Origin of the sequence: Amycolatopsis sp. lyj-90, from assembly GCF_046549035.1 — a bacterium.
Lineage (GTDB): Bacteria > Actinomycetota > Actinomycetes > Mycobacteriales > Pseudonocardiaceae > Amycolatopsis.
In genome coordinates, this window is the sequence record NZ_JAJPWP010000002.1 from 1 (window position 1) to 56,379 (window position 56,379).

Below are 56,379 nucleotides of genomic sequence, written 5' to 3' on the forward strand. Positions count from 1 at the left end.
CAGATTGCCCACGTGTTACTCACCCGTTCGCCACTAATCCACCCGAAGGCTTCATCGTTCGACTTGCATGTGTTAAGCACGCCGCCAGCGTTCGTCCTGAGCCAGGATCAAACTCTCCAACAATGTCTTCGAATTCAATCGAGGCAATATACTTGCTCTCAAAGGAACCTCAAACGAGGTTCTTAATACATAAGCTCTACTGGCTTAGTTCACTAGCACACTGTTGAGTTCTCAAGCAACACACCCCGAATCGCACCGCAGTCACGCGGCCTTATTCGAAGCAGTTATTTCTAGCAGTTTTTGGTGGGACACCCACTCAATCACCTTGAGGTGAGAGCTTGGTTCGTGTCCCGCGGCCACCCGGTTTCCCTGGCGACTTGGAGAACTTTACATGGCCTCCAGGGGCCCGAAACAGGGGGGTACCTTAACTGCGTTTCCGCAGGTCAAGGCCCCTGTTTCGGGCCAGGGCCGCGCTCAGCCCCCGACGCGGACGCCGGCGACGTTGCGCTTGCCCTTGCGGACCACGAGCCAGCGACCGTGCAGAGCGTCGTCCGCGGACGGCTTCCACTCCTCGTCGGCGATCTTCGTGTTGTTGACGTACGCGCCGCCTTCCTTGACGGTGCGGCGCGCGGCGCCCTTGCTGTCGACGAGCCCGGCGGCGATCAGCAGGTCGACGATCGTCGACTCGCCGTTCGGGTCCGCCTTGCCGTTCGGTACCTCGGCCATGGCGGCGTCGAGGGTGGACGAGTCGAGCTCACGCAGCTCTCCCCTGCCGAAGAGCGCCTGGCTCGCGGCGACGACCTGCCGGGTCGCTTCCTCGCCGTGCACCAGCGTGGTGAAGTCCTCCGCCAGCTTCCGCTGCGCGGACCGCAGGTGGGGGCGCTGTTCGGTGTCTTCGGCGAGCGCCGCGATCTCCTCCTGCCCGAGGAAGGAGAACATCTTCAGGTAGCGGATGACGTCGGCGTCGGCGACGTTCAGGAAGTACTGGAACCACGCGTACGGCGAGGTCATCTCCGGGTCGAGCCAGACGCTGCCGCCGCCGGTGGACTTCCCGAACTTGCGTCCCTCGGAGTCGGTGACCAGCGGCGCTGTCAGCGCGTGGGTGTGCCCGCCGTCGGTGCGGCGGATCAGGTCGACACCGCCGACGAGGTTGCCCCACTGGTCCGAGCCGCCGATCTGCAGCTTGCAGCCGTACTCGCGGTACAGGTGCAGGTAGTCCTGCGACTGGAGCAGCAGGTAGCTGAACTCGGTGTAGGAGATGCCGTCGCCTTCGAGGCGGCGCTTCACCGTCTCCCGGTTCAGCATCATGTTGACCGGGAAGTGCTTGCCGACGTCGCGCAGGAACTCGACCACGCTCTGCTTCGCGGTCCAGTCCAGGTTGTTCTCGATGACCGCGCCGGTCGGCGAGTCGTCGAAGTCGACGAACCGCTCCAGCTGGCCGCGGATCCGGTCGGCCCACTCGGAGACGGTGTCCACCGTGTTCAGGGTGCGCTCACCGGTGTCGCGCGGGTCGCCGATCATCCCGGTGGCGACGCCCGCCAGCACGATCGGCCGGTGCCCGGCGCGCTGGAAGCGCGAGAGCATCAGCAGCGGAACCAGGTTGCCGGCGTGGAGGCTGGGCGCGGTCGGGTCGAATCCGCAATAGAGCGTGAGGGGTCCTTGGTCGAGGTCTCGCCGCAGTGCGTCGGTGTCGGTGGATTGCGCGATCAGGCCGCGCCAGGTCAGCTCGTCAAGGATGTGCTCGCTCACGCCTGTAGATCCTCCCGCACCAGGTCAACCGACTATCGGCCGGGGGCCGCCGCCCGCCGCTTGCCACCCCGGCGATAGGTGGAGACCGCGGGCGAGCCGTCGATCCAGAACCGCCACGGCGTGTCCATCGCCATCGCGACGCCGACCCGCGGCCCGGTGCGGATGTCCGCGGCGGGGGCGCGTTCGCCGGTGAACAGCCGGACGGGTGACGCGGGGTCGGTCAGGTCGACGCCGTTCTCGGCCTTGTCGATGCCGAGCACCGAGGTGAGGATGGCCGGCCCCTTGGCGAGTTCGCCGTTGCCCCGAGCCGACGGCCTGCGCGCCTTGGCGATGTCCGCGCCGGACACCACCTCCCCTGCCCGCAGCAACACGGCGCCCGGCTGCCCGTCTTCGGTGCCGACGACGTTGGCGCAGAAGTGCATCCCGTAGACGAAGTACACGTACAGATGCCCCGCCGGACCCCACATGACCGCGTTGCGCGGGGTCTTGCCGCGGTAGCAGTGCGACGCGGGGTCGTCGAGTCCGCGATAGGCCTCGACCTCGACCAGGCGGACGGCGACCGTGCCGTCGGGACCGGTCGCTTCGATCACCGCACCGAGCAGAAGCGTCGACAGCTCCACCGGATCCAGCGCCAGCTCTCGCCGGGTGAACTGCCTCCCGGTCACCACGTTCCGCACTCCCCGACCTTAACCGGAGCCTCCGACGATTCGGTATTGAGCGACCGCTCAACCATGGTCTACAGTGCTTTTGAGCGATCGCTCAACCTGGAGGGGAGGCTCGATGAGCCGGAGAGCGCTGTACGTCGAAACGGTGATCCGCACCGACCTCGGCACCCTGTGGCGGTACACACAAGACCCTGACCTGCACGAACGGTGGGATCTCCGCTTCGCGCGGATCGAACCCGTCGCGGGTGTGCCGGGACGGTTCCGGTACGCGACGAAGTTCCTGGGGTTCGTGATCAACGGGACCGGAACGCACGCCGGGGAGAGCGAACGGCCCGACGGCGGCCGGACGTCCGCGTTGCGGTTCGCCTCCGCGGATCCGCTGTCCCTCATCAAGTCCGGTTCGGGGTACTGGCGCTACACCCCGGTCGAGGACGGCGTCCGGTTCGTCACCGGCTTCGACTACATCACCCGGTGGGGGGCCTTCGGCAGGCTCGCGGATCTGTTGTTCCGGCCGCTCTTCGGCTGGATGACGGCCTGGTCGTTCGACAGGCTCCGCCTCTGGCTCGAAACCGGCTGCCCGCCGGAGGAACTCCCCTTGCTTTCGCCCGCGGCGAGCCGCTGCCGCCGGAGTCCGCGAACGGGCAAGGACGGCACCGCACCCCGCATTCTGGACACCCTGGAGCAGGCATGATCTTCCAAGAGGCCTTGGGCGCCGAGTTCGCGTCGCTGCACCCGCGGATGCGCGAACGGCTGTCGCTGAGCACGGCGAACGGCGTCGGAATGATCGGCGTCGGCGTGATGGACGAGATCTGGCGCGGCGCCGCGTTCGCCACGCCGTTCCTGCGACTCGGCGCGTCGAGGCACATCCTCTTCCCGGAGCGCGGCCACAACGTCCCCTTCACCATCGAGAACTATCCGTACGTCGACTCGCTCGGCAGGGAGACGGTGTCGTTCGTCCGCACCTTCGAACTGCCGGAACGGCGACGGCGGTTCGACGCGCAGATGGTCTACAGCGCCGAGCGCGGGAAGATCGTCGACTATCTGGGCACGCATCAGCACATCGCGGTCGATCTCGACGTGACGGTGCGGTCCGACGGCGGCTTCCACATCCGGTCGGAGGAATTCCGGCTGTGCGAAGGCCCGCTCCGTTGCGTGGTGCCGCGATCCGTCGTCGGGGTGGCCGAGGTCGACGAGTGGTTCGACGAGGAGAGCGACCTGTTCAGGATCGAGATCAAGGTGACGAACCGGCGGTTCGGCCCGCTGTTCGGCTACCGGGGCGCGTTCGAGGCACGGTTCGTCGACCTGCGGGCGGGGGTGAGCGGTGCGGTGAAACCGTTGCGTGAGAAGGTCCTGGACTGATGAACGGGCCCAGCACGAAACAGCGGTTGATCGACGGCGCGCTGGAGACCATCCGCACCAGCGGAATCACCGCGGTTTCCGCCAGGACCGTCGCCACCGCGGCGGGCACCAACCAGGCGTTGATCTTCTACCACTTCGGCAGTGTCGAGGAACTGCTCGCGCAGGCCTGCGTGACGGCGACCGAAAGCCGCGTCGCCCATTTCCGTGACCGGTTCGCCGAAGTGCGCACGCTGGGCGAACTGCTGGAACTGGGCCGGACCATCCACGCGGAGGAGCGCGCCGAGGGGAACATGGCGGTCCTCGCCCAGGCCCTCGCCGGCTCGCAGGGCGGCGGACGGCTGGCCGAGGCGACGCGGGAGGCGCTGGACAAATGGGTCCGCGAAGTCCAACGGACCCTCGACCGCGTGCTGGCCGGTTCTCCGGTGCTCGAACTGGCGGAGACCGAAGGGCTCGCCCACGCGGTCTCCGCCGGTTTCCTCGGCCTGACGCTGTTCGAGTCGGTCGATCCGGAAGGCGCCGAGCAGGCGCTTGCCGCGCTGGGGCAACTGGCGGTGCTGGTCGACGTCCTCGAAGGACTCGGCCCGGTCGCCACCCGCGCGGTGCGCGCGAAGCTCCGGAAGAGCGCGAAGAAATAGCTACGCGATCTTCGGTGCGACCCGCATGCTGGTGTAGCAGTACTCGGTGCCGTCGGGGAGTTTCGAGAACAGCACCGGCATCCAGTCGTCGCCGAACATCGGGTTCATCCCGGCGAAGACGTTTTCCGACACCGGCACCAGCTCCGCTTCGATCGACGGGGCGATTCCCTCGAGCGCGTCGGCGAATTCGTAGACGAAGTGCAGCGTCCCTTCCGTTTCGGTGACGGTGATGATGACGCCTTCACGGCGATAGGTGCCCGCGAAAGGTGCGACGTTCACCGAAGGCGGTGATGGCGGCGGAGCGAACTCGGCGGGCACCTGGACTCCGGCGAGTTCACCGAGCAGTTCCCGTGACAGGTCGTTGTACAGCCGATCGGTCGTGCCGTGGTTGGTGAGCAGCGCGAAGGCGAGCCCGGCTTCCGGAACCACCCGCAGGTAGGAGCGCTGACCGATCGACGAGCCGTTGTGCCCGAAACCGGGAACGCCGTTCCAGTCGTAGGTCGACAGGCCCAGGCCCCAGCCGTCGGAACCGAGCGTCCATTTGTCGGCTACTTCGACCTCGCGACGCCGCATGGCGGTCACCGTCTCTTCGGTGAGCACGCGAGTCCCGTCGGGAGCGATGCCGTCCAGCAGCATCCGCGCGAAGCGGACCACGTCGCCGGCCGTGGCGAGAACTCGGCCGTACGGTCCGGCGTTGCGTGGCAGGAGATCCCAGGCGGCCGTCGGTTCCGGGTCCTGCCCGAGATGCCCCATCGCCACCCGGAACCGCAAGGCCTCTTCGGGCAGGGTCATCGTCTCGGTGAGCCCGAGCGGCGCGATGAGCCGCTCTCGCAAGGCGTCGTCCCAGGTCAGCCCGGTGAGCACCTCGGCGATCCGGCCGAGCACGGCGTATCCGACGCTGCTGTAGGACGCGGCCGTGCCCGGCGGGCAGTCGAGCGCCACTCCCCTGGCTGCTTCGACGTACTTGGCGAGACAGTCGTCGCCGCGCCCGGTGTCCTCCATGAAGTCGCAGGTGAGCCCGCCGGTGTGGCTGAGCAGCTGCCGGGCGGTGATGGTCCTGGTCGCCTCCGGATCGACCGTCGCGAACTCAGGGAGCGCCTCGATCACCGGTGCGTCGAGGTCCAGTCGTCCCTCCTCGGCCAGCCCCAGCACCAACGCGGCCGTGTAGACCTTCGCGATCGAGCCGAGCTGGAAGACAGAGTCGGTGGTGGCCTCGACGCCGGTCCCCCGGTGCAGGATCCCGCTCGCGAGTTCGTGGATCTCGCCGCCGGTCAGCACCGCGAGGGACGCGCCGGGAACACGGTGTTCGGCGCGCAGATCGTCGAGGCGGGACTGCCAGTAGGCGTGGTCGAAGGTTATCCGTACACTGTTAGGCATACTGAACACTGTACGGACAAGGAGGAGCGCGAGTGTCGATCTGGGTCCGTCCCCCGAAACGCAAGCGCGAGCAGCCGCTGCTGAGCAGGGAAAAGATTGTTTCCGCGGCCATCGAACTGCTCGACACCGAGGGCATCGACGCGCTGAGCATGCGGAAGCTCGGGCTGCGGCTCGACGTGGCCGCCGCGTCGATGTACACGCATGTGGCAGGCAAGGACGAGCTGGTCGAACTGGTCGTCGACGAAATCTACGGCGAAGTTGCGCTCCCGGAGCCGGGTCCGTGGCGGACGGCGGCGACGCGGTTCGCGCATGACCTGCGTTCGGTGTTCCTCCGCCATCCGTGGATCGGCTCGCTGCTCGGCGAGGCGGGGGTGGCCTATCTGGGGCCGAACGTCCTGCGGCTGTCGGAAGCGGCGTTGGCACTGTTCGAGGAGGCCGGTTTCTCGCTGGACGACGCCGATCTGGCGTTCAACACGGTCATGGCGTTCGTCGTCGGGCGAGCCACCAGCGAGGCCGCGTGGCTCACCACGCTCAAGCGCAGCGGGCAGAGCGAGCAGGAATGGAAAGATCGCTTGTGGCCCGCTGCCGAGCAGGCGGTGCGGGACCACCCACGGCTCAAGAAGCTGTACGCGGCCCAGCGGAAACGGAAACCGGGCGAGACCAACGACTCCGACTTCGAGCGTGGCCTTGACCGCGTCCTCGACGGATTGGCGGCCAACGCGTGAAGGCCAAGTGCTACAGCGGGCCATCCTGCTCGGTCCAGTTCACGCCGGACGGCCGTTGCCCGCCGGAGGTCAGGAAGTCATGGGCGGCCTGCCGGGCGATGCCCACGGGAATCTCCGCGTCGTCCGGGTACTCCCGAGGGTTGTTCATGAAGTAGTAGAGAACCTCTCCGCCCGGCGGCAGCGGGAACGTTTCGCCCTTCGAGTGCGCCCCGTTCGGTGCGTCGTCGCCCACATACCGAAGGCTCGCCCGTTCGCCGTGCAAGCCGACCTCAAGCCATGATTTTTCCGGGTCGCCGTCCGTGTACAACTCGGCGAGCGTCGGCCCGCTCATGGCCGCCACAGCGTCTAGAACACGGTCAAGATCGGCCGCAGTGGTGACCGTTGTCGCTCCGGATGCATTGCCGTCGTACCAAGCTTCGATCATGGCTTCTTTCTCTGTCCTAGGTAGGTCGTCCCGATCGGGGTTCCGTCCGGCGTGGTCCCGTACACGGTGAGCGCGCTTCCTCGGGGAAGGATCTTAGGAACCAAGGTTTCACAGCCGAACGGGCCTTTGCACACTTCGTTGTTGACGGCGACGGTTGCGCTGGTGATGCCCTTGTTCTGCATGTGAACGGCTAGCTTGACCTCGACGTCGGCAGTCGTGGAAGGTATCCGCCGGGCGCCCTGGTCCTTGAAGAACTGAACGGCTGCGGCTTCCAGGTCGTCACGGCCGCTCACGATGTGCCCGACGTCCCCTTCGCCCGAGTCCGTGACCCACCGCCCGTGTGTCTTCTGCCCCTCCCGACGGTCGACGCGCGGCGGAAGATCTCGCTTCAGCTCGTCCACACGGTCTTGTGAAACCGGGTCGGACTTCGTCGGCGTGGTTGTGGTGTGCACACCAGGCCTGCCGCGGGCTCCATCTTCCCACTTCGGCCCTGTGACCTCGCTGTTTACAGGTGTTGCCGATGCGCCGATCTTGCCGAGATAAGCCGAGATGGTCGCCTTCACGGTCCTGAAGTGACTGACCGCCTGCTCTGCGGACTGGCGTAGCTCGTCGTACAGGCCAGGCAAGGCTCCTATCTCAGGATTAGCGGTGCCGTAGACGGCCGTCTCCAGATGCTCGGCAGATTCTCCGAAGCCCTCGGCGGCCCGCTGCGTTGCCTGCTCTGCCTTTTCAAGGGACGTGACGGCGGTCCGCAGCGCTGCGGCGACTTCTTCGATTTCGCTCAAGTCGCACCCCTGCCTTCCCGTATCGCGGATCATGACACGGGGTATGACAGAGAGGGTGAATCAGCCGAGGACCGGGGCTAACCGCTGTAGCAGCCAACCGGCGACCCAGCGAGATTCGCTGTCCTTTGGGTCCGGGTAGAGCGCCCACGCCACCACTTCGGCGTTCTCTCTGCCCGGCAAGAATCCCAACAGGGAAACCGCATTAGCCCGCAGGGTCGATGTCTTGCCCTCGATCGCTCGAGTCCGGAAGTGGCCGATGGCGTTTTCGAACAAGTGCGGTCAAATCACCGCATCGATAGGTTGGACGTCGGCCCTTGGGCGAACACGTCAGGCTCTCCGGCCTCGACGGCCGCCAAGACGCGTTCACGCTCCTCCGCTGTTGTGTACCCGCTGCGTACCGCCGAAGGCCGGTAGCCGTAGTTAGTGCAGGTCAGACGGCTACCGGCCTCTGGAGCCACAGAAGGGCCTTCACGCGAGAGGTCAGCTCAGCCAGGCGCGGTGTTCGGTGACCCGCGCGGCCAGCCGGTCCCGCTGCTCGGCGACCCGCTCCGGAGCGGTACCGCCACGGGCGTTGCGCGAGCTCACCGAGCCCTCGACGGTCAGTACCTCGCGCACGGCGGGCGTCAGCGCCGGGTTGATCTTCTCGAACTCTTCGTCGGTCAGTTCGTCGAGGCCGACGCCTCGGCCCTCGGCGACGCGGACGCTCTCCCCCGCCGCTTCGTGCGCGACACGGAACGGAACCCCTTGGCGCACCAGCCATTCGGCGATGTCCGTGGCGAGGGTGAACCCGGCGGGCGCGAGTTCGGCGAGCCGGTCGGTGTGGAAGGTCAGCGTCTCGAGCATGCCCGCGATCGCCGGGAACAGCAGCTCCAGCTGTTCGACGGAGTCGAAGACCGGCTCCTTGTCCTCCTGCAGGTCCCGGTTGTACGCGAGTGGCTGTGCCTTGAGCGTCGCGAGCAGGCCGGTCAGGTTGCCGATGAGCCGTCCGGCCTTGCCGCGGGTCAGCTCGGCGACGTCGGGGTTCTTCTTCTGCGGCATGATCGAACTGCCGGTCGCCCAGGCGTCGTCGAGGGTGACGTAGCCGAATTCGGCGGTGTTCCAGATGATCACCTCTTCGGCGATCCTGGACAGGTTCACCGCGAGCATCGCGACGTCGAAAGCGAACTCGGCGACGAAGTCCCGCGAGGCGGTGCCGTCGATGGAGTTGTCGACGCTGGTGTCGAAACCGAGTTCCGCGGCGACGGCCTCGGGGTCGAGGCCGAGCGAGGAACCCGCGAGCGCGCCGGAACCGTAGGGCGACTCGGCGGTGCGAGCGTCCCAGTCACGCAACCGGGTGACGTCACGCAGCAGCGACTGGCCGTGGGCGAGCAGGTGGTGCGCCAGCAGGACCGGCTGGGCGTGCTGCAGGTGGGTGCGGCCCGGGAGGATCGCGTCCGGGTGCCGCTTCGCCTGCGAAACCAGCGCGTCGACGACGCCGAGGGTGCCCGCGACCACGCGGCGGGCCGCGTCGCGCAGCCACATCCGGAACAGCGTCGCGACCTGGTCGTTGCGTGACCGGCCCGCCCGCAGCTTGCCGCCGAGTTCGGTGCCCGCGCGCTCCAGCAGGCCGCGTTCGAGCGCGGTGTGGACGTCCTCGTCGGCGACCGTCGGGGTGAACGCGCCCGAGGCGACGTCCTGCGCGAGCGTGTCCAGCGAGGCGAGCATGCCCGTCAGCTCGTCGTCGGTGAGGAGCCCGGCCTTCCGCAGCACCCGCGCGTGGGCCCTCGACCCGGCGATGTCGTACGGCGCCAGGCGCCAGTCGAAATGGGTCGACGCGCTCAGCGCCGCCATCGCCTCCGCCGGCCCGCTGGCGAACCGGCCGCCCCACAGCTGCACCGGCTGCTCATTCCCGCTCACGACACTCCTCGAATTCCTTGGTTCTCTTCAGGCGACTGACTGGTCGAACGTAGTGCCTGTGGTGAAGTCGTACAGCGCGCGCTCGTCGCGCGCCGAGTTCACGACCGCGTTCCCCCGGTGCAGGATCAGGCGGACTTCGCCGGACACCCGCCCGAGACTGACTTTTTCCAATTCTTCCCGCGCGGTGACCAGCGCGACCGCGGCGGGCCCCTCGTAGATCTCGCGCCCGGCGAGCCCGAGGGCGCCGACACGGCGGTTCACCTGCTGGAAGGCCTCCAGCAGGGTGACGGTCTCCCCGTCGATGGCGACGGGCACACCTTCGTCGAAGGTGACGACAAGCCTCTCCGGGTCATCCGGGAAGGCGAACGCGTCAGGCGCCACCTTCGGTCTCCTCACCGCCGTCCACTATGGACGACCGCCGGGCCAGCGCCATGAAACGCTCGGCCAGATCCTTGCCGGACAAAGGTTCTCTCGCGATCACGGCGACCGTGTCGTCACCGGCGATCGAACCGACGACCTCCTCCAGCGCCGCCCTGTCGATGGCGCTGGCGAGGAACTGCGCCGCACCCGGCGGGGTCCGCAGCACCGTCAGGTTCCCCGACGAGTCCGCCGAAACGAGCAGTTCGGCGAGCAGCCGCGAAAGCCGGGACGTGCCGCCCTGCACCCCGCGGACCGGACTGCCGTCCTCCGGGATGACGTAGACCGGTGCTCCTGAGTCCGCGCCCCGCAGCTTGACCGCGCCCAGCTCGTCGAGATCCCGCGAAAGCGTCGCCTGGGTGACGTCGATGCCTTCCGCCGCCAGGAGCTTCGCGAGCTCCGTCTGGCTGCGGATCGCCATCGTGGACACGAGTTCGGTGATCCGGGCCTGCCGGGTGACCCTGCTGCCGGTCATCGTCGCTTCTCGTCCAGTAGCCACACCAGCAGCGCCTTCTGCGCGTGGAGCCGGTTCTCGGCCTCGTCCCAGACCGCGCTGGCCGGGCCGTCGATGACCTCGTCGGTGATCTCCCAGCCGCGGTGCGCGGGCAGGCAGTGCAGGACGATCGCCTCGTCCGCGGCGCGGCGCATCAGCGCGGCGTTGACCTGCAGCTCGCGGAAGGGGCCGACCCGGTCGAGGCCGTCGTTCTCCTGGCCCATCGAGGTCCAGGTGTCGGTGACGACGACGTCCGCGCCTTCGACCGCGGCGTACGGGTCGGTGAAGACCGTCGTGCTGCCGCCGGTTTCGCTCGAACGGTGCTTGGCGTCGAGCATGACCTGCTGATCCGGCTGGAAGCCCTCCGGCGAGACGACGCGGACGTGCATCCCGGCCGTGGTCCCGCCCAGCAGCAGCGAATGCGCCATGTTGTTGGCGCCGTCGCCGAGGTAGACCAGGGTGAGCCCGGCGAGCTTGCCCTTGCGCTCACGGATGGTCATCAGATCGGTGAGCACCTGGCACGGGTGGAACTCGTCGGTGAGCGCGTTGATCACCGGGATGCTCGCCGCCGACGCCATCGCGTCGATGCGCTTCTGGGCGAAGGTCCGCCAGACGATCGCGTCCAGGTACCGCGAAAGCACCCGCGAGGTGTCCTCGATGGTCTCTTCGCGGCCGAGCTGCATCGAGCGCCCGTCGACGATCACCGGATGCCCGCCGAGCTGGGAGATGCCCACCTCGAACGAGAACCGGGTCCGGGTGGAGTTCTTCTCGAAGATCGCCGCGACGGACTTGCCCTCCAACGCGCGGGAGCTCAGCGGCTCGGCCTTCAACTGGTCGGCGAGGTCCAGGATCTCGGCCTGTTCGGCAGGGCTGAGATCGTCGTCGCGGAGAAAGTTGCGGAGCATGGGTTCGTCTCTGTCCTAGGTGGTGGTGGAATCGAGCGCCCCGGGAAGGGCTTCGAGGAATCCGTTGGCCTCGTCGGCGCTCAGGATCAGCGGTGGTGCCAGCCGGATGGTGTCGGGGGCGATCGGGTTGACCAGGTAGCCCGCCTCCTGCGCGGCCTTGGCGACCGCCGCCGAGACCGGTTCGCGCAACGCGATGCCGAGCAGCAGCCCGGCCCCGCGGACCCCGGCCACCAGCGGGTGGCCGAGCTCTTCGACGCGAGAGGCGATGTCCTTGCCCAGCGCGGAGACGTGGTCGTTCAGGTTGTCCTTGGCGATGGTCTTGAGCACGGCGAGCCCGGCGGCGCAGCAGATCGGGTTGCCGCCGAAGGTGGTGCCGTGCTGGCCGGGCTTCATCAGGTCGCCCGCCGCGCCGACGCCGATGACCGCGCCGAGCGGCAGGCCGCCGCCGAGGCCCTTGGCCAGGGTGATGACGTCCGGGACGATGCCGGTGTGCTGGAAGGCGAACCACGCGCCGGTGCGGCCGATGCCGGTCTGCACCTCGTCGAGGACCAGCAGGGTCCCGGTCGCCTTGGTGATCTCCCGCGCGGCCTGGAGGTAGCCGTCCGGCGCCGGGACGACACCCGCTTCTCCGAGGATCGGCTCGAGGAAGACCGCGGCGGTGTCGGTGTCCACCGCGGCGCGAAGCGCGTCGATGTCACCATAAGGAACGTGGGTCACGCCCGGGAGCAGCGGTGCGAACGGGTCCCGTTTCGACGGCTGGCCGGTCAGCGTCAGCGCGCCCATGGTGCGGCCGTGGAAAGCGCCCTCACAGGCGACGATCTTCTCGCGCCCGGTGAGCCTGCTCAGCTTCAGCGCGGCTTCGTTGGCCTCCGCGCCCGAGTTGACGAACAGCATCTTCGCGTTCCCGGACAGGCCGGCGACGTCGAGGATGGCTTCGGCGAACTCGACGACGACCGGGTTCACGTAGAGGTTCGAGGTGTGCCCGAGTTTCGCGACCTGTTCGGAGACGGCGGCGACCACGGCGGGGTGGGCGTGGCCCAGCGCGTTGACCGCGATCCCGCCCACCAGGTCGACGTACGGTTTGCCGTCGGCGTCCCAGACCTTCGCGCCCTCGCCGCGGACCAGGGTCAGCGCCGGGGTGCCGTAGTTGTCCATGAGGGACGCCTTCCAGCGTTCCTGGCCGTCTACATTGGACTCGGACGTGGTCACGGGAGCTCCGTTTCGGGGAAGACCATGGTACCGATGCCGCGGGAGGTGAAGACCTCCAGCAGCACCGAATGGGCGATGCGGCCGTCGATCACGTGCGCGCGGCGGACGCCGCCGCGGATGGCGCGCACGCAGGCCTCCATTTTCGGGATCATGCCGCTGGCGAGACCGGGCAGCAGCGCTTCGAGCCTGTCGACGCGGATCCGGTCGACCAGCGAACCGCGGTCGGGCCAGTTGGCGTACAGGCCTTCGACGTCGGTGAGCACGACGAGTTTCTCCGCGCCCAGCGCGGCGGCCAGCGCACCGGCGGCGGTGTCGGCGTTGATGTTGTGCACGACGCCGTCGACGTCCGGGGCCACGGTGGACACCACCGGGATCCGGCCCGCGTTGACGATGTCGAGCACCGCGTCCGGGTTGACCTCGGAAACCTCGCCGACGAGCCCGATGTCGACCGGCACACCGTCCACAGTGGCCTGTTTGCGCTCGGCGGTGAACAGCCGCGCGTCCTCGCCGGAGATGCCGACCGCGTAGGGGCCGTGCGCGTTGATCAGCCCGACCAGTTCGCGGCTGACCTGGCCGGTCAGCACCATGCGGACGATGTCCATCGTCTCGGGGGTGGTGACGCGCAGGCCGCCCTTGAACTCGCCTTCGACGCCGAGCCGGTTGAGCATCGCGGTGATCTGCGGGCCGCCGCCGTGCACCACCACCGGCCGCAGCCCGGCCATGCGGAGGAACACCATGTCCTCGGCGAAGGCCTGCTTGAGACCCTCGTCGATCATGGCGTTGCCGCCGTACTTCACCACGACGGTGGCGCCGTGGAAACGCTGCAGCCAGGGCAGCGCCTCGATGAGGATCGCGGCCTTCTCGGCGGCCGTCGCGAGCCGCTCGTCCGCGGGGACCGTGGATTCGGAAGGGCTCATGACGAGTACGCGCTGTTCTCTTCGACGTAGGCGTGCGAGAGGTCGGTCGTGTAGATCGTCGCTTCGCCTTCACCGAGACCGAGGTCGACGACGATCCGGATGTCGCGGCCCGAGAGATCCGCCTCGGAGCGGTCCGAGGCGGGGGTGCCCTTGGCGAAGAGGGTGACGCCGTTGATCGTGATGGCGACCTTCTCCGGATCGATCTCCGCGGGTACCCGGCCCAGCGCCATGGCGATCCGGCCCCAGTTCGGGTCCGAACCGAACAGCGCGGTCTTGACCAGGTTGTCCTCGGCGATCGTCCGGCCGACGGCGATGGCGTCGGCCGCGCTCGCCGCGCCGGTGACCGTGACGTCGACGTACTTGGTCGCGCCTTCGGAGTCCGCGCGCAGTTGCAGCACGAGGTCGAGGCTGACGGCGGTGAGCAGTTCGGTCAGCTCGGCCTCGGTCGGCTCTACGCCGCTGGCGCCGGACGCGAGGACGAGCACGGTGTCGTTGGTGGAGGTGCCGCCGTCGACGTCGAGCCTGTCGAAGGTGACGCCGGTGGCGGCGCGCAGGGCCCTGTCGAGGACGTCGGGCGTGACGACCGCGTCGGTGGTGAGGACCGACAGCATCGTCGCGAGGTTCGGGGCGAGCATTCCGGCGCCCTTGGCGAACCCGCCGACGCTCCAGCCGCTTTCGTGCTCCGCGACGGCCTGCTTCGGCTTGCTGTCGGTGGTCATGACCGCGGTGGCGGCGTCGAGAGCGGATTCGGTGCCGGTGCCGAGTGCCCCGAAGGCGGTGTCCACGCCGGAAAGCAGCGCGTCCATCGGCAACCGCTCACCGATCAGGCCGGTCGAGCAGACCGCGACCTCGATCGCGCCCGCCTCGAAGAGCCCGGCGACCTTCTCGGCGGTCTTGTGCGTGTCCTGGAAACCGCCGGGGCCGGTGGCGGCGTTCGCGCCGCCGGAGTTGAGCACGACGGCCTTGAGGCGCCGCTGCTTGAGCACCTCCTGCGACCACAGGACGGGCGCGGCCTTGATCACGTTGCGCGTGAACACGCCGGCCGCGACCTGCAGCGGCCCGTCGTTGACGACGAGCGCGAGGTCGAGCTTGCCCTCGGCCTTGATCCCGGCGGCGACGCCCGCGGCACGGAATCCCTTCGGCTGGGTGACGGTCACGGAGCGACTCCTACGGTCGGTAGTCCGGTGGTTTCGGGGAGGCCGAGTGCGAGGTTCATCGACTGGACGGCGCCTCCCGCGGTGCCCTTGGTGAGGTTGTCGATGGCCGCGACCACGATCAGGCGCCGGGTGTCGGCGTCGACGGTGACCTGCAGCTGGACGTTGTTCGAGCCGACCACCGAGGCCGTCGACGGCCACTGCCCCGGAGGCAGCACCTGGACGAACGGCTCGGCGGCGTAGGCCTTCTCGTACACCGCGCGGGCGCCGTCTGCGTCCAAGTCCGACTTGAGCGCGGCGCTCGCCGTGGTGAGGATCCCGCGCGGCATCGGGGCCAGCACGGGGGTGAACGAGACCTTGACCTGCTCCCCCGCGATCGCCGAGAGGTTCTGCGCGAACTCGGGGGTGTGGCGGTGGGCGCCGCCGACGCCGTACGCGGTGGCCGAACCCATCACCTCCGAACCGAGGAGGTTCGGCTTGAGGCTCTTGCCCGCGCCCGAGGTCCCGGTCACGGCGACGACGTTGACCTCCGGCTCGATCAGGCCCGCGGCGAAGGCCGGGGCGAGGGCGAGCGAACCGCCGGTCGGGAAGCAGCCCGGGACCGCGACGCGTTTGGCCCCGGCGAGGCGCTCGCGGGCGCCGGGGAGTTCGGGGAGCCCGTACGGCCACTGTCCGGCGTGGTCACCGCCGTACCAGCGCTGCCAGTCGGCCGCGTCCGCGAGGCGATGGTCCGCGCCGAGGTCGACCACCAGGACGTCCGGGCCCAGTTGCGCGGCGATGGCCCCGGAGTGGCCGTGCGGCAGGGCGAGGAAGACGACGTCGTGCCCGGCCAGGGTCTCCGGGGTCGTCTCCAGCAGGACGCGGTCCGCCAGCGGCGCGAGGTGCGGCTGGTGCCGGACGAGCGGCGTCCCCGCGGAACTGGCCGCGGTCAGCGCGCCGATCTGGACTTCGGGGTGGGTCAGCAGCAGGCGCAGGAGTTCGCCACCCGCGTACCCGCTGGCTCCGGCAACCGCGATCTTCACCGTCATACGAATGATTATGCACAGCCGTGCAAGTTCAATCAAACAAAGTCGTGCGGCTCACCCGAACCAGGTCATCCTCTGTCCCTTATACGGGGCATCCTTGCCGCATGACAGACACGCCCGCCCGGTTGCTCAGCCTGTTGTCGCTCTTGCAGACACCGCGCGAGTGGCCTGGCAGCGAGCTCGCGGAGCGGCTCGAGGTCAGCCAGCGGACCATCCGGCGCGACATCGACAGGCTGCGTGAGCTCGGTTACCCCGTCGAGGCGTCACGAGGCTCCGACGGCGGCTACCGGCTGGGCGCGGGCGCGGCGATGCCGCCCTTGCTGCTCGAGGACGAGGAGGCCGTCGCGATCGCGGTCGGTCTCCGGAGTGCCGCGGGGCAGGCCATCTCCGGGATCGAGGAGTCTTCGGTGCGGGCGCTGGCGAAGCTCGAGCAAGTGCTGCCCTCGCGACTGCGCTATCGCGTCGGCGCGCTGGGTGCCGCGACGGTGCCGCTACCCGGCACCGGCCCTTCGGTGGACCCGGAGCACCTCACCGTCTTCGCCGGCGCGATCGCGAACACCGAACGGACCCGGTTCGCCTACCGGACGGGCGACGGCACCGAATCCCGGCGGCACGTCGAACCGCACCGGCTCGTCTCGGCCGGGCGGCGCTGGTACCTCCTCGGCTACGACCTCGACCGCGACGACTGGCGGATCTTCCGTGTGGACCGGATCTCCGGACCGCGGGCGACCGGCGGCCGGGCCACCCCGCGGCAACCGCCCGCGGACGACGTGGCGGCCTACGTCACCGACAAGATGCACAGCCTCCTTCCCACCTACAGCGCACGCGTGACCCTGCACGCGCCGATGAACCAGATCGTCCCCGCGATCGGGGACGCCGTCAGCGAAGTCGAACCGGTCGACGACGAGACCTGCGTCCTGAACGCGGGCGCCGACACCCTCGACTGGCTCGCGTTCCGGCTCTTGGGGCTCGGCTGCGAGTTCACCGTGCACGAACCGCCGGAACTGATCCGCCACCTCCGGGAGATGGCGGCGCGGGCGAACCGCGCGACGACGTCCACAGTGGACTGACGGCGGCCGCGAGAACACGCGCCCTCGCGGCCGCCCGGGTTCAGCCGAGTTCACCTGCCTCTCGCCTGCTCGGCGGGATCGGGAGATACGCGCCCCGGCGCTCCGGGTCGCAGCCGACCCTGGGGAGCCTGGCCCGGATCCCGCCCGGCGATCGTTCGAACCGCCGCGCGATCTCCTCGACGCTTTCCCCGGCCAGCCAACGACTTTCCAGTTCGGCGTCCAGCTCTTCGGACCAGGGCAGGCCCTGATGCGCGGGGCGGTCCGCCGATCTTCGGCGGCCGGTGCTCCGCCCGGCGAACGCCATCAGCGTGTCGGAAAGGACGGTCGCCAAGGCCGGTACTGCCTCGGCGTCGATGTCGAGCCTGCCTTCGGCGACAGGCTCCTCCTGCGGTCCGGCTCCGCCGACCATGACGGTCACCCAGCGGTCTTCCCCGGCCGCGCCGCCACCCTCACGGGCGGCGACCTCGATGCGATAAACGGTGTCCTGCACGCGGATCTCGGTCCGGTGCTCTTCGACGATGGTCATGCCGGGGACGCTAACGGGCGGCCCCGACAATTCCCCGGCGCGGCGGCGGGAAATCGGTACCGGACGGTGGATGACCGGTCCTTTGAGCACCGTCCGGGACGAAAGGGTGCCGGTCACGACAGGCGCTCCGGCGCGTTTAGAGGACTAAACGCGACGGGGAGGGATGCCCGGTGGAGTCGCGTCGTGCCCCGCCGGACCGATACACGCAGGGGTGTGTGGATACAGGGACACTCAACGTCCCTATATCCACACACCCTCCGCGACAGGCCACCTTGCCGCCGCGTTTAGAGGACTAATCGCGACTGGCCGAGGCGCCTTCACGTGCTTTTGGCGCTGGAGTGGGAGCGCGGAGCTGAAGGGGACTTTCCCCGCATGCGATGCAGGGAAAGCGCCCTTCACCGCGTGACATGCGGGGAAGGGCCCCTTCAGCCCCGCCAACGGCACCGACAGGAAAAGCCCCGCTCCGGAACAGGTCCGAAGCGGGGCATCCTGAAAGCGATCAGGCTCAGAAAGGCAGCGCCTGAGCCAGCGCCTCCTTCTTCACTTCAGCCGCGGGAGACGGTACGTCGGACTTGGGCGCGGCGGAGGCCGGAGCCGGAACCGGCTGCGGCACCGGAGTGCACTGCACGTCCGAACCGTTGCCCGGCTTCCGCACGGGCAGCTTCCCGGTCAGCAGGTAGTCCGCGATCTTGTCGTCCACACAGGACACACCGGACAACGAACCCGAGTGCGTCGTGCCGCCGGGCGCGCTGATCAGGCTGGAGTTCGGGTAGCGCTTGCGGATCTCCAGGCTGCCGGGATACGGCGTCGCTGCGTCGTTCTCCTCGTTGACCAGCAGGATGCCGGGCACCTTGCGCCCGTCGATCTCCACCGGCTTGCCCGCCTTCGCGGGCCAGTTGAGGCAAGGCGCGTTGAACCAGGCGTTGCCCCACGTCTCGAACGGCGCCCGGAAGTGGGTGACCCAGTTGTCGAACTTCCAGCGGTTCCAGTTCTGCGGCCACGCCACGTCGGTGCACTGCACGGCCGCGTACACGGCGTACCCGTTGTCCTGGCCCGGCGGGTTGGAGTCGTCGTACAGGCCCTTCAAGGTCTGCCAGTCGGCCTTGTGCACCCAGCCGGAGAACGCGTTCGCGATGTCTTCCCAGCCGAAGACGTAGTAGCCGGCCTGCAGGAAGATGTCCGTCCATTCGGAACCGCCGATGACGCCGCCCGCGGGCTTGTCGTACAGCTTCTTCTGCTCGGCGTACCACAGCTTCTCGACCGCGGACGCGGTCTTGCCGAGGTGGTAGACGTCGTCGTACTTGGCGAGCCAGCCGAAGTAGGTCTTGATGTTCTTGTCGAAGGCGATGTCCTGGTTCAGGTTCGCCTTGTACCAGACATCGCGGGGGTCGACCGTGCCGTCGAACACCATCCGCCGCACGTTCTGCGGGAACAGCGTGCTGTAGACCTGGCCGAGGTAGGTGCCGTAGGAGAAGCCGTAGTAGTTGATCTGCTTCTCGCCCAGCGCCTTGCGCAGGCTGTCGACGTCCTTCGCGACATCGATGGTCTTGATGTGCTCGAGGATCGCGCCGTTCTTGGCGCACGCCTTCGCGTAGCCCTTCGCCTTGTCGAACCACGCCTTCTCGAGGGCGCGCGTGGTCGGCACGTACTGCGGGCGGTTGTAGGAGGCGTAGTTCCCGTCGCAGGTCAGCGACGGCTTGCTCTCCCCCACCCCGCGCGGGTCGAAGCCGATCCAGTCGTACTCCTCACCGGCCTTCTTGGGGACGGCGCGTCCGAGGGTCGACAGGCCGAGACCGGAACCGCCGGGACCACCCGGGTTGACGATCATGACGCCCTGCGACTGGGCGGACTTGTGCTTCACCCGCGAGACGGCGATCGAGACCTTCTCCTCGCCGGGCTTCGCGTAGTCCAGCGGGACCTCGAGGGAGCCGCATTCCGCGCCGGCCTTCACCAGGCTCGGACGGGTACAGGCTCCCCAGGAGATGGGCTTCGGATCGAAGTCCGACGCCGAGGCGGCCGTGGCGGAGGGAGCGAGCGCCATGGTGCCGGCGCCGATCCCCGCGACCGCCAGGGCGGCAACGAATTTCTTCATGTGTTCCTTTTCGTCCGCGTTCGACCCGGTCGGGCCGAAGCTACCGAGAACCGGCTTCAATCTCGCTGACCGACACGTCGGCCGCCATCCCTCTTTAGTCGGGATCCCATGCCCCGTTCCGGGCATATCAGTCTTGTCGGTCCTTTGTCGTACGCTCGCCGCACCCACGGGGAGAGGAGTGCGAGTGGACGAGGTGAAAAGCCTGGTTTCGGCGGTTCGCAACGGTTTGGCCGGACTGGCCGATCCCGCGAAGGCGCCGGCGATGCGGGCGTACATGAAGTCGGAGATGCCGTACCTCGGGGTGCAGAAACCCGCGCGGGCGCCGTTGCTGAAGCGGCTCTTCGCCGAACATCCGCTACCCGATCGAGTGAGCTTCTCCACCGCGGTGCTCACCTTGTGGCGTGAAGCGGAATTCCGCGAGGAGCGGTACGCGGCCGTCGACCTATCCGGTCACCGTGCCTACGCCCGCTGGCAGGACAGCGATCTGCTCGGACTGTACGAGGAGATGATCGTGACCGGTGCGTGGTGGGACTATGTGGACGAAGTCGCCATCCGCCGGGTCGGGCCGATCCTGCGGGCGGAACCGGAGACGGTGACCCCGCTGATGCTGACCTGGGCGTACGACGAGGACCTCTGGCGCCGCCGCACGGCGGTGATCTGCCAGGTCGGCGCCAAGACCGGCACGGACACCGACCTCCTCACCCGCGCCGTCGAGGCGAACATCGACGACAGGGAGTTCTTCCTGCGCAAGGGAATCGGCTGGGCGCTCCGCGAGTACGCGAAGACCGAGCCGGACTGGGTGCGCGCGTTCGTCACCGCGCATCCGGCACTGTCCACTTTGTCCAGAAGGGAGGCGCTCAAGCATCTGGGCGGTTGAGCACCGGCCTCGGGACGAGGGCGACGAGCTCCCCGATCACCCCGCCGAGTCCGGGCAGCAGTTCACCCGTCTCCTTCAAATCACGGAGGAGGTCCAGCCGTACCTCCGAGGGCGGCCCTTCCGCCATCACGTCCGTGAGAGCACGCTTCGCCTCATCGCCACGACCCAGGGCCAGCAGATAGAACAGTGGCTGGACCTTGGCGTCCCAGTCGTGAGGGTCGGCCGTGGACGAGGCGACGGCTTCTTCGAGAGATTCGCCGAAACGCCGCTCGGCCTCCTCGGTCCGCCCGGCCTTCAACCATGCCAGCGCGAGGAGGTTGCGGGCCCAGGGGGACTCCGGTGCGACGGGACTCAGGACCTCCATCGCCTCGTCCGTCTCCCCGGCGAACAGCAAGGCCTCTCCCAGGTTCCCGCGGTACTCGACGTCGTCGGGGTGGAGGACGACCAGTTCGCGCAGTTCCCGGACGGCTTCCGTGTACTCCCCCGCCCGGCGGCGGATCTCCGCGCGCAGGACGCGGCCGCTCTCGTCGTGGCCGTCGGCCAGCGCGCTGTCCACATCGGACAAGGCGCCGCCGAAATCGCCGAAGAGGAGACGATGACGGGCTCGCCGGTAGCAGGCGTAGCCCTCGTCCTGGCCCAAGCGCGCACCCTCGTCCAGCGCGGCCCGGGCTTCGTCGTGACGGTCCAGGTCCGCGAGGATGTCGCCCCGGGTGGTGTGGAAGAAGGCGAACTCCGGACTCGCCGCGAGGGCGGCGTCGATTTCGGTGAGGGCGGCTGTGTTGTCGTCCAGGGCCCGATGGGCCAGCGCTCGCCAGGTGTGCACCCATTCGTCGGCGGACGCGAGTTCGATCGCGCGGTTCAGCGACTCCAGCGCTTCGCCGGGCTTCTTCAGCAGGACCAGCGCCATCCCGCGCCGCAAATGGTTCTCGGCGTCCTCGGGGACCAGCTCGATCGCCCGCTCGTAGTCGGTGAGCGCCGCCTGCCGATCACCCAGGTCATCGTGCACCCGGCCGCGCCAGTAACACGCCCACTCGTAGTCCGGGTCGAGCCGCAGCGCGGTGGTGAAACCATCGATCGCGAGGCGGTGCCGTCCTGCCCGATGGTGGAAGCCCGCCCGGATCGCGTGCGAGCCGGCGTTGTCGAGGTCCACCATGACGACGTCGTCGAAGGCTTTCGCGGCGGCGTCGGCGTTCCCGATCTTCTCGAGGAACCGCGCGAGCTGTGTCAGGTAGTAGGCACCCTTGGGGCGCAACGTGACCGCCGCCCGGTATCCGGCGAGCGCCTCCTCGTTCTCCTCCAGCTCGGACAGCAGCATCGCTCGCTGACTGATCGCCCAGGCGTAGTCGGGATCGAGCCGGATCGCGATGTCGAGTTCGCCGATCGCCTTCCGGGGTTCTCCGCGCTTGTCGTACACCTCGCTCCGGGCGGTGTACGCCCACGCGTGCTCGGGCTGGAGACGGACGGCTTCGTCGAGATCGGCCATCGCGCCCTCGAGATCGCCGAGTGCGGCCCGCGCGGAACCACGGCCACGCCAGGAAAAGGCATAGGTGGGATCGAGTTCGATCGCCCGGTTCAGGTCTTCCAGCGCACGTTCCCAGTCACTGTTGTTGCGGAAGAGGTTCCCCCGGTCGCTCCAGGCGTAGGCGTCGGCGGGGTTGAGGTCGAGCGCCCGGTCGAAGTCCCGTTTCGCCGCCTCGAAGTCGTCCTGGTCTTCGTAGGCCCAGGCACGCCGCCTGATCACCTTCGAAAGCCTGGCCGCGTCGAATTCCCCGGCGCCGACGAGCAGGTCGAGCACCGGGATCTCGCGCGGACCGTCACCGTCGCCGACGGCGGTGGCCAGCCGTTGCGCCCACTGCAGGACGGCGGGCGCGTCCGCGTCGATGCCCGCCTGCTCCATCATGCGTGCCCAGCCACGAGCGGGAGCGGTGCCGGTGGTGATCATCTCCGCGGCACCCACCAAGGCGTCCGGCAGCGCCTCGGCCGGGTCGGCGCAGAGCCGGTGGTAGGTCTGTTCGAGTTTCCTTCGCTGCCAGCGTTCGTCGTTCCACGCTTCGCGATTGCGGCTGAGGCCCAGTTCGGCGCACCGGCCCTCGTAGTACTCGCTGAGTTCCCGGTGCCTGGCGGCGAACGTGCCGGGCGAGCGGCCACGCTCCATCCGCACCATCGGCCCGCGGACGACGGAGTGGTAGCGCACCGGGAGTTCGCGGCGCCCGACGAAAGGCAGCTCCCGCAACCAGCGGAAGATCTCCCCCGCGGACTCCTGCCCGGTCAGGACGGCGAGGACGTCCTCGTCCAGGACACGCGGCAGGGCCGCCACCGCGGCGAGTGCACGCTTCTCCTCGTCGGGCACCCAGCGCAGGAAACGCTTGACGGCGTCATCGCCGGGATCGCCGACGGCGTCCGCTTCGGCGGGCTTCCCCTGCGCCAGCATGGCGACCAGCACGGGCAGCCCGTCGGTGAGCCGCAACACGACTTCGATCACCTGCTCGTCGGTGACCCCGTGCTCGGCGAGCAGCTGGCGCGCCTCCGGTTCGGTGAACGGCCGGAGTTCGATCTCCCGCGTCAGCAACTCGTGCCGGAGCCACTTCGTCCTGTCGAGCGGGAACTGGCCCGCCACGGTGAGGACCAGGTTCGGCGGAAGCTCGCCGTACAGACCGCCGAACAGGTCGAACAACCAGGTGTCCAGGACCTGCGCCGTCCGCTCGAAGGTGTCGAAGAACAGGGTGACCTGCCGAGATTCCGGAAGCCGCCAGAGATCCTCGACGAACGGCTTGGTCAGCTCCTCCGCCGGATCCAGGAGCAGCTGGACGTCGGCCTTCCGCTTGAATTTGGCCGCGAGGTAGCTCTGCAGCTGATCGAGCTGTTTCGCCGTCGCGTCCGCGTCGATCGCGTCGGCGGCGATGCTCCCGCCGGGCAGGGTCTTCGCCACGCCGAGACCTGCTTTGACCACGGTCTTCGTCACCAGGGCGCGACCTGCCGCCGGTGCCTGCGGATCGCTGTGGAGCCTTTCCCGCGCTTTGAGGTAGAACTCGTACCGTTTCTCGAACCGGCGCATCTCGTGGCCGCTTCGCGCGAGGTCCTTCGCGAGTTTGACCAGGGTCGCCGGGAGATCCTGCTGCCGGTCGTCCGCGAACCCGACCAGGGCTCGGGACTCTTCGGCGATACCGCGAAGTTGTTCGAGGAGGAACGTCTTGCCGACCCCGGCGAGACCGTGCACCGAGAACAGGTACCGGCGGCGCCGGTCGCCCTCCGGGAGCCCCAGATTCTCCCGGAACCCGTCGCGTTCCCCGACCCGGCCGACGAAACCGTCGCTCAGCCGGGCACGTGCGATGTCTTGGATGCTGGAGCGACCGTCTGGACGTGGCACGGGTCCTCACTTTGCCACATCCCGTAGCGCGTGAAGGCCCCCTTCCCTCGGTCGAGCCGGGGGAAGGGGGCCTTCACGCGCTGATCCGGATCAGGTCCGCAGGCTCGCGCCGAAGCGTTCACCGGCGACCGTGACGGCGGCGTCGCGGGCCTTGGTGGCCTCGTCGACGGTCAGCGTGCGGTCCGCGGCGCGGAACCGCAGCTTGTACGCCATCGAACGCTTGCCCTCGCCCAGCTGCTCGCCCTGGTAGGAGTCGAACAGCGTGATGTCTTCGAGCAGTTCGCCCGCGCCTTCGCGCAGCGCCTCGGCCAGATCCGCCGACGGCACACCGGTTTCGGCGACGAGAGCGACGTCGAGCAGCACCGGCGGGTACGCCGAGATCCGCGGCGCCGGACGGTCGTCCGGGATCGGGATCGCGTCCAGGTCGAGTTCCATCGCGACGGTGCGCGGCGGCAGCCCGAGCGCCTCGACGACCTTCGGGTGCAGCTCACCGGCGTAGCCGACGGGCCACTGCCCCACCCGCAGCTGCGCGCAGCGGCCGGGGTGCCACGGCGGCTGGTCCGCCGCGGCCGTGGTCAGCTCGACACCGGCGGCCTGCGCCACGAGCCGGGCGGCCTGCACCGCGTCGGCCCAGTTCGCCTGCTCACCCTCGCCCCACCAGCCCGCGCGAGCACGCTGGCCGGCGAGCACGACGGCGACGTGCAACGGCTGCGGCGGGACGGCCGCCTCCAGCACCGCGAGCTCCTCGTCGGTCGGCCGCCGGTCCACCCCGAGCTCCGGCATCGGGATCGGGTTCGGCCCGGGCAGCACGACCTGTCCGAGGTGGAACAGCGAAACATCCTTGAAGCCACGGGAAATGTTGCGCTGCAACATCTCCAGCAGCCCGGGCAGCAACGTGCTCGCCATCCGGTCCTTGTCCGCCTCCAGCGGGTTGCGGATCTTGACGGTCTTGCGGCGCACGTCGTCTTCGGGCAGTCCGAACGCATCCCAGACCGAGTCCGAGAGGAACGGGAAGGGCTGCACCTCGACGTAGCCCGCCTCGGCCAGCGCACGTGCGACCGACCGGCGACGGCGCTGCGTGTCGGTGAGGCCACGGCCCGCCGGGGCGTCGGGCAGCACCGACGGGATGCTGTCGTAGCCCTCCAGCCGGAGCACCTCCTCGACCAGGTCGGCGGGCTGCACCAGGTCACCGCGCCAGCTCGGCGGGACCGCGGTCACCAGCGCGGTGCCGTCCTCGGACGTGCCCACGTTGACCTTGCAGCCGATCTGCGAGAGCCGCCTGACGGTGACGCCACGCTCGTAGCGCACCCCGGCCACCTGGTCGGGCAGGCTGATCGGCATGGTCACCGGCTGGTTCGGCTCGACGCCGCCCTCGTCGGTGCGGCCGGGCAGGATCGAACCGTCGCCGTACTGACGCAGCAGGCGCGCGGCGAATTCGACGGCCACCGCGCACAGCTGCGGGTCGGTGTACCGCTCGAACCGCTTGGCGGCCTCGGAGAACAGCTTGTGACGGCGGGCCGTCCGGCTGATCGACGACGGATCCCAGTGCGCCGCCTCGAGCAGCACGTCGGTGCTCTCGGGGGTGATCTCGGTCGACGCGCCGCCCATCGTGCCCGCCAGCGAGATGACGCCGCTGTCGTCGGCGATCACCACGTCGTCCGGGTCGAGAGCGCGCTCCGCATCGTCCAAAGTGGTCAGCTTCTCGCCCGGCTTCGCCTTGCGCACCACCAGATCGCCCTTGACCGACCCGGTCGCGAACGCGTGCAGCGGATGACCGAGTTCGAGCATCACGTAGTTGGTCACGTCGACCGCGAGCGAGATCGAGCGGATCCCCGCCAGCATCAGGCGGCGGCGCATCCACCACGGTGTCGGCGCCGTCGCGTCGAGATCCTTGACCCGGCGCAGCACGAAACGCTTGCAGCCCTCGGTGTCCTCGAGGTGCACCGGCCACGCGTCGCTCTCGGCCACCGGGACCTCGATGGACGCCGGGTCGCCGAACGGGACGTCGAGCGCGTTGGACAGCTCGCGGGCCAGGCCGCGGACCGACAGCGTGTAGCCGCGATCCGGGGTCGGCGTCACCTCGAGGACGGTGTCGTCGAGGCCCAGCAGCTTGTTCGCGTCTTCGCCGGGGCTGGCGGTGCTCGGGGGCAGGACCAGGATGCCGGAGTGGTCGTCACCGATGCCGAGTTCGCTCGCGGAGCAGATCATGCCGTCGCTGAGCCGGCCGTAGGTCTTGCGCGAACCGATCTCGAAGCCGCCGGGCAGCACCGTGCCGGGCAGCGCGACGATGACCAGGTCACCCTCGGCGAAGTTCGTGGCACCGCAGATGATCCCGCGGGTCCTGATCCCCGCGGGACCGTCGTCCTCGAAGGGACCCTCGTCGTCATCGGAGTCGTCGTCGATGTTCTCGTCGGGCTTCTCGGCGTCGTCAGCGTCGTCGCTCGACTCGCCGACGTCGACCCGGCAGAAACGGACCGGCTTCTTGAACTCAGTCAGCTCCTCGATCTCGGCCACGCGGCCCACCACGAGCGGGCCGGTGACCGGTTCGAGCGCGCGGACCTCGTCGACCTCGATGCCGATGCGCACGAAGGCGTCGGCCAGATCTTGGGCCGTGACCTCCTCGTCGACGTCGAGGTGTTCGGTCAGCCAGCTGGCTGGGACCTTCACTCAGGCCTCCGTTCCGAAGGGCAGGGTGAACCTGATGTCGCCCTCCACCATGTCGCGCATGTCCGGGATTCCGTTGCGGAACTGCAGGGTGCGCTCGATACCCATGCCGAAGGCGAAGCCCGAGTAGACCTCGGGATCGACGCCGCAGGCACGCAGGACGTTGGGGTTGACCATGCCGCAGCCGCCCCATTCGACCCAGCCGGCGCCGCCCTTCTTCTCCTCGAACCAGACGTCGACCTCGGCCGACGGCTCGGTGAACGGGAAGAAGTGCGGGCGCAGGCGGGTCTTCGAGCTTTCGCCGAACATCGCGCGGGCGAAGGCGTCGAGGGTGCCCTTGAGGTGCGCCATCGTCAGGCCCTTGTCCACCGCGAGTCCTTCGACCTGCGAGAACACCGGAGTGTGCGTCGAGTCGAGCTCGTCGGTCCGGTAGGTGCGGCCGGGGCAGACGACGTACACGGGCAGGTCACGGTGCAGCAGCGTGCGGGCCTGCACCGGCGAGGTGTGCGTCCGCAGCACCAGCCCGGAGTCCTCCTCGCCGAGGTAGAACGTGTCCTGCAGCTGGCGCGCGGGGTGGTCCTTGCCGAAGTTCAGCGCGTCGAAGTTGAACCACTCGGCCTCGAGTTCCGGACCGTCGGCGACCTCGTAGCCCATCGCGACGAAGGCGTCGGCGATGCGCTCCGAGAGGGTCGCGATCGGGTGCCGGGCTCCGCGAGGCACCCGATCCCACGGAAGCGTGACGTCGACGGTCTCCTCGCGGAGCACCTTTTCGTCACGTTCGACCTGGAGCACGGCACGGCGCGCGTCGAAGGCGGCCTGGATGCCTTGGCGCGCTTCGTTGACCCGCTTCCCGGCCTCGGCCTTCTCCTGCTTCGGCAGGGCGCCGATCTCGCGGCGCGCGAGGAGCAGCGGAGACTGGTCCCCGAGGTGGGCGGGTTTGACCGCGGCCAGCGCGTCGAGATCCGCCGCGGCCGCGAAATCCGTCTCGGCCTGCTTGACGGCGGCCGTCAACGTATCCGGCGCGAGCGCCCCCGCCTGGGGGTCCTGCTTGTCGTTGGCTTCGGACATAACTCCTCGGCGTCCGCTGGGACTGGTCCGGTGCACGCGAGCGCACACATGGGTTTAGCAGCTGCTGAATTCTATGGGACAGCGAACGGCGGCCCCCGATCACCCTCGGGCTGGGCACACCGTCACTCGCGAGTGCGAAGAACGCGCTTTACGCCGTAAACAAGGTGCTGGAACGAACAGTGCGTTCCATGGGAGCTCCCTTGGTGTCGTGGTGCGGACGGCGTGGTGCCCGCGACTCTACGTGGCCGCGGGCACTCGGGCCATCGATTTCGGCGTCAGCGGGTGGCGAACGCGCCCGCGAAATCCACCTTGCCGAACGCCTCCGGGACGACGCCGTCGGCGGCGTAGCGGTACAACGCGGTCTGGTAGATCCCGGCCAGCGTCGTGCAGAGGATGGAGACCAAGAACGCCCACACGAGTGAAATCCCGATGGAGACGACGATCGTGATGGTGCCGCCGAGCAGGAATCCGGCGCCCATGAAGACCGCGAATCCGGCCAGTGTCAGCAGCACGCCGACCAGCCCGATGCCGAACCTTCCGGCGGCCTGCTCACCCCAGGTCTGCTTGAGCAGCACCGCCGACCGCTTGGCCCCGTGCCGGACACCGGCGTCCTCGATCATCATCACCGGCAGGACGAGGTAGGTCACGAGGTTCCAGGCGGCGCCGACCAGCCGTCCGACGAAGAAACCGATGAACGCGAACCGCTGCTCGATCTCCCGGAGGATCAGGGAAACCGTCGCCGTCACCGCCGCCCAGCCCAGCAGGGGCAGCCATCGGCGGCCCGCCTCGGCCAGCCCGGTGGCCACGCGGGGATCGTCACCGCGCAGCGCGACGTCGGCCTGGGAAATGAGCGCGGCGTTGAAGAACACCGTGACGAACGCGGCCGCGAGATAGAACAGGCCGATCATCACGTACGAACCGGGGGTGAGCCGCGAGTGGTCGGCGATCTCGGTGTGGGAGATCCAGTAACCGCTCCCGAGGAACACCACGGCGACCAGCAGACCCGCGAGGGAGGCCAGCACCGGGAAGACAGCGAGTTCCTTGCGGGACCGCAGAACGCGCCAGGAAGCGCCGAACAGAGCGAAAGAACGGGCGATACGCCCCATGATTCCCCCAGTGAGCCAACGGAATCCGTAGCTTAGCGAGCCCGGTTCGGCGCCATCGCGTTGGTGTAGACACAGATCGCCGCAGCGGTGGCGAGGTTCAGGCTCTCCGCCCGGCCGTACATCGGGATCTTGACCGCGAGGTCGACGGCGTCGAGGACGTTTTGCGGCAATCCGTGCGCCTCGTTGCCGAACACCCACGCGACGGGCTGGTCGAAGGTGACCTGATCGAGCTCGGTGTCGGCGTAACCGTGCGCGCCGAAGGTGCGGAGACCGGCGGCGGAGCAGGCCTTCAAGGCCGCGTCGACGTCCCGGATCCGGGTGATGGCGGGGTGGAACAGGCTGCCCGCGGCCGCGCGGACGCATTTGCCGTTGTGGGGATCGACACTGTCCCCGGCGAGGACGACCGCGTCGGCGCCGGCGGCGTCCGCGACCCGGATCACGGTGCCCGCGTTGCCGGGATCGGCGACGTCGACGAGGACGACGACGAGCTTCGCGCCCGGCTTGAGGACGGTCTCTTGTGGACGGTCGACGAGCGCGCAGACCGCGACGATGCCTTGCGGCGTCACGGTCTCGGACAGGCCGTCGGCGGCGCGGTCGGTGATCGGCGAAACCGGGACACCCGACTCGTGCGCGGTGGCGAGCAGACGCTCGTGCTGCGCGGCGGCGCGTTCGGTCACGAACAGCTCGTACACCTTGCCGTCGTGGGCGAGCGCGGCTTCGACCGCGTTCGCGCCCTCGGCGAGGAACCGGCCCGTTTTCTCCCGCTCGGCCCGGCGGGTGAGCTTGCGCGCAGCAACAACCCGGGGCGTCCGTTCGGTGAACGGAGCCGCCCCGGGTTGCGGAAGAGCGCTGTAGCCGGTCAGGCCGACTTCTTCTCTTCGGTGTTCACGTTCGCCTTGGCCAGCTCGGCCAGCGCGGTGAAGGCGGCGGCGTCGTTGACCGCGAGGTCCGCGAGGATCTTGCGGTCGACCTCGACACCCGCGGCCTTGAGGCCCTGGATGAAGCGGTTGTAGGTGACGCCGTTGGCGCGGGCGGCCGCGTTGATGCGGGTGATCCACAGCTGGCGGAAGTCACCCTTGCGGGCACGGCGGTCCCGGTAGGCGTAGTTCAGCGAGTGAAGCGTCTGCTCCTTCGCCTTGCGGTACAGCCGCGAACGCTGGCCGCGGTAGCCGCTGGCGAGCTCGAGAGTCGCGCGACGCTTCTTCTGGGCGTTGACAGCCCTCTTGACGCGTGCCACTGGGTCCATCCTGTCGATCTGGGGGCGCGCTGGCGCGCCCGGCGTTTACAAAGTGCGGGGTGTCAGCGGCCGAGAAGGCGCTTGACGCGGCCGACGTCGTTCTTGGCGATCTCGGTGGTGCCTTCGAGACGACGGGTGAGCCTGTTGGACTTCTTCTCCATCAGGTGGCGGCGGCCGGCCTTCTGGCGGCGCAGCTTGCCCGTGCCCGTGACGCGAACTCGCTTCGACGTCCCGCTGTGCGTCTTCATCTTCGGCATTACGTATGTCCTCTTTCGTGCGGCGGCACACCGGTGTTTTCCGGTGTGCCGCGACATGTGCTGGTCGGCGCTACGCGTCGGCGGGCGGCTCGGACGATTCGGTCGACTCGTCCTTGGCAGCCTTCGCGGCCTTGGGCGGCTTCACGTTCTTGTGCGGGGCCAACACCATGATCATGTTGCGACCGTCCTGCTTCGGCGACGACTCGACGAAACCGAGTTCGGTCACCTCGTCGGCGAGCTTCTGCAGCAGGCGGAAACCGAGTTCCGGCCTGGACTGCTCGCGACCGCGGAACATGATCGTGACCTTGACCTTGTTGCCGGCGGCCAGGAACCGCGACACGTGACCCTTTTTGGTCTCGTAGTCGTGCTGGTCGATCTTCGGCCGCAGCTTCTGCTCTTTGATGACGGTGAGCTGCTGGTTGCGGCGGGACTCGCGGGCCTTCTGCGCGCTCTCGTACTTGAACTTGCCGAAGTCCATGAGCTTGCATACGGGCGGGCGTGCCTGAGGAGCAACCTCGACGAGGTCGAGATCGTTCTCCTGTGCCAGCCGCAGCGCATCTTCGATCCGGACGATGCCGACCTGTTCACCGGCGGGTCCGACGAGGCGGACCTCCGGTACCCGGATTCGGTCGTTGATGCGTGTCTCGGAGCTGATGGGGCCTCCCTGGTTCGAGGTAAATTCTTCTACCGTTTCGACCTGGTGCCCACATACCTAAGGCCCCGGTACCGTGCCGGTACGCGGGGCCCACTCTTTCCGATCGTGTTCGATCTCCAGAACCGAACACACCGCCTCAGACGCCCGAAATCGTCTTTGGCGAGACCGGACCCGGACACCTGGTGTTGCGGCGGTGACACGGGTGGGAGCGGGGCTCCACTTGCCGCCCCCGATCACTCGGGGGCTGGTCGCTCGTGGAAGGGTACCAGACGTGTCAGATGAACCCGTTCAGCAACCCCCGTATTCCCCGGACGTCCGCGACCTGGAGGACATCCCGAGCGTCGAGGTGATCAGCAGGGCGGCCGTCATGCTGCTCTCCGCCGGCGCCGAACGCCTCGGCCTCGCCGACGAAGACCCGGCCAGCTCACCCCACCGCGACCTCGACGAAGCCCGCCGCCTGATCACCGCCCTCGCCGGACTGGTCACCGCTTCGGCAGAGTACCTCGGCCTGCACGCGGGCCCGTTGCGCGACGGGCTGCAGTCGCTGCAGAAGGCGTTCCGCGAGGCTTCGGCCGTGCCGGACGCGCCCGGGCAGGGGCCGGGCGAGAAGTACACGGGACCGGTCTACTAAGCCCTGCCCTCCCGTCTCCCCTCTCCTCCAGTAGTGCAATGAAAGGCCCGTTACTTGCAAATTTTGCAAGTAACGGGCCTTTCATTGCATGCGCGCTACCCAACGAGCAGGCTGGCAGCTAACATTTCAGATGTGAGTGGGTTAGCGAAGGTGCCGAGGTCGCTCCTGAGGGACGAGGCCTACGAGAACATCCGCCGGGCGATCATCGACGGGACGCTGCCGCCGGGGACGAACCTGCGCGACGGCGACCTCGCCGATCAGCTCGGCTTGTCGCGGGCGCCGGTGCGCCAGGCGTTGCTCCGTCTTATAGAGGACGGCCTCGTCGAGTCGAAGCCGCAGAGCTACACGCGGGTGGCCGGGTTCGTGCCCGACGACGTCCGCGACGCGTTGCAGCTGGTCCGCGCGCTGCACGAGTTCGCGGTCCGGACGGGCGCGCCGCGGATGGGACCGGCCGAGGTCGCGGCGATGCGCGCGGCCAACACCCGGTTCGCCGACGCGATCGCCGCCGGGGACATCGCGGCCGCGATCGCCGCCGACGACGAACTCCACGACGTCCCGGTGGCCGCCGCGCGCAACCGGGCGATCGCCGCGACGCTGGCCCGCTACACCCCGTTGCTCCGGCGGCTCGAGTACGCCCGTTTCGGCTCGCTGCCCGCGCACCGGTCGGTCCAGCGGCATGCCGAGCTGGCCGACGCCCTCGAAGCGGGCGACGTAGACGCGGCCTGCTCGATCACCGCCACCATCTGGACCGAACTCGAAGCCCTCCTGGAGACGTCATGACCCTCGCCGACTTCCCGCGCTACCCGCTGCTGTTCGGCCCCTCCCCCGTCCACCCGCTCGAGCGGCTCACCGCCCACCTCGGCGGGGCGAAGGTCTGGGCGAAACGCGAGGACGTCAATTCCGGGATCGCGTTCGGCGGCAACAAGACGCGGAAGCTCGAATACCTGGTCGCCGACGCCCTCGCCGACGGCGCGGACACGCTGATCTCCATCGGCGGCGTGCAGTCGAACCACACCCGACAGGTCGCCGCGGCCGCCGCGCGCGCCGGGCTCAAGGCCGTGCTGGTGCAGGAGAGCTGGGTGGACTGGAACGACCCGCTGTACGACAAGGTCGGCAACATCCAGCTCTCGCGCATCCTCGGCGCGGACATCCGGATGGTCGAAGCCGGGTTCGGCGTCGGCTTCAAGGAGAGCTGGGAGAACGCGGTCAAGGAGATCGAAGCGGGCGGCGGCAAGCCGTACGCGATCCCGGCGGGCGGGTCGGACCACCGGCTCGGCGGGCTCGGTTTCGCGAACTGGATCGTCGAACTCGAGGCGCAGGAGGCCGAGCTCGGCGTCTTCTTCGACACCGTCGTGGTCTGCTCGGTCACCGGCAGCACGCAGGCCGGGATGGTCGCCGGGGCCGCGCTTTCGGGGAAGCCCCGGCGGATCCTCGGCATCGACGGTTCGGCGAAACCGGCCGAGACCCGCGACCAGGTCACGCGGATCGCCCGGGCGACCGCGGAGCTGATCGGCGCCGGTGAGATCGGCGAGGTCGAACTGGACGAGCGCTATCACGCGGGGATCTACGGCATCCCCGACGAGTCCACCCTGGACGCGATCCGGACGCTGGCGCGGCTGGAGGGCGTGCTCACCGATCCGGTGTACGAGGGCAAGTCCATGGCGGGCCTGATCGACCTCGTCGCCCGCGGTGAGATCTCACGGGACTCGAACGTGCTCTTCGCGCACCTGGGCGGGCAGCCCGCGCTGAACGGCTACACGAGCGTGCTCTAGCCCCTCACCAATGCTATGAAAGGCCCGTTACTTGCAAAATTTGCAAGTAACGGGCCTTTCATAGCGCGCGCGTGAGTGACTAGTCCACCACGGCCAGGACGTCGATCTCCACCAGGAGTCCCGCGGGCAGGCCGACGTACACGGTGGTGCGGGCCGGGTGCGGCGCTTCGCCGATCAGCTTGTTGTAGGCCTCGTTGAACACGCCGAAGTGGTCGACGTCGGTCAGGTAGACACGCACCATCAGCGCGTCGGCCAGGCTCGAACCGGCGGCCTCGAGCACCGCTTCGATGTTCTTGAAGGTCTGCTCGGTCTGCTCACCGACGGTCTCGCCGACGATGGCGCCGGTGGCCGGGTCGAAGGCGACCTGGCCGGCCACCTGCAGGATGTTGCCCTTGCGGACCGCCTGCGAGAACGCGGCCACCGGCTTCGGCGCGTTCTCCGTGCTGATCGCGGTCTTGCTCATTCCAACTTCCCCTTTCGGTTCCCCGTCCATCCACTGTGGACGGAAGCTTGTTCGGCGGCGGCGACCAGTTCGGGCACGAGCCCCATCAGGCCGTCGTAGTCGAGCAGCACCTTCGGCACCGACATCGACACCGCGGCCAGCACCACGCCGCCCGGGCCGCGGACCGGCGCGGCGATGCAGTGGATGAAGTCCTCGTGCTCGGCGTTGTCCACCGCGTAGCCGCGGTCGGCGACGAGATCCAGCTCGGTCCCGTAGGCGGCCGGTGTGGTGATCGTGTTCGGGGTGCGGACGAAGAAGTCGATCCTCGAAACGACGTCCGCCCGCTTCTCCGGCGTCATCGCCGCGACGAGCACCTTGCCGACGGCGGTGCAGTGCAGCGGGGCGCGTTTGCCGATGCGGGAGTACATCCGCACCGAATGCCTGCCCTCGAACTTGTCGATGTAGACGACCTCTCCGTCCTCATAGGACGCGAGGTGCACGGTGTGCCCGGTGCTCACGTTGAGCGCGGCGAGCGCGGACTGGGCGGTGCGGCGGACGTCGCGGTCTTCCAGTGCCTGTTGCGCGAGGTCGAAGAGGGCACTGCCGAGCCGGTAGTACCGCTGTCCCTCCCGGCGCACGAAATGGTGCGACTCGAGGGTGCGCAGCAGCCGCAGCACGGTCGACTTGTGCACGCCGATCTCCTCGGCGAGCTGGTCCAGCGTCTTCGGCTCGCGGGCGAGCCCGCCCAGCAGTGTGAGCGCCCTGTCCAGGCTCTGGCTCATACGCCCACCAATCCCTTGTCCGTCAGCTTCGCCGCCGCCCATGCTGCCGCATCCGCCCCGATGAGCGCTTCGACGACGGTTTCGGGCAGCGGTGTCCCCACGTCGTCGTGGGTCAGCAGGGTGGCGGCGGCCTGCAGGTGACCGCGCCGCAGCCTGGTCACTGGGTCGTCGCCGCGCAGGGTGGCGGCGAGGAAACCGGCCGCGAACGCGTCGCCGGCACCAACCGGTTCGACGACGTCGACCCGCAGCGCGGGCGCGAACAGCGGCGCTTCTTCGCCGTCGACCAGCGTGACCCCACGCTCCCCGTGCTTGACGACCAGCGTTTTCGGCCCGGGCAGCACGGCGCGCAGCCGTCCCGGGTCGCCTGTCCCCCACACGCGCTCGGCTTCGTCTTCGCCCGCCAGCACGATGTCCGCGCGGGCGGCCAGACCGGCGAGGACGGACGGGTCGCGCCCGGTCCACAGCGCGGGACGGAAGTTGACATCGAACGACACCAGCGTGTCGCCGCGAGGCCGCTCCAGCAGGGCCCGCACCAGGTCGAGGCAGCCGTCGGACAGCGCGGGCGTGATCCCGGACAGGTGGATCACGCGCACCCCGTCGAGATCGAGCTTCCCCAGCAGCCCGGCGTCCATTCCGGACGCCGCCGAGCCCTTGCGGTAGTAGCGCACGGGACTGCCCTGGGCGCCGCTTTCCTTGATGTAGAGCCCGGTCGGCCGCGTCGGGTCGACCATGACCGCGCTGACGTCCACTCCTGCCGCGGCGATCTCGCGCACGAGCGCGCGGCCGAACGGATCGTCGCCGACGGCACTCACCCACGCACTGGCGAAACCCAGCGCGGGGAGATGGCAGGCGACGTTCGATTCGGCTCCGCCGATGGTCCGCACCCACTTCCGTACCTCGTCGGGCGGCCCTGGTTCGGCCGGTACGAACAAGGCCATCGACTCCCCGATGCACAAAACGTCGGGCGCGCTTGTCACCTTCGCGTCTCCTAGTCGTCACGCCGTTGACCTCTAGCGGACCGGATGCTACACCTATCCCACGCAATATGCGCAACGTCCGTTGCAACATACGCAACCGAGGTGAACTTCATGTTCCAAGCCGGCACCATCGACTCCGCCGCGGTCGCGGCCGTCCGGGAGGAGCGCGTCGACTGGCGCTTCCGCTCGGTCGCGCCCTCGCTGTCCGGACTCACGATCGGGGAGGCCGCCGCCCGCGGCGCGAAGCTGTTCGACGACGGCTTCCTGGGCCCGTTCGTGGTGCTCGACGAGGAAGCCGTCGAGCACAACCTCCGCACGATGGCCGATTGGTGCGCCGAACGCGGGGTCGCGCTGGCCCCGCACGGCAAGACGACGATGGCGCCGCAGTTGTTCGAGCGGCAGCTCCAGCACGGTTCCTGGGGCATCACCTGCGCCAACGCCGGGCACCTCCGGATCTACCGGGCGTTCGGGGTTTCCCGGATCCTGCTGGCGAACCAGCTGCTCGACCCGTCGGGCCTGCGCTGGCTCGCCGCGGAACTGGACGCCGACGACGACTTCGAGTTCGTCTGCTGGGTCGACTCGGTCCGCGGCGTCGAGCTGATGACCGAGGCCCTGCGAGGCGCCCGCCGCAAGGTGGACGTGCTCGTCGAACTCGGCGCCGAGGGTGGCCGGACCGGGGTCCGCGACACCGCCACCGCGCTCACCGTCGCCGAAGCCGCGCACGCGAGCCCGGCCCTGCGGCTGCGCGGATCCGGCGGCTACGAAGGCGCGCTCTCCCACCACACCGACGAGAAGTCGCTCCAGCTGATCAGCTCCTATGTGGACGGTCTGCGGGAACTCGTCTTCGCGTTCAACGACAAGGGCCTGCTCGACGACGCCGGGCAGATCATCGTCACCGGCGGCGGCAGCGCGTACTTCGACCGCGTCGCCGACGAACTCACCAAGGACTGGGGCGGCCTGGACGTCCTGCCGATCCTGCGCAGCGGTGCCTACGTGACCCACGACGACGGCTTCTACCGGGTGATCTCCCCGCTGGGCGAAAGCCCGCGTATCGGCGGCGTCGCCTCGTTCCGTCCCGCGCTGCGCGCTTGGGCCCAGGTGACGTCGAAGCCGACGGACGAGCTCGCGCTGCTCACCATCGGCAAACGGGACGCCTCCTTCGACGAAGGCATGCCCGAGCCCCGCCTGATCCGCAAGGGCGACGGACCGCCGTCCGCGCTCGAAGGTCACGCCATCCAGAAGATGAACGACCAGCACGCCTTCCTGACGCTGCCGCCCGGTTCGCCGGTCGAGGTGGGCGACTGGATCGCACTGGGTCTTTCGCATCCGTGCACCGTCTTCGACAAATGGCCCCTCATCCCGGTCGTCGGCCCCGACGGCGAGACCGTGCTCGATTTCGTCCGCACGCATTTCTGATCCGTCCTCCACTCCCCGCAGAGGAAGAATCGCCATGGACATCGTTGTCCGCTCCGCACTGGTCGCCGACGGCACCGGGGATCCGCTCACCAGGCACGACGTGGGCATCACCGGCGGCCGCATCGCCAGTGTCGCCGAACCGGGCTCGCTCGCGGGCCGCCGCACCATCGACGCCGAAGGACTCGTGCTCGCGCCCGGGTTCATCGACATGCATTCGCACTCGGACCTCCAGCTGCTCGCCAATCCGGATCACCTCGCGAAGCTCTCGCAGGGCGTCACGACCGAGGTCCTCGGACAGGACGGGCTCTCCTACGCGCCCGTGAACGACGACGTCCTCGCGTCGCTGCGCCAGCAGCTCGCCGGGTGGAACGACGACCCCGCCGGATTCGACTGGAACTGGCGCTCGGTCGGCGAGTACCTCGACCGGCTCGACGCCGGGGTCGCGGTCAACGCGGCCTACCTGGTGCCGCAGGGCACCGTCCGCATGCTCACCGTCGGCTGGGAAGACCGGCCCGCGACCGAAGCCGAGATGAACGCGATGAAGGAACTCATCGCGACCGGGCTCGCCGAGGGCGCGATGGGCATGTCGTCCGGGCTCACCTACACGCCGGGCATGTACGCGACCACCGAGGAACTCGTCGAGCTGTGCCGGGTCGTCGGCGAGCGCGGCGGTTTCTACAGTCCGCACCACCGCAGTTACGGCAAGGGCGCGCTCGAGGCGTTCGGCGAGATGGTCGACGTCTCCCGCCGCTCGGGCTGCCCGCTGCACCTCGCGCACGCGACGATGAACTTCTCGGTGAACAAGGGCAAGGCCCCCCAGCTGATGGAACTGCTCGACCAGGCGCTCGACGACGGCTGCGACATCACGCTGGACACCTATCCCTACCTTCCCGGCGCCACCTACCTTTCCGCGCTGCTGCCGAGCTGGTCCACCGAAGGCGGGCTGGACGCGACCCTCGCCCGGCTGTCCGATGTGGACACGCGTGAGCGGATCCGTGCCGAGATCGAGGAGACCGGTTCCGACGGCGCGCACGGCGTGCCGATCGACTGGGAGGCCATCGAGATCAACGGCGTCCGCCGCGACGAGAACTCGCACCTCGTCGGGCATTCCGTCGCCGCTTCGGCGCAGCGGGCCGGGAAACCGGCCGCGGAGCTGTACTTCGACGTCCTGCTCTCGGAGAAACTCGGCACGTCCTGCCTGATGCACGTCGGGCACGAGGAGAACGTCCAGGCGATCATGCGGCACCGCACGCACACCGGCGGCAGCGACGGGCTCCTCGTCGGCGCCCGGCCGCATCCCCGCGCCTGGGGCACGTTCCCGCGCTACCTCGCGCGCTACGTCCGCGAACTCGGCGTCCTCGACCTCGCCGAATGCGTCTCCCACCTCACCGGCCGCGCGGCGGAACGCCTGCGGCTGACCGACCGGGGTCTCGTCCGCGCGGGGTACGCGGCGGATCTCGTGCTGTTCGACCCGGAAACCGTCGCCGACACCGCCACGTTCGACGAGCCGCGGCAGCAGGCCGCCGGTATCCCCTATGTCTTCGTCAACGGTGTCGCCGCCATCGACGATGGTCAACCGACCGGCGCCCTCGCCGGCCATTCACTGCGGAATCCCGGGAGTGCCCGATGATCGATTGGCTCCAACATTCGACGGGAGGTCTCCTGACCCTCGCCGCCGTCTCGATCGCGGTCTTGCTGTTCCTCATCATCAAGGTCAAGCTCGAGCCCTTCATCGCGCTGATCGTGGTCGGCCTGCTGACCGCGCTGGCCGCGGGCCTGCCGGTCGGGCAGATCGTCGGCTCCGCGCAGAAGGCGTCGGATTCCCTGCTGGAAAAGGGTTTCGGCGGGATCCTCGGGCATATCGCCGCGATCATCGGGCTCGGCACGATCCTCGGGTCCATTTTGGAGCGTTCCGGTGGCGCGAAGGTGCTCACCAGCGCGCTGCTGCGGGCCATCGGTGAGAAGCGCGCCCCGCTCGCGATGGGCCTGGCCGGCTTCGTCTTCGGTATCCCGGTCTTCTTCGACATCGGCATCTTCGTGCTGGCGCCGCTGGTCTACGTCGCCGCCAAACAGGGCGGCCGTTCGCTGGTGCTGTACGCATTGCCGCTGCTCGCCGGTCTTTCCATCACGCACGCGTTCCTCCCGCCGCACCCCGGCCCGGTGGCCGCGGCGGGCCTGCTGCACGTGGAACTCGGCTGGATCATCCTGATGGGCCTGGTCTGCGGTATCCCGGCGTTCCTGGTCGGCGGTGTCGCGTACTCGACCTGGATCGGCAAGCGCATCGACGTTCCGGTCCCCGAGGAGTTCCTGGTCGCGGAGGACGAAGGCGAGAAGGAGGAGAACCCGCCGTCGCTCAAGCTGGTGGCGGCGATCATCGCGGTCCCGCTGGTGCTGATCCTCGCCGGGACCTTCGGCAGCATCTGGCTTCCCAAGGACTCCGCGCCCGCCGGTGTCGCCGCGTTCATCGGCACCCCCGCGGTCGCGCTGACGATCTCGGTGCTGCTCGCGTCCTGGCTGCTGGGCCTGCGCCGCGGCTTGACGGGCAAGGACTTGAGCGAGCTTTCGGCGAAGTCGCTCCGCCCGGTCGCGATGATCCTGCTGGTGGTCGGCGCGGGCGCGTTCTTCGGTGCCGTGCTGTCCGCGACCGGGATCGGCAAGGCCGTCGCGGGTTCGCTCGACAACGCCGGTCTCCCGGTCATCCTGGCGGCCTACGTGATCAGCTGCGGCATGCGGATCGCACAGGGTTCGGCGACGGTCGCGATCGTGACCACGAGCGGCATCGTCGCGCCGACGGTGGCGACGCTGGGCTACTCGCAGATCCAGCTCGCGCTGCTGGTCGTGGCGATTTCGGCGGGTTCGATCATCGCCTCGCACGTGAACGACGGCGGGTTCTGGATCATCTCGCGGTACTTCAACATGACCGTGCCGCAAACGCTGAAAACCTGGACCGTCCTGGAAACCGTCCTTTCCGTTTCCGGTTTCGGCGTGGCAGCATTGCTCATGGCAGTGGTTTAAACCACCTGAAAGCTGGGAGAGATCACGATGACCGGACTCGATCGACGCACCTTCCTCGGCGCCGTCGGAGCGGCTGGACTCACCACCGTTCTCGGTTCCCACCTCGCGAACGCTTCCGAACAGATCTGCGGACCGAAGGGAACCGGGGCCATCTACGTCAGCAGCTACACCAGTTCCGGGCACGGGCTCGATATCGCTCACCGGGACGCGGCGACCAACGCGCTGGTCGTCGACCGGACGATTCCGGGGATCAGCAACGCCTCCTGGTTCGACATCAGCGCGGACCGCAAGACGCTCTATGTGACCAACGAGGACGAGAACGGCCAGATCTCCGCGCTGAGCCTGGCCGATCCGGCGAAACCCAAGCTGCTCAACAAGAAATCCGCCAAGGGCCAGCACCCCACGCATCTGAGTGTCCACTCGAGCCAGAAGTACGTGCTGGCCGCGAACTACAGCAGCGGCAGCGTCGTCGTCCTCCCGATCCTCGCGGGCGGGAAACTCGGCGACGTCGTCGATCTGGCCCAGCACAAGGGCGCCGAGCGGGCCGCGCACGCGCACCAGGTCGTCAACGACCCCACCGGCAAGTGGGTGCTCTCGGTCGACCTCGGCGCGGACTCGGTCTACGTCTACAAACTCGACGTCACCACCGGAAAACTGAAGCTGAACCAGCAGCTGAAGCTCCCGTCGGGTGCCGGGCCCCGGCACCTCGCCTTCCATCCGAACGGCAAGTACGCCTACATCCTCGGCGAGCTTCGTGCCGAAGTGACCGTCGCGGCGTGGAACCCGGCCACCGGGAAACTGACCGCCGGGCAGGTCGTCCCGGCCGTTCCGGCGGGCACGCCCGGCGCGCAGTACCCGGGCGAGATCACCACGTCCAAGGACGGCAGGTTCGTCTACGCGTCCGTGCGCGGTTCGGACACGATCGCGTCGTTCGGTGTCGGCGAGGACGGGAAGTCCTTGAAACTGCTGGGCAACGCGCCCGTCGGTGGCGTCTACCCGCGCCACCTCACCCTGGATCCGACCGAAAGCTGGTTCTACGTCTCCAGCGACAAGTCCGGCACGCTCAGCTGGCTGCCGCGCGATCCCGCCACCGGTCTCCCGGGGGCCGTCGCCGGGAAACTGGCGCTCCCCCAGGTCAATTCCGTCTTATTCGGCTAAGGAGAAAATCCCATGAGAACTCGCGTCCTCATCGCGGGCCTCGCGGCGCTCGGCCTCGTCGCGGGCTGTGCGCCTGCCCAGAACACACCTGCCGCGAGCGGCGGTGACGAGAAGACCGGCACGGTCCGGGTCTGGCTGTTCGACGAGGCCAACCGCGCCCCCAAGGAGGCCGCGGTCAAGGAGGCCATCGCCGAGTTCAAGGCGGCGCACTCGGGCGTCGAGGTCGACGTCCAGTGGATCCCGGTGGAAGGCCGCGCGGACAAGTTCTCCGGCGCCTTCAACGACCCGGCGAGCGCGCCGGACGTCGCCGAGTTCGGCAACACCGACGTCTCCAGCTACGCCGCCACCGGCGCGCTGGCCGACCTGACCGGCGATCTCTCGTCGTGGAAGGAAGGCGCCGACATCCTGCCCGCGGTCCTGGAGACGGCGAAGTCCGGCGGCAAGACCTACGGCCTGCCGTGGTTCACCGGTATCCGCGCGTTGTACTACCGCACGGACCTCTTCGCCGAACTCGGCCTCAAGCCGCCCACGACGCTGGCGGAACTGACCGAGACAGCGAAGACCATCCGCGCCAAGAAGCCCGAGCTCTACGGCATCTCCGTCGGTGGCAAGTACACCTACGCGATGCTGCCGTTCCTGTGGGCGCACGGCGGCGAGATCGCCAAGCAGGACGGCGACAAGTGGAAGTCCACTGTGGACTCGGAGCAGGCGAAGGCCGGGGTCGCGGCGTACGCGAACCTGCTGAAGGCGGACATCTGCCCGCCCGAGCAGTGCGCCAACCTCACCGGAACGCAGAGCATCACGGCGTTCGCGGGCGGCAAGGCGGGCATGTCGATCGGTGGTGACTTCAACCGCAAGGCCGTCGAAGCCGGTCAGGTGAAGGGGAAGTACGCGATCATCCCGATCCCGGGCACCGAGGCGGGCAAGGTCGCCCCGGCGTTCGCGGGCGGCAACCTGCTCGGCGTCTTCAACGCGACCAAGCGCAAGAGCCTCGCGGTCGAGTTCACCGAACTGCTCGGTGGCGCCAAGTACCAGGAGAAGATGTACATCGCCATGGGCAACCTGCCCACGCTCGGCAGTGTCCAGCAGAAGGTCGCCGCGAGCGACCCGTCGGTCAAGCCGTTCGTCGACACGCTCACCTCGGGCACGAAGTTCGTCCCCGCCACCGCGGCGTGGTCGAAGATCGACGCGCAGAACGTGCTGCCGACCGCGATCCAGCAGATCGCGACCGGCGGCAAGGACCCCGCGGCCGCACTCGCCACCGCGGCCGCCGAGATGAACAAGGCGTTCGGCTAAGTGGTCACGAAAGACATCCCCCGCACCACGGCTCCGGCCGTCCCGGCACGGCGGTCCCCCCGCCGTCGCCGGGACGGGCGGGCCGCCCTGCTCTACCTGGCTCCCGGCGGCATCCTGCTGCTGGCCATGCTGGTGTACCCGATCTACCAGCTCGTCCTGATCTCGTTCTACGACTACGGCCAGCCGCAGGCCGTCGGGAACGCGCCGCTGGAGTTCCTCGGCTTCCGGAACTACACCGACCTGCTGGAGAACGCGCAGTTCTGGGAGGTGCTGGCCAAGACCCTCGGCTTCACCGCGGTCTGTGTCGTCGGCAGTCTCGCGCTCGGGACGGGGCTGGCCGTACTGGCCACCCGGGTCCGCTCGTGGGCGCGGGTCCCGTTGTTCCTGGCGGCACTGGCCGCCTGGGCGACGCCGGCGATGGCGGGCTCGTACGTCTGGCTGTTCCTGTTCGACGCGGACTTCGGCCTGGTCAACGAGGTGCTCTCGGGCCTCGGGTTCACCGGCATGGCGAACCACTCGTGGACCTTCGACACCTACAGCACGTTCGGGCTGGTGGCCGCCGAGGTCATCTGGTGCTCGTTCCCGTTCGTCATGGTGACGATGTACGCGGGGCTCAAGGGCGTGCCGGAGGAGGTCATCGAAGCCGCGTACCTCGACGGCGCGTCGACCTGGCGCACCACGTGGTCGATCACGCTGCCGATGGTGCGGCCGCTGCTGACCATCGCCACGATCCAGTCGATCATCTGGGACTTCAAGATCTTCACCCAGATCTACGTGATGACCAACGGCGGCGGCGTGGCCGGGCGCAACCTCGTGCTCAACGTCTTCGCCTATCAACAGGCCTTCGCCGGACAGGAATACGGTCTCGGCGCGGCGCTCGGAGTCGTGATGACCTTGCTGCTGCTGTCCATCACCGGGCTGTACGTCCGGTCGCAACGCCGGAGCGCGGGATGGGTGTGACGACAGCGCCGAAGACCCGCCGGGTCAAGAAGCCCGGCAGGCTGATCGCCGAGATCATCTGCGTGGTGATCGCCGGGATGGTCGCGTTCCCGGTGTACTGGATGGTGCTTTCGGCGTTCAAGCCGACCGGGCAGATCCAGGCGGAGAACCCGCGGCCGTGGACCCTCACGCCGACCCTCGAGCACTTCGAGCGGGTGCTCAGCGGCGAGGGATTCGCACTGTTCTTCCTGAACAGCGTGATCGTCGCCGTCGTGGTGGTGGCGCTGTCGCTCCTGCTGTCGTTCCTTTCGGCGGTGGCGCTGACCCGGTTCAACTTCAAGGGCAAGACCGTCCTGCTGGTGATGGTGCTGGTGGCACAGATGGTGCCGGTCGAGGCGCTGACCATTCCGCTGTTCTTCCTGATGCGGTCGGTCGGCGACGTCGCGCCGGCGTTCGGCACCAACCACCTCGGCTCGCTGATCCTGGTGCACCTGGCGTTCAGCCTGCCGTTCGCGATCTGGATGCTGCGCGGTTTCGTCGCCGCGGTGCCGCAGGAGCTGGAAGAGGCGTCGAAGATCGACGGGGCGAGCCGGATGCGGTTCACCTGGCAGATCCTCTTCCCGCTGGTGGCGCCCGGGCTGGTGGCGATCAGCGTGCTGGCGTTCATCCACGCCTGGAACGACTTCCTGTTCGCCAAGACGTTCATCATCTCCAACACCGAGAACCAGACGCTCCCGCTGGCGATCCTCGTGTTCTTCAAACCGGAGGACACCGACTGGGGCGCGGTGATGGCGGGCTCGACACTGATGACCATCCCGGTGCTGGTGTTCTTCATTCTCGTGCAACGACGACTCGTGTCCGTCATGGGCGGCGCGGTGAAGGGCTGACATGCCTGGCTTCGAAACTCTTCTCCCCCGTCCCGTCTCGGTGGAACCGCTGCCCGGCCGGTGTTCCGTACCGTCCGAAGTGGACGTCCGCACCGACGCCGGGCTGCCCGCCGAGGGCTACCGGCTGGAGATCGACCCGTCCGGCGTGACCCTGCACGCGGCCGACGCGGCGGGCGAGTTCTACGGCCGCCAGACGCTCCGGCAGCTGATCGGGCCGGACGCGTTCCGGGCCGTGTCCATCCACAGTGGACAAGCCACGATCCCCTGCGGAGTGGTGACCGACCACCCGCGCTTCGGCTGGCGTGGTTGTTTACTCGACGTGGCGAGGCATTTCCGGACCAAGGCCGAGGTGCTGCGGTTCATCGACCTGCTCGCGGCGCACAAGCTCAACGTGCTCAACCTGCACCTGACCGACGACCAGGGCTGGCGGATCGAGATCCCCGAGTTCCCGAAGCTGACCGAGGTCGGCGGCTGGCGGAAGTCGTCCATGGTGGGGCGGCACGACGGGCCGGAACGGGATGGACGCCCGCACGGCGGGTTCTACACGACCGATGATCTCCGGGAGATCGTCGCGTACGCCGCCTCGCGCTCGGTGACCGTGGTCCCGGAAGTCGACATCCCCGGGCACGCGCGGGCCGCCATCGCCGCCTATCCCGAACTCGGCCCGGAAACCGCCGAACCGTGGGAGGTCTGGACGAGCTGGGGCATCAGCACGTCCCTGCTGAACACCGAGAAGTCCACTCATGCCTTCTTCAAGGGCGTCTTCGACCACGTGCTGGAGATCTTCCCGTCGGAGGTCATCGCGCTCGGCGGCGACGAAGTACCCGGCGCGACCGAGGAACACGGCCGGTTCGTCCGCGAGATCGCCCGGCACCTGGTCGAACGAGGACGTCGTCCGCTCGGCTGGGACGAGGTGCTCGAAGCGGGTGACCTGCCGCCGATGGTCATCGGCTCGTGGCAGAGCGAGGCGGCCGGTGCGCGCGCCGCCGCGGCCGGTCACGACGTCGTCATGTGCCCCGAGGACCACGTGTACCTGGACCACCGGCAGTCGGATCACCCCGACGAACCGATCCCCGTCGGTTACCTGCGGACGCTGGAGGACATCTACGGCTACGAGCCGGTGCCCGCCGACTTCCCCGCCGACCGGACGATTCTCGGTACCCAGGCGCAGGTGTGGGCCGAGCACCTGGACACCGCCCGCCGCGTCGACTACGTCGCTTTCCCCCGGCTGAGCGCTTTCGCCGAGGTGGCGTGGAGCAGTCCGGAGGGCCGGGACTACGCGGAGTTCCTGCCGCGCCTGCGGGACCACCACCTGCCCCGGCTCGACGCGCTGGGCGTCGAATACCGGCCACTGGAGGGCCCGCATCCCTGGCAGACCCGTCCTGGCGTGCCCGGGCGACCGCGCTAGAAGTACGTGATGGCCCCCTTCCTTGCTCCCTGAGCGATGCAGGGGGCCATCATGGGTTGATGAGTGATCAGTCCGAGCGGTGGGTCGACGCCACCCAGCTTCCTGAAGAACTCGTGGCGCTCATCGACACCCTCCGCCCCGGCGAAGAGCTGCCCATCACCCGGAACGGCGAGACGATCGGGACGATTTCCGGCTCTTTTCCCGAAGAGCGGTTCGCTACGGCGGACTCCGACGACGTCACGGTCGTGGCCACCGCCATGAAGCTGTCGGCCTCGGCACGGGACTCGTTGTCCGAGCGGCTCGGCCCCGGTTATCTCGTGCTGGACCTGCACTCGGCGCCCCCGACCGTCGACGTCCTGCTGGTACCGCCGGTCAGCCCGCAGCTGATCGCGAACTTCCGGGCGCTGTACCCGAAGGCCAGGGTGGTGATCACGGAGATCGAGGACGCCGAGCTGGGGGTCAAGTACGAGGGCCCGATTCGCCGTCTCCTCGACGCCGGAGCCGAGGCCTACCTGCCGTCCAGCACGATCCCGCGTCTGGCCGAGCAGCTGGACCGGACCATGACGCAGCTGCGGCAGCTCACCGACGGCGCTTCGATCCCCTTGACCATCGAATCGCCGCGGGACCGTGCACTCGAATGATCGGCAGTCGGTACCTGTGGTCGTGAAGGGAGCTTTCCCCGCGTGGGATGTGGCGAAAGTCCCTTTCACCCAGCCCGGCAGGTCACCTATTCCTTACTCCTCGATTAATATGAAATACCTTTCGAGAAATACGTTCATATTCGCACACCTGTTCGATTCTTGGTATTCTTGCATCGTGTCCAGTCAACGCATCCTCGAACCGCCGCGGGAGTTGTGGGGTGCCGGTGCGCGGGAGCTCGCGCATGGTGTGGTGGAGCGGTTGTCGGTGGCACGGCAGGCGTTGGCCGAGGTCGGGCAGTTCCTGGTGGAGATCGAATCCCGGGGCCCGATGGAGCTGTTCGGGCACGGCTCCACCGCGGGCTGGTTCGCCGAAACCGCCCGCATCACCCCCAAAGAAGCCCGCGACACCGTCGCGCAGGCGGTGGCGCTGAACGAGGGCCGCAACCTGGACGGCACCACGGCACCGGCGTTCGCGCCGCTCGCGGGGGCCGCCGCGGCCGAGGGCGACCTCGGCCACCAGCAACTCGACCCGCTCCTGGCGGTGCTGAAGAAAATCCCGCCTGAGGTGTCAGCGGAAGACCGATCGGGGGCGGAGCAGATCCTGGTGAACCTCGCCCGCCGCGCTGGGCCGCAAGAGATCACCAATATCGGTGCGGAACTCCTGGCCCATATGGATCCCGACGGGAACGAGCCGAAAGACGAAGACCTGAAGCCACCGTCGCGCGAGGTGTATCTGCGCAAACGCGACGACGGCTGGTGGAGACTCACCGGGCTCCTCGACCCCGAATTCGGGGCCCGCGCCAACGCGTTGTTCGAAACCTGGGGGCAACGAAGACCCGTCGACGACGACGGGAACCACGATCTGCGGACGCCCGGCGAACGCAATGGGGACGCGTTGTTCGACGCGATCCACTACGCGATGACCAACGACAAAGCCCCGACACTCTCCGGAGACCGGACCACCGTCGTCGTCACCATTCCGCTGGACACCCTGACGTCGGGACTGGGGATGGCGTGCGTGGACGGGGTCACTCAGATCACCGCACGACACGCCCGCCTGCTCGCCTGCGACGCCAAGATCATCCCCGTCGTGCTCGGGTCCGAAAGCGAACCGCTCGACATCGGACGCGCTGCCCGCAGCGTCACCCCCGGCCAGCGCCGGGCGTTGAACCTCCGGGATCACGGTTGCGCGTTCCCTGGCTGCCACCGGAAGCCTAAGCACTGCGAGGCCCACCACATACTTCCGTGGGGCCAGCTCGGCGACACCGACCTGAACAACCTGTGTCTGCTCTGCCGCTATCACCACATGGTCATCCACGGCCAATCCGGCTGGCAGGTCCGCATGGCCGCCGACGGTAGACCCGAGTTCATCCCGCCGCAGTACCTGGACCCGCTACAACAACCCCGCCGCAACAACCGCTGAACCCGAGAAGCCCGCCACCACCACCACCGGCGACGGGCCCCTCGGCATGCCCACACCCAGCCGAACCGCCAACGGGAGTCACGGGCGGCCAGGCGACCTCCACGAACCGCGGCCGGTAGATCCGCGCGTCCGCGAAGTTGTCGCCGTGATCGAGAGAGTTCACGTTGTACGAAACCGTGAGCTTTCCCGGACGGCTCAGCTGCGGATGTGCCGTCGCGTCGTAGACGATCCGCCGCTCATTCGCTTCGGGTGCCCGGTGGAGGACGACCGGAGCACCGAACGGGCCGGTCGGCGAACTCGAGGTGTAGGCGAGCATCACCGGGCTGAAGCCGGGGCTGGTGTCCATGGTGATCAGCACGTACTCGGCACCGATCCGGGTCACCGAGAACGCCGTCCCTACCCCGGCTAGCATCCGGATGCCGTCCTCTTCGCGGGACGACCAGCCGGCGCCGGTCCAGAACTGCCACGGCCCGCGAAGGCCGCCGATGGGCACCCGGGCGAGCCTGAGGTGTCCCTGTTCGGAGCCGTAGACGTAGGTGTGGCCGCCGTCTTCGAGCAGTTCCGATCCCCAGGCGACCCGATCGCTCACCGGGATCACCAGCACTTCGGACGGCGTCAGCGCGGGCAACCGGAAGGTGACCAGCGAGGTCCCCGTGTTCCGGAAGTCGAGTCCGCCGGGTCCCGTCGTCTTGTACCGGTTGTAGAGCACCCGCAGGACATCGCCCTCGACAGCGCCGTCACCGACCCAGTAGTGCTCGTCCGAGCCCGGGAGCCCGATCAGGGGCTCCGGGTCGTCGGCGGTGCCGCCGTGCAGCGTCTCCCCCAGCGTGCCGTCGGATCGCTGGACGACCAGGGTGTTGCGGGCGAGCGGACTGTCCGGCGGGCGGCTGTGGTCCGGGTTCACCCTGCCCAGGAACGTGTCCGAGAACAGCCACGCGGTGCGGCCGTCCGGTAGCGGGACCGAAACCGTGCGATCTCCGCCGGTCCAATGCCCGCCCTGATCGCCGTAGCTGTTCCAGAGTTCGTTCAGCCCCGCGGAGGGAACCACGGGCCGCGGCGCGGGCGCGACGCCGCTGCTCGCGACGACGGCGCTGAGCAGCAACGCGGCCACTACGAGAATCCGCGACGGCCTGCGCATCGGATCATGCTAGAGCCGACGGCGTCTTTGTACGACCCTTGTGCGACGGGTGGTTACGGTCCGCGGGATGTCCTGGAAACTGCTTTCCGTCAGCGTGCTCGCCGCCCTCGCGTGCACCGGATTCACCACGGCCGAAGCCGCTTCGAAGACCTACTACGTCGATCAGCTCTCCGGCAGTGACACCGCGAGCGGCACTTCGCAGCAGGCCGCTTGGAAGTCACTGGCGAAGGTCTCCGCGACCACGCTGGCACCCGGCGACACCGTACTGCTGAAGCGAGGCGGCAACTGGCCCAGCGGCCTCGCCGTGAAGGGCTCCGGCGTCACCATCGGGGCGTACGGCACCGGCGCCCGACCGATCGTCAAGGGCGATACCGAAGCGTGCGTCGACCTGCCCGGCAACGACAACGTGGTGCAGGATCTCCAGATCGGCGTCGCGGCCGATGCGGGCCGCTGTTCGTGGGCCGGGGTGAAGGTCTCCGGCGACCGCAACAAGGTGCTGTCGAACCTCATCACCGGCGCGGGCGCGGGCGTCTACATCGCGCCGTCGGCCGACCACACCGAAGTCACGCAAAATGACCTCGTCGACAACAACCACATGACCGTCGTTACGCCCGGTGGCAACGACGACTCCGGCGCGTTCGCCGTGCTGGTCCAGGGCAACGACTCCGACATCGGCTGGAACCGGATCAGCGGCTCGATCGCGAAGTCCGACGACTTCGGCGGTCTCGACGGCGCCGCCGTAGAGATCTTCTACGGCTCCCGCAACGTCATCCACCACAACATCTCCGAGGACAACGAGACCTTCACCGAACTCGGCACCGACGCGAAGGACCCCGACGGCGTCTCGACCGGCAACGTCTTCGAGTACAACGCGATCTTCGGCGCCAAGACACGCGGCGGGATCATCACGCGCGGCGCGGAGGACGGCAACGGGCCGGTGCTGGGAACGGTGTTCCGCAACAACTCGCTCCGGCTCTCGAACGCCGAGTCGGAGGGTTTCGTCTGCTACGGCGGCTGCACGAACCAGGTGCTGAAGATGACGCAGAACGTCGTCCAGGCGGCGTACAAGGTCGGCTACGCGGACACGACCTTCACCGCGACGGACCACAACGTCTACTTCGGCGGGCTCCGGCAGTTCACGGCGGGGTCGACGGACAAGGTGGCCGACCCGAAGTTCACGTCGGCGACGAACCTCGCCCTGAAGACGGGGAGCCCGGCGATCGACCTCGGCACCACGAAGTACGACGATCGTGACGTCGACGGAAACCCCGTCTACGCCGGTGCCCGGGTCGACGCAGGCGCCTACGAGTTCCAGGGCTAGAACGCCGTGAAGGCCTCCTTCCCTACCTTGAGCGTAGGGAAGGAGGCCTTCACGGAGCGCAAAACGTCAGTAGTTGTAGATGCGCTGCATGGTGCCGGCCGACAGCATGCCGTTGGCCCACAGCGAGTTCACCCGGGAGACCTCCTGGGCGTTCGGCTTCGCGTTGGTGCAGGACGGGCCGGGGCCGCCACCGGACATCAGTTCGGAGCACGGACCCTGGTAGTTGTCCGGCAGGCCGAGCGCGTGGCCGGTCTCGTGCGCGGCGATCCGCGTCTGGTCGTACTGCTGGGCCTGCGAGTAGTCGATGAAGATGGTGCCGCGGCCGTGGCCGTCGGTCTGGGCGTACGAACCCCGGGGGTCGTTGCCCTCGGTGTAGCGCAGGGTGGCCCCCGACGAGCTCTCCTGCAGCTTCACGTTGGACACCGAGTTGTTCCAGTTCGCCGCGCCCGCCTGGATGGCGGCACGGAAGCTGGGCGCTCCCGAGGCGTCGTAGTAGACCGTGGTCGCCGCCACGGTCTGCTGAGCAGGCTGGACCGCGGCCGTGGCCTGGCCCGCGGTGACGGGGACGGCGAGCAGCGCCAAGCTCACGGACGCGGAGACGAAGAACTTCCTTGCCATGGACCCACTCCTTGTGAGGACAACGGAATGGTTGGTGAATTTAGGAGGCTCCGCCGCGACTGGGCACCAACTTTCGTCGTGTCAGCCAGCTGGTGATTTACCAACACTTTCGACCTATTGACATGCGCATGTCCGCATACGATGATGCCGCGCTCAAGGCCGCAGTACGAGCTTGCCGACGGTCGATCGCGCCTCCAGTTCCGCGAGCGCCTTCGGGCCGTCCGCGAGGTCGTACACCGCCGGCTCGCCCGGCGTGCAGACCCCGGCGGCGGTGAGAGCGCGCAGCTCGCTCATCAAGTCCGCGAAGATCTCGGGCGCGTGCTCGATCAGGACGCCGAGATGCAGGCCGATGACGTGGATCTGATGCCGGAAGTTCAAGTCCCGGTTGGTGATCGCGACCTCTCCCCCGGCGACGCCGTAGACCACCACCCGCCCGGTGACCCGTTTGGCGGCGGCGAGGCTCGCGGCGAAAGTCGCCCCACCGACCGATTCGAGCACGAGGTCCACCTCTCCCGCCGCGACGCCGTAGTCGAGGACGCGATCGGCGCCCAGCGCCCGCACCAGGTCGTGTTTGCCCGGCGACGCGGTGCCGATGACGGTCGCGCCGTAGTGCTTCGCCAGCCGGACCGCGGCCTGACCGACCCCGCCGGCCGCCGCCTGCACCAGCACGGTCTCGCCGGAAGTGAGACGCCCCAGCGGTTTGAGCGCGGCGAGCGCCGTGGCCCAGTTCAGGATCAGCCCGGGAGCCTGCTCGTCCGACCAGCCCTCCGGCACCGGGACCGCACCGGCCGCGGACATGACCATGTACTCGGCGAAGGCGCCGGCGCCCGTCCCGACGACGTGCTCGCCGAGGCGCGGCGAAGTCACGTCCTCCCCCAGCCCGACGACCTCACCGGCGGCTTCGAACCCCGCGACGTACGGCGCCGCCGGGCCGCCTTCGTAAGTGCCCCTGGTCTGCATGACGTCGGCGAAGTTGACACCGGCGGCGGTGACCTTCACCAGGATCTCGCCTGGTCCCGGGACCGGAACGGGAGCGTCGGCGATCAGGTGGAGATCTTCAGGACCGTTCGCGGAGTCCTGTCGCAGAGCGCGCATCGAAGTCATGCCCGCACGCTAAAACCCTCACGTTTGTGGCAGGGTCAAGTCGCGGAGGTACGCGTCGAGCGCGTCGCGATTGCGGGTCATGAGCGCGATCCGGCGATCGAGCACTTCCCGCTGCCGCGCGACCTCGTCGATCATGTACTCGCACGGCACCTTCGGCCGCACTTCCCCGGGATCGTCGAGATACGGCAGGATTTCGCGGATCAGCCTGGTCGGAAGTCCGGCGTCGAGCATCCCGCGGATCTGCAGGACGACCTCGACCGAACCGGGACAGAAGTCGCGGTAGCCGTTGCCTTCGCGACCGGGCCGGATCAGGCCCTCTTCCTCGTAGTAGCGCAGCGCGCGGACGCTGACCCCGGTCTTCCGCGCGAGTTCGCCGATCTTCACCCCGCCCACGGTAGCCATCGGGACGCGGTATAGGTCGTTATACGGTCTTCGGTTTGTACCAGACCTCGGGGCGGCCGACCTGGCCGTAGCGTGGCTCGCGCTGGGCGAGGCCGTTGTCGGCCAGGTATTCGAGGTAGCGCCGCGCGGTGACCCGGGAGGCGCCGATCGCGGTCGCGGCCGCCCCGGCGGACAGGCCGTCCGCGGCCGAGGCGAGGACGTCGGTGATCGCCTCGAGGGTCTGCCCGCTCATCCCCTTCGGCAGCGCCTGCCGCTCGGTGGTGCGCAAGGTGCCGAGCGCGCGGTCGATCTCGGCCTGCCCGGTGACCTCGCCCGAAGCGCCGTGGAACTCGGCGTAGCGCTCGAGTTTCTCCCGCAGGGAGGCGAAAGTGAACGGTTTCAGCAGGTATTGCACGACGCCGACCGACACGGCGGCCTTGACCAGCGCCAGGTCACGCGCCGAGGTCACCGCGATGACGTCGATCGGGAGCCCGGCCGCGCGCAGCGACCGGCAGACCGCGAGCCCGTGCGTGTCCGGGAGATAGAAGTCCAGCAGCACCAGGTCGACAGGCTCGCGTTCGCAGAACCGCAACGCGTCGCCTCCGGAGTGCACGACGCCGGACACGGAGAAGCCGGGCATTCTCTCGACGTACACCCGGTGCGCGTCGGCGGCGACCGGTTCGTCCTCGACGACCAGCACCTTGATCATCGTGTCGGCTCCTTCGGCGGCGTCTTCGGCGGCAGGCGCACGGTGAACACCGCGCCCTCTTCCCTGCCGACGTCGATGGTCCCACCGTGCCGCCGCACCGCCTGACCCACCAGTGCCAAGCCGAGCCCGTGGCCGTCCTCGGGTTTGGTGGACCAGCCGCGCCGGAAGACGTCCTCGACGTCGTCCACGCCGGGGCCGGTGTCGGCGACTCGCAGCAGCAGCCCCTCGGTGCCGGACCGCACGGTGACCTCGACCCCGGGCCGTGCGCCGTCGCCGGCGTTCCCCGCCGCCGCGTCGATCCCGTTGTCGATCAGGTTGCCGAGGATGGTCACCAGGTCCCGCGGCGGGACGCCGGTGTCCGAATCCTCCATGACGGTGTCGGGCGTGATCGTGAATTCGACCCCGCGTTCGCTCGCCTCCGCCGCCTTGCCCAGCAGCAGCGCCGCGAGCACCGGTTCGGCGACCGCGCCGACCACCCGGTCGGTGAGTTCCTGCGCCAGCGCGAGTTCTTCGGTCGCGAACTCCACGGCCTGTTCGGGTCGGCCGATCTCGACCAGCGAAACGACGGTGTGCAGCCGGTTCGCCGCTTCGTGCGCCTGCGAACGCAGTGCCTCGGCCAGTCCGCGCACCGTGGTCAGTTCACCGGTCAGCGCCTGGAGTTCCGTGTGATCGCGCAGGATCACGACGGTGCCCATCGCCTCTCCTCGCGAGCGCACGGGCGCCGTGCTGACGACCAGCACCCTCGCTTCGGTGAGGTGGAGTTCGTCGGTGCGCTCCTGTCCCGACGTGAACGCCTCGACGAGATCTTCGGGAATGTCCACTGCGGACAGTTCCCGGCCGACCGGATCGCCGTCGATGCCCAGCAGCGCGCGGGCGCCGTCGTTGCACAGCACCACCCGTCCGTCGCCGCCGACGAGCAGCAGCCCCTCGCGCATCGAGTGCAGGACGGCTTCGTGGTACTCGAACAGGTTGCTCAGTTCCTCGGGCGCGATCCCCCTGGTCTGCCGCCGGAGCCGGGCGCTGACCAGATAGCTGCCGATCCCGCCGACCACCAGCACCGCCACCGCGACCCCGATCAGCGGCCACAGGCGTTCGCGGAGTTCGGCGTCGATCGCCTCGACGGTGATGCCGACCGAGACCAGCGCGACGACCTGTCCTCCGGTGCCGAGCACCGGGACCACGACGCGTTCGGACGGGCCGAGCGAACCGGAGTAGGTCTCGAGGACCTTGCCGCCGCGCTGCGCCTCGCCGATGTTCCCGATGAACGGCTGTCCGATCAGCTCCGGATTCGGGTGGGTGTAGCGGATCCCGTTCGTGTCCATGATGGTCACGAAATCCACTTCCGTGTCCGCGCGGACACTCTGCGCGAACGGCTGCAGTGTCCGGCTGGGCTCCGATGTGGACAGTGCGGCGAGCACGCCGGGCGCGTCCGCCACCGCTTCGGCGACCGCGGTCACCTTGTCCCGCGCCCGGTCTTCGGTGGCCCGGACGGAATCGAGATAGGCGAAGGTCACCCCCGCCGCGACGAGCACGAAAAGCACCACGAGCTGCAGAATCAGCAGTTGGCGGGCGAGAGAGCCGCGCCTGGTCCGGATCCGCGTCGTCGAGGGCACGAGCCCATACCAGCACACCGGCGTACCGGCCGCTCGATCCGCCCGGCCGGAATTCCCCGGAAACCACTCGCGCGAACTCAATGAACACAACCGTGACCCAGCTCACCTGCCCGGGTGATAGTGACCGGCAATCCCGAACACCCCCTGAGCTGGAGGCAAAGGTGCCTACAACGCCCGAAGCGGCGCCGCGTCGCCGAGACAAGATGCACTACCTGTACCTGGCCGTGATCGCGGCGGTCGTCCTCGGCGTCATCGTCGGGTTCGCCGCGCCGGGTCTGGCCAAGGAACTCAAGCCCCTCGGCACCGGATTCGTCAACCTGATCAAGATGATGATCTCCCCCATCATCTTCTGCACCATCGTGCTCGGCATCGGATCGGTGGCGAAGGCCGCGAAGGTCGGCAAGGTCGGGTTGCTGTCGCTCGGCTACTTCCTGATGATGTCGACCTTCGCGCTCGCGATCGGCCTCGTCGTCGGCAACCTCCTGCACCCGGGCGAGGGCCTGCACCTCGACCCCGCGGCCGCCGCGAAGGCGCACACGCAGGCCGAGGGCGCCGAAGGAACCGTCGATTTCCTGCTCGGCATCATCCCGACCAGCTTCGGTTCCGCGTTCACCGAAGGCCAGGTGCTGCAGACGCTGCTGATCGCGCTGCTCGCCGGATTCGCCGTGCAGAAGCTCGGCACCAAGGGCGAGCCGATCCGCCGCGGCATCGAGCACATCCAGCGGCTCGTGTTCCGGATCCTCGCGATGATCATGTGGGCGGCGCCGGTGGGCGCGTTCGGCGCGATCGCCGCGGTGGTCGGCGAAACCGGCTGGGGCGCGCTGCGCAGCCTCGCCGTCATCATGATCGGCTTCTACCTGACCTGCCTGGTGTTCGTGTTCGGCGTGCTCGGCACGGTGCTGTGGCTCGGCGCGCGGGTCAACATCTTCACCCTGCTGCGGTACCTCGGCCGCGAGTTCCTGCTGATCCTGTCGACGTCGTCGTCCGAATCGGCCCTGCCGCGGCTGATCGCGAAGATGGAGCACCTCGGGGTTTCCAAGCCGGTCGTCGGCATCACCGTGCCCACCGGGTACTCGTTCAACCTCGACGGCACGGCCATCTACCTGACGATGGCGACGCTGTTCATCGCCAGCGCGCAGGACCAGCCGCTGGGCATCGGCGAGCAGATCTCCTTGCTGCTGTTCATGATCATCGCGTCGAAGGGCGCGGCGGGCGTGAGCGGCGCCGGGATCGCGACCCTCGCGGGCGGGCTCCAGTCGCACCGGCCGGAACTGGTCGACGGCGTCGGCTTCATCCTCGGGATCGACCGGTTCATGTCCGAGGCCCGCGCGCTGACCAACTTCGCGGGCAACGCCGTCGCGACCGTCCTGGTCGGCACGTGGACCAAGGAGTTCGACCGCGACCAGGCCAACCGGGTCTTCAGCGGTCAGGCCCCGTTCGACGAAGCCACCCTGATCGACGACCACCCCGACACCTCCAAGGACCCTGACGGCGACAGGGAGAAAGCCGTCGCGCACGCCTAGCGCGCGGCATGAGTGAAACCGCGGTGCGAGGGTCCCCCGTCCTCGCACCGCGGTTCTTCGTTTCTGGGAAACTCTCGGCATGCCGGACGCCATCGACCGTTACGTGCCCGAGCGGTACTCGAAGCTCTTGCACGGCAACTTCGCCGGGATGATGAGCGGCCCCGAACGCGAGACCTTCCTGCTGGCCCTGGCCGAGGACGCCTCCCGGATCACCGACGAGGACTTGGAGTTCCTTTTCGACGCCGGCTGGCGGGAGCGGATCACCGCCGCCTGGCTGATCGGCACCGATCGCCGCACCGCGTGGCGCGGACGCCTCCGCGAACTCCTCCTGGAGAGCGGGATGGTCTTCGCCGGGCAGGGCTACTGCTTCGCGCTGGCCCGGTTCGGCACCCTCGCCGACGCCGAGATCCTCGTATCCTATCTGGACCATTACCTCGCGCGGCCGGACCTGCGCTACGACCAGCAATGGGCGCTCGCGGCCCTGCACCACGTCGACGCCGACCTCACCACGGCGTATACGGCGCGCTACCT

General features: G+C 68.7%; 54 protein-coding genes and 1 rRNA gene (1 of these 55 only partly in view). 22 read left to right on the forward strand and 33 right to left on the reverse strand.

The window, feature by feature from the left end; all coding sequences use genetic code 11:
• The 3 genes from ACLJPX_RS05805 to ACLJPX_RS05815 form a co-directional block, all read right to left on the reverse strand.
• A 16S ribosomal RNA gene (locus ACLJPX_RS05805) occupies positions 1-123 on the reverse strand; the annotation flags it as partial.
• Positions 124-474: 351 nt separating this feature from the next.
• The gene (gene tyrS, locus ACLJPX_RS05810) at positions 475-1,749 is read right to left on the reverse strand and encodes a tyrosine--tRNA ligase (protein ID WP_101608747.1); all 1,275 of its coding nucleotides are present in this window, start codon (positions 1,747-1,749) and stop codon (positions 475-477) included.
• Positions 1,750-1,781: 32 nt separating this feature from the next.
• Entirely contained in the window at positions 1,782-2,417 is a 636-nt protein-coding gene (locus ACLJPX_RS05815) for a DNA-3-methyladenine glycosylase (protein ID WP_410600011.1), read from the reverse strand.
• 112 nt (positions 2,418-2,529) lie between these two features.
• On the opposite strand from ACLJPX_RS05815, the gene ACLJPX_RS05820 reads away from it, so the two are divergent.
• Genes ACLJPX_RS05820 through ACLJPX_RS05830 form a run of 3 tightly spaced genes read left to right on the forward strand, consistent with a single transcriptional unit; the run spans position 2,530 to position 4,408 of the window.
• Complete coding sequence (locus ACLJPX_RS05820; protein ID WP_410599097.1) at positions 2,530-3,105, forward strand: hypothetical protein; 576 nt, start codon at positions 2,530-2,532, stop codon at positions 3,103-3,105.
• Positions 3,102-3,773 carry a DUF4166 domain-containing protein gene (locus ACLJPX_RS05825; RefSeq protein WP_410599098.1) on the forward strand — a complete coding sequence of 224 codons (672 nt, stop codon included), beginning with the start codon at positions 3,102-3,104 and terminating at the stop codon, positions 3,771-3,773. Before ACLJPX_RS05820 ends, ACLJPX_RS05825 begins: the two co-directional genes overlap by 4 nt.
• Positions 3,773-4,408, forward strand: a complete 636-nt coding sequence (locus ACLJPX_RS05830; RefSeq protein WP_410599099.1) for a TetR/AcrR family transcriptional regulator — start codon at positions 3,773-3,775, stop codon at positions 4,406-4,408. Before ACLJPX_RS05825 ends, ACLJPX_RS05830 begins: the two co-directional genes overlap by 1 nt.
• On the opposite strand, the gene ACLJPX_RS05835 is transcribed toward ACLJPX_RS05830, so the two are convergent.
• The gene (locus tag ACLJPX_RS05835; protein ID WP_410599100.1) at positions 4,409-5,785 is read right to left on the reverse strand and encodes a serine hydrolase domain-containing protein; all 1,377 of its coding nucleotides are present in this window, start codon (positions 5,783-5,785) and stop codon (positions 4,409-4,411) included.
• A gap of 32 nt (positions 5,786-5,817) precedes the next feature.
• Between ACLJPX_RS05835 and ACLJPX_RS05840 the strand changes: the two genes are divergently transcribed.
• Positions 5,818-6,510 (forward strand): TetR/AcrR family transcriptional regulator, encoded by a 693-nt coding sequence (locus ACLJPX_RS05840; RefSeq protein ID WP_410599101.1) that lies wholly within the window; start codon positions 5,818-5,820, stop codon positions 6,508-6,510.
• Positions 6,511-6,520: 10 nt separating this feature from the next.
• Here the strand turns inward: ACLJPX_RS05840 and ACLJPX_RS05845 are convergent, their stop codons facing one another.
• The 10 genes from ACLJPX_RS05845 to argC form a co-directional block, all read right to left on the reverse strand.
• Positions 6,521-6,934 carry an Imm1 family immunity protein gene (locus tag ACLJPX_RS05845; RefSeq protein ID WP_410599102.1) on the reverse strand — a complete coding sequence of 138 codons (414 nt, stop codon included), beginning with the start codon at positions 6,932-6,934 and terminating at the stop codon, positions 6,521-6,523.
• Positions 6,931-7,719: a DddA-like double-stranded DNA deaminase toxin gene (locus ACLJPX_RS05850; RefSeq protein ID WP_410599103.1), complete on the reverse strand. Its 789-nt coding sequence runs from the start codon at positions 7,717-7,719 to the stop codon at positions 6,931-6,933. The genes ACLJPX_RS05845 and ACLJPX_RS05850 overlap by 4 nt, the downstream gene beginning before the upstream one ends.
• 480 nt (positions 7,720-8,199) lie before the next feature.
• Positions 8,200-9,615 (reverse strand): argininosuccinate lyase, encoded by a 1,416-nt coding sequence (gene argH / locus ACLJPX_RS05855; protein WP_410599104.1) that lies wholly within the window; start codon positions 9,613-9,615, stop codon positions 8,200-8,202.
• A gap of 27 nt (positions 9,616-9,642) precedes the next feature.
• Complete coding sequence (locus ACLJPX_RS05860) at positions 9,643-9,996, reverse strand: argininosuccinate synthase (protein ID WP_410599105.1); 354 nt, start codon at positions 9,994-9,996, stop codon at positions 9,643-9,645.
• A complete protein-coding gene (locus ACLJPX_RS05865; protein ID WP_101608755.1) occupies positions 9,986-10,507 on the reverse strand; it encodes an arginine repressor in 522 nt (173 codons plus the stop codon). Before ACLJPX_RS05865 ends, ACLJPX_RS05860 begins: the two co-directional genes overlap by 11 nt.
• Complete coding sequence (gene argF, locus ACLJPX_RS05870; RefSeq protein ID WP_101608756.1) at positions 10,504-11,430, reverse strand: ornithine carbamoyltransferase; 927 nt, start codon at positions 11,428-11,430, stop codon at positions 10,504-10,506. The genes ACLJPX_RS05865 and argF overlap by 4 nt, the downstream gene beginning before the upstream one ends.
• A 15-nt stretch (positions 11,431-11,445) precedes the next feature.
• Positions 11,446-12,639 (reverse strand): acetylornithine transaminase, encoded by a 1,194-nt coding sequence (locus tag ACLJPX_RS05875; protein ID WP_410599106.1) that lies wholly within the window; start codon positions 12,637-12,639, stop codon positions 11,446-11,448.
• Positions 12,636-13,556: an acetylglutamate kinase gene (gene argB, locus ACLJPX_RS05880; protein ID WP_410599107.1), complete on the reverse strand. Its 921-nt coding sequence runs from the start codon at positions 13,554-13,556 to the stop codon at positions 12,636-12,638. Before argB ends, ACLJPX_RS05875 begins: the two co-directional genes overlap by 4 nt.
• Positions 13,553-14,713, reverse strand: a complete 1,161-nt coding sequence (gene argJ, locus ACLJPX_RS05885) for a bifunctional glutamate N-acetyltransferase/amino-acid acetyltransferase ArgJ (RefSeq protein ID WP_410599108.1) — start codon at positions 14,711-14,713, stop codon at positions 13,553-13,555. The genes argB and argJ overlap by 4 nt, the downstream gene beginning before the upstream one ends.
• Positions 14,710-15,738 carry an N-acetyl-gamma-glutamyl-phosphate reductase gene (gene argC, locus ACLJPX_RS05890; RefSeq protein WP_410599109.1) on the reverse strand — a complete coding sequence of 343 codons (1,029 nt, stop codon included), beginning with the start codon at positions 15,736-15,738 and terminating at the stop codon, positions 14,710-14,712. Before argC ends, argJ begins: the two co-directional genes overlap by 4 nt.
• Positions 15,739-15,839: 101 nt before the next feature.
• On the opposite strand from argC, the gene ACLJPX_RS05895 reads away from it, so the two are divergent.
• Positions 15,840-16,805, forward strand: coding sequence for a helix-turn-helix transcriptional regulator (locus tag ACLJPX_RS05895; RefSeq protein WP_410599110.1), 966 nt, complete (start codon positions 15,840-15,842; stop codon positions 16,803-16,805).
• A gap of 40 nt (positions 16,806-16,845) precedes the next feature.
• On the opposite strand, the gene ACLJPX_RS05900 is transcribed toward ACLJPX_RS05895, so the two are convergent.
• Positions 16,846-17,331: a helix-turn-helix domain containing protein gene (locus ACLJPX_RS05900; RefSeq protein ID WP_184892189.1), complete on the reverse strand. Its 486-nt coding sequence runs from the start codon at positions 17,329-17,331 to the stop codon at positions 16,846-16,848.
• A 505-nt stretch (positions 17,332-17,836) separates the two neighbouring features.
• Positions 17,837-19,423: an alpha/beta hydrolase gene (locus ACLJPX_RS05905; RefSeq protein ID WP_410599111.1), complete on the reverse strand. Its 1,587-nt coding sequence runs from the start codon at positions 19,421-19,423 to the stop codon at positions 17,837-17,839.
• A 184-nt stretch (positions 19,424-19,607) separates the two neighbouring features.
• On the opposite strand from ACLJPX_RS05905, the gene ACLJPX_RS05910 reads away from it, so the two are divergent.
• Positions 19,608-20,300, forward strand: a complete 693-nt coding sequence (locus tag ACLJPX_RS05910) for a DNA alkylation repair protein (RefSeq protein ID WP_410599112.1) — start codon at positions 19,608-19,610, stop codon at positions 20,298-20,300.
• Here the strand turns inward: ACLJPX_RS05910 and ACLJPX_RS05915 are convergent.
• The 8 genes from ACLJPX_RS05915 to infC form a co-directional block, all read right to left on the reverse strand.
• Entirely contained in the window at positions 20,281-23,667 is a 3,387-nt protein-coding gene (locus ACLJPX_RS05915) for a tetratricopeptide repeat protein (protein WP_410599113.1), read from the reverse strand. The two genes, ACLJPX_RS05910 and ACLJPX_RS05915, sit on opposite strands and share 20 nt — an antisense overlap.
• 90 nt (positions 23,668-23,757) lie before the next feature.
• The gene (pheT, locus tag ACLJPX_RS05920) at positions 23,758-26,334 is read right to left on the reverse strand and encodes a phenylalanine--tRNA ligase subunit beta (protein WP_410599114.1); all 2,577 of its coding nucleotides are present in this window, start codon (positions 26,332-26,334) and stop codon (positions 23,758-23,760) included.
• A complete protein-coding gene (pheS, locus tag ACLJPX_RS05925; RefSeq protein ID WP_410599115.1) occupies positions 26,335-27,399 on the reverse strand; it encodes a phenylalanine--tRNA ligase subunit alpha in 1,065 nt (354 codons plus the stop codon).
• Positions 27,400-27,674: 275 nt separating this feature from the next.
• Positions 27,675-28,505 (reverse strand): DUF6159 family protein, encoded by an 831-nt coding sequence (locus tag ACLJPX_RS05930; RefSeq protein WP_410599116.1) that lies wholly within the window; start codon positions 28,503-28,505, stop codon positions 27,675-27,677.
• A gap of 32 nt (positions 28,506-28,537) precedes the next feature.
• Complete coding sequence (locus ACLJPX_RS05935; RefSeq protein ID WP_410600012.1) at positions 28,538-29,368, reverse strand: TrmH family RNA methyltransferase; 831 nt, start codon at positions 29,366-29,368, stop codon at positions 28,538-28,540.
• The gene (gene rplT / locus ACLJPX_RS05940; RefSeq protein ID WP_005163284.1) at positions 29,365-29,742 is read right to left on the reverse strand and encodes a 50S ribosomal protein L20; all 378 of its coding nucleotides are present in this window, start codon (positions 29,740-29,742) and stop codon (positions 29,365-29,367) included. Before rplT ends, ACLJPX_RS05935 begins: the two co-directional genes overlap by 4 nt.
• Before the next feature lie 62 nt (positions 29,743-29,804).
• The gene (gene rpmI, locus ACLJPX_RS05945) at positions 29,805-29,999 is read right to left on the reverse strand and encodes a 50S ribosomal protein L35 (protein WP_005163285.1); all 195 of its coding nucleotides are present in this window, start codon (positions 29,997-29,999) and stop codon (positions 29,805-29,807) included.
• 70 nt (positions 30,000-30,069) lie between these two features.
• The gene (gene infC, locus ACLJPX_RS05950; RefSeq protein ID WP_101608768.1) at positions 30,070-30,654 is read right to left on the reverse strand and encodes a translation initiation factor IF-3; all 585 of its coding nucleotides are present in this window, start codon (positions 30,652-30,654) and stop codon (positions 30,070-30,072) included.
• Between the two features lie 271 nt (positions 30,655-30,925).
• On the opposite strand from infC, the gene ACLJPX_RS05955 reads away from it, so the two are divergent.
• From ACLJPX_RS05955 to ACLJPX_RS05965, 3 genes are all read left to right on the forward strand, one after another.
• The gene (locus tag ACLJPX_RS05955) at positions 30,926-31,285 is read left to right on the forward strand and encodes a DUF1844 domain-containing protein (RefSeq protein WP_005163289.1); all 360 of its coding nucleotides are present in this window, start codon (positions 30,926-30,928) and stop codon (positions 31,283-31,285) included.
• 132 nt (positions 31,286-31,417) lie between these two features.
• Positions 31,418-32,065, forward strand: coding sequence for a GntR family transcriptional regulator (locus ACLJPX_RS05960; RefSeq protein ID WP_410599117.1), 648 nt, complete (start codon positions 31,418-31,420; stop codon positions 32,063-32,065).
• A complete protein-coding gene (locus tag ACLJPX_RS05965; protein ID WP_410599118.1) occupies positions 32,062-33,057 on the forward strand; it encodes a 1-aminocyclopropane-1-carboxylate deaminase in 996 nt (331 codons plus the stop codon). Before ACLJPX_RS05960 ends, ACLJPX_RS05965 begins: the two co-directional genes overlap by 4 nt.
• A gap of 79 nt (positions 33,058-33,136) precedes the next feature.
• Here ACLJPX_RS05965 and ACLJPX_RS05970 read toward each other — a convergent pair whose 3' ends face one another.
• From ACLJPX_RS05970 to ACLJPX_RS05980, 3 genes are read right to left on the reverse strand one after another with little or no spacing between them, the layout of a single operon-like run.
• The gene (locus tag ACLJPX_RS05970) at positions 33,137-33,520 is read right to left on the reverse strand and encodes a RidA family protein (protein WP_101608771.1); all 384 of its coding nucleotides are present in this window, start codon (positions 33,518-33,520) and stop codon (positions 33,137-33,139) included.
• On the reverse strand, positions 33,517-34,281 hold the full coding sequence (locus tag ACLJPX_RS05975) for an IclR family transcriptional regulator (protein WP_101608772.1): 765 nt from the start codon (positions 34,279-34,281) through the stop codon (positions 33,517-33,519). Before ACLJPX_RS05975 ends, ACLJPX_RS05970 begins: the two co-directional genes overlap by 4 nt.
• Positions 34,278-35,219, reverse strand: coding sequence for a sugar kinase (locus tag ACLJPX_RS05980; protein ID WP_410599119.1), 942 nt, complete (start codon positions 35,217-35,219; stop codon positions 34,278-34,280). The genes ACLJPX_RS05975 and ACLJPX_RS05980 overlap by 4 nt, the downstream gene beginning before the upstream one ends.
• A 150-nt stretch (positions 35,220-35,369) precedes the next feature.
• On the opposite strand from ACLJPX_RS05980, the gene ACLJPX_RS05985 reads away from it, so the two are divergent.
• The 10 genes from ACLJPX_RS05985 (at position 35,370) to ACLJPX_RS06030 (ending at position 47,441) form a co-directional block, all read left to right on the forward strand.
• On the forward strand, positions 35,370-36,674 hold the full coding sequence (locus tag ACLJPX_RS05985; protein ID WP_410599120.1) for an amino acid deaminase: 1,305 nt from the start codon (positions 35,370-35,372) through the stop codon (positions 36,672-36,674).
• Positions 36,675-36,708: 34 nt separating this feature from the next.
• Entirely contained in the window at positions 36,709-38,304 is a 1,596-nt protein-coding gene (locus ACLJPX_RS05990; RefSeq protein ID WP_410599121.1) for an N-acyl-D-amino-acid deacylase family protein, read from the forward strand.
• Entirely contained in the window at positions 38,301-39,689 is a 1,389-nt protein-coding gene (locus ACLJPX_RS05995; RefSeq protein WP_410599122.1) for a GntP family permease, read from the forward strand. The genes ACLJPX_RS05990 and ACLJPX_RS05995 overlap by 4 nt, the downstream gene beginning before the upstream one ends.
• A gap of 27 nt (positions 39,690-39,716) precedes the next feature.
• Positions 39,717-40,847, forward strand: a complete 1,131-nt coding sequence (locus tag ACLJPX_RS06000) for a lactonase family protein (RefSeq protein WP_410599123.1) — start codon at positions 39,717-39,719, stop codon at positions 40,845-40,847.
• 12 nt (positions 40,848-40,859) lie between these two features.
• A complete protein-coding gene (locus ACLJPX_RS06005) occupies positions 40,860-42,143 on the forward strand; it encodes an extracellular solute-binding protein (RefSeq protein ID WP_410599124.1) in 1,284 nt (427 codons plus the stop codon).
• Complete coding sequence (locus ACLJPX_RS06010) at positions 42,144-43,103, forward strand: carbohydrate ABC transporter permease (protein ID WP_410599125.1); 960 nt, start codon at positions 42,144-42,146, stop codon at positions 43,101-43,103.
• Complete coding sequence (locus ACLJPX_RS06015) at positions 43,094-43,969, forward strand: carbohydrate ABC transporter permease (protein WP_076157078.1); 876 nt, start codon at positions 43,094-43,096, stop codon at positions 43,967-43,969. The genes ACLJPX_RS06010 and ACLJPX_RS06015 overlap by 10 nt, the downstream gene beginning before the upstream one ends.
• A 1-nt stretch (position 43,970) precedes the next feature.
• Positions 43,971-45,377, forward strand: a complete 1,407-nt coding sequence (locus ACLJPX_RS06020) for a beta-N-acetylhexosaminidase (protein WP_410599126.1) — start codon at positions 43,971-43,973, stop codon at positions 45,375-45,377.
• Between the two features lie 59 nt (positions 45,378-45,436).
• Positions 45,437-46,018 (forward strand): hypothetical protein, encoded by a 582-nt coding sequence (locus tag ACLJPX_RS06025; RefSeq protein WP_410599127.1) that lies wholly within the window; start codon positions 45,437-45,439, stop codon positions 46,016-46,018.
• Positions 46,019-46,193: 175 nt separating this feature from the next.
• Positions 46,194-47,441 carry a DUF222 domain-containing protein gene (locus ACLJPX_RS06030; protein WP_410599128.1) on the forward strand — a complete coding sequence of 416 codons (1,248 nt, stop codon included), beginning with the start codon at positions 46,194-46,196 and terminating at the stop codon, positions 47,439-47,441.
• On the opposite strand, the gene ACLJPX_RS06035 is transcribed toward ACLJPX_RS06030, so the two are convergent.
• Complete coding sequence (locus ACLJPX_RS06035; RefSeq protein WP_410599129.1) at positions 47,386-48,579, reverse strand: DUF5005 domain-containing protein; 1,194 nt, start codon at positions 48,577-48,579, stop codon at positions 47,386-47,388. The two genes, ACLJPX_RS06030 and ACLJPX_RS06035, sit on opposite strands and share 56 nt — an antisense overlap.
• A gap of 67 nt (positions 48,580-48,646) precedes the next feature.
• Between ACLJPX_RS06035 and ACLJPX_RS06040 the strand changes: the two genes are divergently transcribed.
• Positions 48,647-49,900 (forward strand): choice-of-anchor Q domain-containing protein, encoded by a 1,254-nt coding sequence (locus ACLJPX_RS06040; protein WP_410599130.1) that lies wholly within the window; start codon positions 48,647-48,649, stop codon positions 49,898-49,900.
• A gap of 66 nt (positions 49,901-49,966) precedes the next feature.
• Here the strand turns inward: ACLJPX_RS06040 and ACLJPX_RS06045 are convergent, their stop codons facing one another.
• From ACLJPX_RS06045 to ACLJPX_RS06065, 5 genes are all read right to left on the reverse strand, one after another.
• On the reverse strand, positions 49,967-50,518 hold the full coding sequence (locus ACLJPX_RS06045; RefSeq protein ID WP_410599131.1) for a snapalysin family zinc-dependent metalloprotease: 552 nt from the start codon (positions 50,516-50,518) through the stop codon (positions 49,967-49,969).
• A gap of 153 nt (positions 50,519-50,671) precedes the next feature.
• Positions 50,672-51,622, reverse strand: coding sequence for a zinc-binding dehydrogenase (locus ACLJPX_RS06050; RefSeq protein ID WP_410599132.1), 951 nt, complete (start codon positions 51,620-51,622; stop codon positions 50,672-50,674).
• A gap of 18 nt (positions 51,623-51,640) precedes the next feature.
• Positions 51,641-52,006, reverse strand: a complete 366-nt coding sequence (locus ACLJPX_RS06055) for a MerR family transcriptional regulator (RefSeq protein ID WP_410600013.1) — start codon at positions 52,004-52,006, stop codon at positions 51,641-51,643.
• 37 nt (positions 52,007-52,043) lie between these two features.
• Positions 52,044-52,712, reverse strand: a complete 669-nt coding sequence (locus ACLJPX_RS06060) for a response regulator (RefSeq protein WP_101608786.1) — start codon at positions 52,710-52,712, stop codon at positions 52,044-52,046.
• The gene (locus tag ACLJPX_RS06065; protein WP_410599133.1) at positions 52,709-54,325 is read right to left on the reverse strand and encodes an ATP-binding protein; all 1,617 of its coding nucleotides are present in this window, start codon (positions 54,323-54,325) and stop codon (positions 52,709-52,711) included. Before ACLJPX_RS06065 ends, ACLJPX_RS06060 begins: the two co-directional genes overlap by 4 nt.
• Before the next feature lie 203 nt (positions 54,326-54,528).
• Here ACLJPX_RS06065 and ACLJPX_RS06070 point away from each other — a divergent pair, with 203 nt between their 5' ends.
• A complete protein-coding gene (locus tag ACLJPX_RS06070; RefSeq protein WP_410600014.1) occupies positions 54,529-55,848 on the forward strand; it encodes a cation:dicarboxylate symporter family transporter in 1,320 nt (439 codons plus the stop codon).
• A 79-nt stretch (positions 55,849-55,927) separates the two neighbouring features.
• On the forward strand, positions 55,928-56,379 hold the 5' portion of the coding sequence (locus ACLJPX_RS06075; protein WP_410599134.1) for a DUF6000 family protein. The gene runs 130 nt beyond the window's last position; the window shows 452 of its 582 coding nt (coding positions 1-452); it begins with the start codon at positions 55,928-55,930; the stop codon falls past the right edge of the window.

Coding starts and splice junctions, on each gene's coding strand:
- ACLJPX_RS05820 (WP_410599097.1), top strand. CDS start 2,530: ATGAGCCGGAGAGCGCTGTACGTCGAAACGGTGATCCGCACCGACCTC.
- ACLJPX_RS05825 (WP_410599098.1), top strand. CDS start 3,102: ATGATCTTCCAAGAGGCCTTGGGCGCCGAGTTCGCGTCGCTGCACCCG.
- ACLJPX_RS05830 (WP_410599099.1), top strand. CDS start 3,773: ATGAACGGGCCCAGCACGAAACAGCGGTTGATCGACGGCGCGCTGGAG.
- ACLJPX_RS05835 (WP_410599100.1), bottom strand. CDS start 5,785: ATGCCTAACAGTGTACGGATAACCTTCGACCACGCCTACTGGCAGTCC.
- ACLJPX_RS05845 (WP_410599102.1), bottom strand. CDS start 6,934: ATGATCGAAGCTTGGTACGACGGCAATGCATCCGGAGCGACAACGGTC.
- ACLJPX_RS05865 (WP_101608755.1), bottom strand. CDS start 10,507: ATGACCGGCAGCAGGGTCACCCGGCAGGCCCGGATCACCGAACTCGTG.
- argF (WP_101608756.1), bottom strand. CDS start 11,430: ATGCTCCGCAACTTTCTCCGCGACGACGATCTCAGCCCTGCCGAACAG.
- argB (WP_410599107.1), bottom strand. CDS start 13,556: ATGAGCCCTTCCGAATCCACGGTCCCCGCGGACGAGCGGCTCGCGACG.
- argC (WP_410599109.1), bottom strand. CDS start 15,738: ATGACGGTGAAGATCGCGGTTGCCGGAGCCAGCGGGTACGCGGGTGGC.
- ACLJPX_RS05895 (WP_410599110.1), top strand. CDS start 15,840: ATGACAGACACGCCCGCCCGGTTGCTCAGCCTGTTGTCGCTCTTGCAG.
- ACLJPX_RS05900 (WP_184892189.1), bottom strand. CDS start 17,331: ATGACCATCGTCGAAGAGCACCGGACCGAGATCCGCGTGCAGGACACC.
- ACLJPX_RS05905 (WP_410599111.1), bottom strand. CDS start 19,423: ATGAAGAAATTCGTTGCCGCCCTGGCGGTCGCGGGGATCGGCGCCGGC.
- pheS (WP_410599115.1), bottom strand. CDS start 27,399: ATGTCCGAAGCCAACGACAAGCAGGACCCCCAGGCGGGGGCGCTCGCG.
- ACLJPX_RS05930 (WP_410599116.1), bottom strand. CDS start 28,505: ATGGGGCGTATCGCCCGTTCTTTCGCTCTGTTCGGCGCTTCCTGGCGC.
- rpmI (WP_005163285.1), bottom strand. CDS start 29,999: ATGCCGAAGATGAAGACGCACAGCGGGACGTCGAAGCGAGTTCGCGTC.
- ACLJPX_RS05965 (WP_410599118.1), top strand. CDS start 32,062: ATGACCCTCGCCGACTTCCCGCGCTACCCGCTGCTGTTCGGCCCCTCC.
- ACLJPX_RS05970 (WP_101608771.1), bottom strand. CDS start 33,520: ATGAGCAAGACCGCGATCAGCACGGAGAACGCGCCGAAGCCGGTGGCC.
- ACLJPX_RS05975 (WP_101608772.1), bottom strand. CDS start 34,281: ATGAGCCAGAGCCTGGACAGGGCGCTCACACTGCTGGGCGGGCTCGCC.
- ACLJPX_RS05980 (WP_410599119.1), bottom strand. CDS start 35,219: ATGGCCTTGTTCGTACCGGCCGAACCAGGGCCGCCCGACGAGGTACGG.
- ACLJPX_RS05985 (WP_410599120.1), top strand. CDS start 35,370: ATGTTCCAAGCCGGCACCATCGACTCCGCCGCGGTCGCGGCCGTCCGG.
- ACLJPX_RS05990 (WP_410599121.1), top strand. CDS start 36,709: ATGGACATCGTTGTCCGCTCCGCACTGGTCGCCGACGGCACCGGGGAT.
- ACLJPX_RS05995 (WP_410599122.1), top strand. CDS start 38,301: ATGATCGATTGGCTCCAACATTCGACGGGAGGTCTCCTGACCCTCGCC.
- ACLJPX_RS06000 (WP_410599123.1), top strand. CDS start 39,717: ATGACCGGACTCGATCGACGCACCTTCCTCGGCGCCGTCGGAGCGGCT.
- ACLJPX_RS06005 (WP_410599124.1), top strand. CDS start 40,860: ATGAGAACTCGCGTCCTCATCGCGGGCCTCGCGGCGCTCGGCCTCGTC.
- ACLJPX_RS06015 (WP_076157078.1), top strand. CDS start 43,094: ATGGGTGTGACGACAGCGCCGAAGACCCGCCGGGTCAAGAAGCCCGGC.
- ACLJPX_RS06020 (WP_410599126.1), top strand. CDS start 43,971: ATGCCTGGCTTCGAAACTCTTCTCCCCCGTCCCGTCTCGGTGGAACCG.
- ACLJPX_RS06025 (WP_410599127.1), top strand. CDS start 45,437: ATGAGTGATCAGTCCGAGCGGTGGGTCGACGCCACCCAGCTTCCTGAA.
- ACLJPX_RS06035 (WP_410599129.1), bottom strand. CDS start 48,579: ATGCGCAGGCCGTCGCGGATTCTCGTAGTGGCCGCGTTGCTGCTCAGC.
- ACLJPX_RS06040 (WP_410599130.1), top strand. CDS start 48,647: ATGTCCTGGAAACTGCTTTCCGTCAGCGTGCTCGCCGCCCTCGCGTGC.
- ACLJPX_RS06045 (WP_410599131.1), bottom strand. CDS start 50,518: ATGGCAAGGAAGTTCTTCGTCTCCGCGTCCGTGAGCTTGGCGCTGCTC.
- ACLJPX_RS06050 (WP_410599132.1), bottom strand. CDS start 51,622: ATGACTTCGATGCGCGCTCTGCGACAGGACTCCGCGAACGGTCCTGAA.
- ACLJPX_RS06060 (WP_101608786.1), bottom strand. CDS start 52,712: ATGATCAAGGTGCTGGTCGTCGAGGACGAACCGGTCGCCGCCGACGCG.
- ACLJPX_RS06070 (WP_410600014.1), top strand. CDS start 54,529: ATGCACTACCTGTACCTGGCCGTGATCGCGGCGGTCGTCCTCGGCGTC.